This is a genomic window from Halarchaeum nitratireducens (assembly GCF_017874695.1).
Taxonomy (GTDB): domain Archaea; phylum Halobacteriota; class Halobacteria; order Halobacteriales; family Halobacteriaceae; genus Halarchaeum; species Halarchaeum nitratireducens.
This window is the reverse complement of record NZ_JAGIKY010000015.1, coordinates 57,672-103,284: the sequence shown is the minus strand read 5'-3', so window position 1 is coordinate 103,284 and position 45,613 is coordinate 57,672. Positions and strand designations below refer to the sequence as shown.

General features: G+C 64.3%; 40 protein-coding genes and 1 pseudogene (1 of these 41 running past the window's edge). 26 read left to right on the top strand and 15 right to left on the bottom strand.

All coding sequences use genetic code 11. The annotated features are described in order from the left end of the window. Positions 1-89: 89 nt before the first annotated feature. A pseudogene (locus J2754_RS13960) lies at positions 90-689 on the top strand (sensor histidine kinase); the annotation flags it as partial. A 267-nt stretch (positions 690-956) separates the two neighbouring features. Continuing rightward, entirely contained in the window at positions 957-2,258 is a 1,302-nt protein-coding gene (locus tag J2754_RS13955) for a hypothetical protein (protein WP_211087797.1), read from the top strand. On the opposite strand, the gene J2754_RS13950 is transcribed toward J2754_RS13955, so the two are convergent. The 4 genes from J2754_RS13950 to J2754_RS13935 form a co-directional block, all read right to left on the bottom strand. Next, complete coding sequence (locus J2754_RS13950; RefSeq protein ID WP_211087796.1) at positions 2,243-2,878, bottom strand: COMM domain-containing protein; 636 nt, start codon at positions 2,876-2,878, stop codon at positions 2,243-2,245. The genes J2754_RS13955 and J2754_RS13950 overlap by 16 nt on opposite strands. Positions 2,879-3,014: 136 nt before the next feature. Continuing rightward, on the bottom strand, positions 3,015-4,895 hold the full coding sequence (locus tag J2754_RS16300; RefSeq protein WP_245333047.1) for a transposase: 1,881 nt from the start codon (positions 4,893-4,895) through the stop codon (positions 3,015-3,017). A 28-nt stretch (positions 4,896-4,923) separates the two neighbouring features. Continuing rightward, a complete protein-coding gene (locus tag J2754_RS13940; protein WP_211087795.1) occupies positions 4,924-6,885 on the bottom strand; it encodes a hypothetical protein in 1,962 nt (653 codons plus the stop codon). Positions 6,886-6,953: 68 nt separating this feature from the next. Beyond that, positions 6,954-7,163: a hypothetical protein gene (locus tag J2754_RS13935; protein WP_211087794.1), complete on the bottom strand. Its 210-nt coding sequence runs from the start codon at positions 7,161-7,163 to the stop codon at positions 6,954-6,956. A 330-nt stretch (positions 7,164-7,493) separates the two neighbouring features. On the opposite strand from J2754_RS13935, the gene J2754_RS13930 reads away from it, so the two are divergent. From J2754_RS13930 to J2754_RS13880, 11 genes are all read left to right on the top strand, one after another. Beyond that, entirely contained in the window at positions 7,494-7,871 is a 378-nt protein-coding gene (locus J2754_RS13930; RefSeq protein ID WP_211087793.1) for a hypothetical protein, read from the top strand. Beyond that, positions 7,871-8,392 carry a hypothetical protein gene (locus J2754_RS13925; protein ID WP_211087792.1) on the top strand — a complete coding sequence of 174 codons (522 nt, stop codon included), beginning with the start codon at positions 7,871-7,873 and terminating at the stop codon, positions 8,390-8,392. Before J2754_RS13930 ends, J2754_RS13925 begins: the two co-directional genes overlap by 1 nt. Positions 8,393-8,405: 13 nt before the next feature. Then, a complete protein-coding gene (locus J2754_RS13920) occupies positions 8,406-9,266 on the top strand; it encodes a hypothetical protein (RefSeq protein WP_211087791.1) in 861 nt (286 codons plus the stop codon). Beyond that, positions 9,263-10,003, top strand: coding sequence for a DUF8168 family protein (locus J2754_RS13915; RefSeq protein WP_211087790.1), 741 nt, complete (start codon positions 9,263-9,265; stop codon positions 10,001-10,003). Before J2754_RS13920 ends, J2754_RS13915 begins: the two co-directional genes overlap by 4 nt. After that, positions 10,000-10,905 (top strand): hypothetical protein, encoded by a 906-nt coding sequence (locus J2754_RS13910; protein WP_211087789.1) that lies wholly within the window; start codon positions 10,000-10,002, stop codon positions 10,903-10,905. Before J2754_RS13915 ends, J2754_RS13910 begins: the two co-directional genes overlap by 4 nt. Positions 10,906-11,245: 340 nt before the next feature. Further along, positions 11,246-12,490, top strand: coding sequence for an inorganic phosphate transporter (locus tag J2754_RS13905; protein ID WP_211087788.1), 1,245 nt, complete (start codon positions 11,246-11,248; stop codon positions 12,488-12,490). Between the two features lie 395 nt (positions 12,491-12,885). Next, positions 12,886-13,050 (top strand): alpha/beta fold hydrolase, encoded by a 165-nt coding sequence (locus J2754_RS16295; RefSeq protein ID WP_245333046.1) that lies wholly within the window; start codon positions 12,886-12,888, stop codon positions 13,048-13,050. 210 nt (positions 13,051-13,260) lie between these two features. Beyond that, entirely contained in the window at positions 13,261-13,680 is a 420-nt protein-coding gene (locus tag J2754_RS13895; RefSeq protein ID WP_211087787.1) for a GlcG/HbpS family heme-binding protein, read from the top strand. An 837-nt stretch (positions 13,681-14,517) separates the two neighbouring features. Beyond that, positions 14,518-15,324 carry an IclR family transcriptional regulator gene (locus J2754_RS13890; protein ID WP_211087786.1) on the top strand — a complete coding sequence of 269 codons (807 nt, stop codon included), beginning with the start codon at positions 14,518-14,520 and terminating at the stop codon, positions 15,322-15,324. A 286-nt stretch (positions 15,325-15,610) separates the two neighbouring features. Next, positions 15,611-17,236, top strand: a complete 1,626-nt coding sequence (locus J2754_RS13885; protein WP_211087785.1) for a BCCT family transporter — start codon at positions 15,611-15,613, stop codon at positions 17,234-17,236. A gap of 123 nt (positions 17,237-17,359) precedes the next feature. Further along, positions 17,360-18,712 (top strand): aminotransferase class III-fold pyridoxal phosphate-dependent enzyme, encoded by a 1,353-nt coding sequence (locus tag J2754_RS13880; RefSeq protein WP_211087784.1) that lies wholly within the window; start codon positions 17,360-17,362, stop codon positions 18,710-18,712. A 111-nt stretch (positions 18,713-18,823) separates the two neighbouring features. On the opposite strand, the gene gdhB is transcribed toward J2754_RS13880, so the two are convergent. Continuing rightward, the gene (gene gdhB / locus J2754_RS13875; protein WP_211087783.1) at positions 18,824-20,146 is read right to left on the bottom strand and encodes a glutamate dehydrogenase GdhB; all 1,323 of its coding nucleotides are present in this window, start codon (positions 20,144-20,146) and stop codon (positions 18,824-18,826) included. A gap of 431 nt (positions 20,147-20,577) precedes the next feature. Here gdhB and J2754_RS13870 point away from each other — a divergent pair, with 431 nt between their 5' ends. From J2754_RS13870 to J2754_RS13840, 7 genes are all read left to right on the top strand, one after another. Then, entirely contained in the window at positions 20,578-21,957 is a 1,380-nt protein-coding gene (locus J2754_RS13870; protein WP_211087782.1) for an NAD-dependent succinate-semialdehyde dehydrogenase, read from the top strand. A gap of 146 nt (positions 21,958-22,103) precedes the next feature. Then, complete coding sequence (locus tag J2754_RS13865) at positions 22,104-22,733, top strand: DUF8102 family protein (protein ID WP_188879064.1); 630 nt, start codon at positions 22,104-22,106, stop codon at positions 22,731-22,733. A gap of 327 nt (positions 22,734-23,060) precedes the next feature. Next, a complete protein-coding gene (locus tag J2754_RS13860) occupies positions 23,061-24,221 on the top strand; it encodes an extracellular solute-binding protein (protein ID WP_188879065.1) in 1,161 nt (386 codons plus the stop codon). Positions 24,222-24,225: 4 nt separating this feature from the next. Beyond that, positions 24,226-25,317 carry an ABC transporter ATP-binding protein gene (locus tag J2754_RS13855; RefSeq protein ID WP_211087781.1) on the top strand — a complete coding sequence of 364 codons (1,092 nt, stop codon included), beginning with the start codon at positions 24,226-24,228 and terminating at the stop codon, positions 25,315-25,317. 15 nt (positions 25,318-25,332) lie between these two features. Further along, the gene (locus tag J2754_RS13850) at positions 25,333-26,244 is read left to right on the top strand and encodes an ABC transporter permease (protein WP_211087780.1); all 912 of its coding nucleotides are present in this window, start codon (positions 25,333-25,335) and stop codon (positions 26,242-26,244) included. After that, positions 26,244-27,110 (top strand): ABC transporter permease, encoded by an 867-nt coding sequence (locus tag J2754_RS13845; protein WP_211087779.1) that lies wholly within the window; start codon positions 26,244-26,246, stop codon positions 27,108-27,110. The genes J2754_RS13850 and J2754_RS13845 overlap by 1 nt, the downstream gene beginning before the upstream one ends. After that, on the top strand, positions 27,107-27,511 hold the full coding sequence (locus J2754_RS13840; RefSeq protein WP_211087778.1) for a RidA family protein: 405 nt from the start codon (positions 27,107-27,109) through the stop codon (positions 27,509-27,511). The genes J2754_RS13845 and J2754_RS13840 overlap by 4 nt, the downstream gene beginning before the upstream one ends. A 273-nt stretch (positions 27,512-27,784) precedes the next feature. Here J2754_RS13840 and J2754_RS13835 read toward each other — a convergent pair whose 3' ends face one another. Further along, positions 27,785-29,158: an aspartate aminotransferase family protein gene (locus J2754_RS13835; protein WP_211087777.1), complete on the bottom strand. Its 1,374-nt coding sequence runs from the start codon at positions 29,156-29,158 to the stop codon at positions 27,785-27,787. A 175-nt stretch (positions 29,159-29,333) separates the two neighbouring features. On the opposite strand from J2754_RS13835, the gene J2754_RS13830 reads away from it, so the two are divergent. Next, positions 29,334-30,509 carry a M24 family metallopeptidase gene (locus J2754_RS13830; RefSeq protein WP_211087776.1) on the top strand — a complete coding sequence of 392 codons (1,176 nt, stop codon included), beginning with the start codon at positions 29,334-29,336 and terminating at the stop codon, positions 30,507-30,509. A 3-nt stretch (positions 30,510-30,512) separates the two neighbouring features. On the opposite strand, the gene J2754_RS13825 is transcribed toward J2754_RS13830, so the two are convergent. After that, positions 30,513-31,478 (bottom strand): D-2-hydroxyacid dehydrogenase, encoded by a 966-nt coding sequence (locus tag J2754_RS13825; RefSeq protein ID WP_211087803.1) that lies wholly within the window; start codon positions 31,476-31,478, stop codon positions 30,513-30,515. Between the two features lie 104 nt (positions 31,479-31,582). Between J2754_RS13825 and J2754_RS13820 the strand changes: the two genes are divergently transcribed. From J2754_RS13820 to J2754_RS13810, 3 genes are all read left to right on the top strand, one after another. Then, on the top strand, positions 31,583-32,866 hold the full coding sequence (locus J2754_RS13820; RefSeq protein WP_211087775.1) for an amidohydrolase: 1,284 nt from the start codon (positions 31,583-31,585) through the stop codon (positions 32,864-32,866). Continuing rightward, positions 32,863-34,152, top strand: a complete 1,290-nt coding sequence (gene ilvA / locus J2754_RS13815; protein ID WP_211087774.1) for a threonine ammonia-lyase — start codon at positions 32,863-32,865, stop codon at positions 34,150-34,152. Before J2754_RS13820 ends, ilvA begins: the two co-directional genes overlap by 4 nt. A 275-nt stretch (positions 34,153-34,427) precedes the next feature. Then, on the top strand, positions 34,428-35,510 hold the full coding sequence (locus tag J2754_RS13810; RefSeq protein WP_211087773.1) for a CobW family GTP-binding protein: 1,083 nt from the start codon (positions 34,428-34,430) through the stop codon (positions 35,508-35,510). 48 nt (positions 35,511-35,558) lie between these two features. Here the strand turns inward: J2754_RS13810 and J2754_RS13805 are convergent, their stop codons facing one another. From J2754_RS13805 to J2754_RS13770, 8 genes are all read right to left on the bottom strand, one after another. Then, positions 35,559-35,711, bottom strand: coding sequence for a hypothetical protein (locus J2754_RS13805; protein ID WP_188879079.1), 153 nt, complete (start codon positions 35,709-35,711; stop codon positions 35,559-35,561). A gap of 112 nt (positions 35,712-35,823) precedes the next feature. Beyond that, positions 35,824-36,039, bottom strand: coding sequence for a hypothetical protein (locus J2754_RS13800; protein ID WP_188879080.1), 216 nt, complete (start codon positions 36,037-36,039; stop codon positions 35,824-35,826). Between the two features lie 493 nt (positions 36,040-36,532). Next, positions 36,533-37,111, bottom strand: coding sequence for a nucleotidyltransferase family protein (locus tag J2754_RS13795; RefSeq protein ID WP_188879081.1), 579 nt, complete (start codon positions 37,109-37,111; stop codon positions 36,533-36,535). Next, positions 37,108-38,244 carry an XdhC family protein gene (locus tag J2754_RS13790; protein WP_211087772.1) on the bottom strand — a complete coding sequence of 379 codons (1,137 nt, stop codon included), beginning with the start codon at positions 38,242-38,244 and terminating at the stop codon, positions 37,108-37,110. The genes J2754_RS13795 and J2754_RS13790 overlap by 4 nt, the downstream gene beginning before the upstream one ends. Further along, complete coding sequence (locus J2754_RS13785; RefSeq protein ID WP_188879083.1) at positions 38,241-39,104, bottom strand: FAD binding domain-containing protein; 864 nt, start codon at positions 39,102-39,104, stop codon at positions 38,241-38,243. Before J2754_RS13785 ends, J2754_RS13790 begins: the two co-directional genes overlap by 4 nt. After that, a complete protein-coding gene (locus J2754_RS13780) occupies positions 39,105-41,426 on the bottom strand; it encodes a xanthine dehydrogenase family protein molybdopterin-binding subunit (RefSeq protein WP_211087771.1) in 2,322 nt (773 codons plus the stop codon). After that, positions 41,423-41,932 (bottom strand): (2Fe-2S)-binding protein, encoded by a 510-nt coding sequence (locus J2754_RS13775; RefSeq protein WP_211087770.1) that lies wholly within the window; start codon positions 41,930-41,932, stop codon positions 41,423-41,425. The genes J2754_RS13780 and J2754_RS13775 overlap by 4 nt, the downstream gene beginning before the upstream one ends. A 373-nt stretch (positions 41,933-42,305) precedes the next feature. After that, positions 42,306-43,100, bottom strand: coding sequence for an IclR family transcriptional regulator (locus tag J2754_RS13770; protein WP_188879088.1), 795 nt, complete (start codon positions 43,098-43,100; stop codon positions 42,306-42,308). A 426-nt stretch (positions 43,101-43,526) separates the two neighbouring features. On the opposite strand from J2754_RS13770, the gene J2754_RS13765 reads away from it, so the two are divergent. Then, entirely contained in the window at positions 43,527-45,212 is a 1,686-nt protein-coding gene (locus tag J2754_RS13765; RefSeq protein WP_211087769.1) for an ABC transporter substrate-binding protein, read from the top strand. Continuing rightward, a protein-coding gene (locus J2754_RS13760) for an ABC transporter permease (protein ID WP_211087768.1) crosses the window boundary here: on the top strand, positions 45,209-45,613 show its 5' portion. Its footprint extends 624 nt past the window's final position; only the first 405 of its 1,029 coding nucleotides appear in the window; its start codon is at positions 45,209-45,211; its stop codon lies beyond the right edge, outside the window. The genes J2754_RS13765 and J2754_RS13760 overlap by 4 nt, the downstream gene beginning before the upstream one ends.

Sequence of the window (45,613 nt, the reverse complement as noted above, 5' to 3'; positions counted from 1 at the left end):
TTGTCGTGCACAGACTGGACTTCCTCATTCCTTCCGAAAGGTGCCTCGATAAGCCGCCGCTATCACGCGGTTTCTCGCTTAACTAAAGACGGATGGCGAGCGTCGTTGCCCACGACCTTCGGAACCCGCTTTCCGTCGCGATGGGATTCCTCGAAATCGTAGAGGAGACGGGGAAGGCGGAGCACTTTGAAAAAGTAGAATCCGCACACGAACGAATTGAACGACTCATTGGGGACCTCCTGACGCTGGCACGTGGGGAGACGACGATCGAGAATGCAGAAGAGATTGACCTCAAGAGTACTACGACGGAGGCATGGGGATATGTAGACACTGATGAAGCAACACTTACAGTTGCAGATGAAGTTCCGACAGTCACTGGCGATGCAGGACGGCTGACCCAACTCTTTGAGAATCTGTTCCGGAATGCAGTCGAACACGGGGGTACTGACGTCACGGTAACCGTCGGTCGACTAGACGGGGACAACGGGTTCTACGTTGAGGATACCGGCAGCGGGATTCCCGAGGAGAAACGAGACGAAGTGTTCAAGCACGGCGTCACATCCAGCGAAGGGGGAACTGGGTTCGGGCTCTCAATCGTGGCCGACATCGCGAAGGCACACGGCTGGACGGTTTCGGTGATAGACGGAACTGATGGTGGGGCACGCTTCGAGTTCAAGCGATCGAAATAGTACCCGTTGACAGTGAGCAAGCTGTGCCTGCGGCCTATCAGTAGTTGAAAACACGGCGATTCTATTCAGCAACCTCTCCAGAGAATCAGTCGGCGTCTGAGGAAATCCAACCGGCCCCGAGAACATCGCCAAATAATTGTCTGTATTCTAGTATTTCTCGGTGGCGTTTCGAGATCATCTGGGGCCTTCTCGATAGTGCGTTGATCGTGTTTTCGAACCATACCCTCTCTGCCAAAAGCATAATATTCAGGCCCGGAAGACGTATATATGGATCACCATTCGTTTACTGAACAGTATCTCGCCATCATTCGTGACACGCTTCGAGTCCAGATCACCGATGATGGCGAAAAAAGGTACCAGTGGACTGAAGACACTGCTGACGAACTCACACGCCGGCTGGAGAACCATTTTAATTCGTTTGCAGAAGCTGCAATCACCGCAGCCCGTGAGGACGCTACTGAGTCGGTGTACTCGTTTCATTACGGGTATTCACCGAACTTGAGCGAGACCCTCAAGTACGCGCCATTATACACAGATCATGTTATTCTCCAAGATATCGTGTATCGAACCCTCCGTGGGAGCCGCGATAGGCCACCGAAGGAGCGACATGATTCTGTCATGCCATATATACAGAATATCCTCAATTGGGAACCACTTATCCAGTCCGGCCATGTGTCTATCGTCCCTAGTCCACATCTCTGGAGCAGTGAGATTCGGTCCTTCATGAATGAAATCGACTCTGACGAGCGGAAAATCTGTAGTCAACCACTCTGGGCTGCCGGTCGATTCAATGCGACCCCGATCACCGATTCAAAGGTCTATTGTGGGCATATGACCCAGATAGCGATGGAAGCACAACAATTGAAAGACTCTTCTCAGACCGGCGAAGTCCAAGATCCTATGCCACTGAATGCAATTCGTATGGGGAAACGTGCCGGTGATCATAACAGGCCTGTAACGACTGGAGCGGTCAACGAAACTCTCCAAGACATGGATATCCGTAGCGTTGGTGCGCAGCTATTTGGCCAGCAGCACGATGATGACCAAGCAGATTTATATTATATTCAGGACGCAACCTATGAGGAGATTATTGAAATGGCCGAAGAATTTGAGGGATTTCGTATCAAGCTCAACGACATCCTTGATGAGTTGGCCGAAGAAGATGATGTCTCCGAATTTCATGATATTTTAGAACAGGCTCCAGAAAAAATAGAAGCCGACTATCAGCAGGTTCGTCGAGAGTTCACGGTTAAGCGTGATATCGTTCAGGGGAGTGCAGGTGTCGCAGGTCTGGCAATGACTCTTCCGTTATTTGTTCAGTTGTCTCCGGCCGATTTACTGGCAACTACACAGCTCACGAGTAACTATGACCTATTCGAAAACCTATTGAACGCAGTGGTTGGAGTCGTTGGCGGGGCTGGCGGGGCTTTATCGTTTCGGGAAGTCGCAGAACAGCTCTTTTCGAAGGACGACGACTTCGTCCAAATTATGGACGAATTTGAGGGGACAGAGATCGAAAATAGCTATGTGAAGTCACTCACCCCGGTCAGGTCTTATTCAATATCCTGAATCCCGTCAGAGAGTTCACTTTGTAGCCCACCCATAGTCGAGAGTAAGTTACGAAGATTTTCACCTGTTGCCTGAACCACAATCGATTCCTGCTCGCCGTTGTTACTAAGTGTAAATTCGAGGAGCACGCGTCTATCATTGACGTTCTCGATCGTGGATGTTGAGGTGACTTTTTCTACGTTCCAAGTGACGTTCAGCAAACGTGGTGCAGGATCAATTCGAGAGCTGGTAAATAGGAATGCTCGAATTTCATCGCGTCGGTCGTCGATTTTGCTAGCTAACTTTTCGGCCCGGTCTGCTGCCAGGCCGAGAGTCGTCAAGTCCTGCTCGATTTGTGACTCGATAACATCCAACCGTCCCGTCGACAATATCGCCCATCGCAAAAAATTGATTATGGTAGCGTTATCGTCATTCTCAAGATCTGTCTGTTCGATGAGTGTCGTTGTAAGATCCTCCTCACCACTAACGATCGTCTCGATCTCGTGTTCTTCGAATATCGTGTTTAAGATGATGTTGAAGGTGTCTGACGAACAGTCAGCAAGGATTGACGCGTCCTCTCTCAGTTGATTTGATGCGGATTCGCCATCTTGTAGGGCCAGCGGTGTTTCCCCGTCGCTCATAATTTTCTGCTGTCTCAGCACTGATGTTAGTTTTTCGATGCGATGGCGGATGGTTCATAGGATATCTCTTCGACGTGGATCAAAATTTGTCAGAAAGTGAATGACTTCGACTCCATTCAGAAACGGCCGCTGAGATTCAGTCAGCGTCCGAGGTATTCCAACCGGCCCCGAGAACGTCGCCAAATACCTGCCGGGTTTCTGGTGGTTCGGTCGGAAGCCGAAGGTCGTGAGGGTCGTCCTCGATGGCCTGCATCAGCTCACCAGCAGTCAGTTGCTTCCCCTCGCTCAGATCCTCTCCTGTCTCCTCGGCGCGAAGGATGTTCGCCACCGTCCAGATGTTGAACAGGTGGGCCGCGAAGTTAAAATAGAACGCTCGAAGCGCCGGGTTTCGAGACCCGCACTTGGCGATGAACTCCTCTTTGATCACGCGGAAGTCCGTCTCGATACCCCACCGGCGGCGGTACGCCTCTCCCAACTCTTCCGGTGGGACCTCTTGGGGATGCAGGTTTGTGTAGACGTACGTGTAGTCGTCCATCGGCTCATCGGCGTCTGAATTCCGCAGTTTCACCGTCTTGTCCGACTTCAGCCCGACCGCGTAGTAGCTTTCTTCGTCGAGGGAGCCGACGCCGTAGGGGTAGTACGACGACCGGAGATCGGCCCGCGCCATCCCGTTCAGGAAGTGTTTGACCGTCTTCCCCGACTTTCGCCCCTGCATCACCAGTTCCAGGCCCTGCTCGGTGATAGTCGAAATCGTGTCCGAGTTGTAGAACTCCGTCCCCGCGTCGAGATAGACGCGGCCGATATTCAGGTGTTGCCTGGCCAGACGGAGCATCCGGCGGATGTACTCTGGCGTCTTGCTCTTGTCTTTGACCGGGAGGACGACCAGAATCAGCGGCGTGTTGGTCCCGACGAGAGCCAGCGTGATGTACTTCCACGCCCACGAGTAGTTCCGTCCCGGCTTCGTCCCGCGAATGAACTCGTTGCTTTCGTTGTCGCCGTAGAACGGCCAGTCCGTGATGTCGATGGCGACCTCTGCCTCCTCAGGGAAGTAGTCGTGCCGGGCGGCGATCTCGAACAGTACCTCGTTCGCTTCCCGGAACATCCGCATGACGGACTCCCGCGAAGACTTCCGCAGGTGGTGCGTGAGGTTCTGACCCGTCGGAATGTCGCAATCGTCGTAGAACGGCTTGTACTTGAGGTTCTTCGCGGCGTCGTTGACGAACCCATTCCCGTTCGCGGCGGCGATAAGCACCCGGAGCGCGGCGTTCTTCGTCACTTCCGTGCTGTCGTCGCGCTTCAGCCGGATGTTCTTGAACGTCTTCGAGCGCAGCTCCCGAGCGATCACCTGGACCGGCGGAAACCCCTCGCCATCAGTGACTATCGTGTCCGGCGTCGGGTCTCGAAACCAGTGTTCCAGCTTCGTGTCCTGCAACTGCCGAACCAGGGTTTCGGTCTCACTGGCGTAGTAGTGCCGCGTCTCGTCGTCCATCCGTCCCGGCATCCGGTTCAGCGTTGGCTGACTCACCGGGTTCTCGATGCCCAACGCCTCCCGGATGTCCGGGTCGTTGATGGCACGAGCGACGGCCGACTGGTTGAGCGCCGAGAGGTCGAAGAACAGATACAGGCGCGTTGCGTCCTCTCCGTCCAAATTGTCCGTGAGATCCTCGTTTTTCCCTTTCGACCAGTAATAGTGCCGAAGCTGGACCTTCCCGAGAGCCTTTGCGAGTCGATGCTCGGGCGTCTCCAGTTCGTCGTACCGATCTCGTTCCTCCGCCCAATTGTAGACGCGGTAGGCTTCTGATTTGATGACTTCCCACAGCGGGGATGTGATGTTGTTAGCCGGATTTCGGACTGGAAGTTCCGTGTATCCCCACGGATCTATTCGGCGATCATCGGGGAGTTCCCTCTTGGCCTCGGTGTACCGGCTTGAAATCTCCGTCTTCTCCTGCCGCCGCTCGTGGATTTCACCCTTCGACTCAGCCTCACGGTTGGCATCATCGTCTTTCTCCTTTGCCATTCTAAGAGTATACCTAATAGCAGTGGTTTTACTCAGGTTCTATATCAATATGAGTTGGTATTTCATCATATATCGCAAAGTGAAACTCATCAAGATGATACCAAGTGAATTTCGGCCCGTATACTCGCTTAGTTTCTAGGATCGATTCTGCTTGATCTGGATTGTTTGTTATTGAAAGTTCCGTAACTGCATCCAATCCCTTCTGTAGGAACTCCTGATATACTGTTTCAGGGTTTTCCTCTGTGAAGGTGACACCAATTCCTTCAACGTGACCAACCTCATTCCTTTCATAGCGAGAGTCATCACCGGGGACTAGCGAGAATTCTCCTTCTCCCCACTCTTCGTCAACTTCAAGTATTATACCGCCCATCTTCAGTTGAAGCTCTTCGTGCTTGATTGACTGATAATTCCCTTCGTCATCGATACTATTGGGGTCTAGTATTGAGATCGTTGGGATAGTGACTACTGTTTCGTCCGTAAGTTCCGAAATATCGTCCAATAGCTCCTTTGCAACATCTCTAGTGAGATTACGTTCCCTTCGATAGTATTCAACAACTTGGGGAATACGCGCAGGCCAATAGTATGGCACCCAAATTTCAGCATCGGCAGCTCGACCCACATTTCGCATGAATTGGAGTAAATCTGGAAACTCTGGCTCAGGCAATGAAGGAAGAGATATAGGTGTATCAGTATGTCGCGTTTCGGACTCCCCTGTAGTGACAAACTCTAAGGTGACATTCTGGACGGGTTCTATCTCCGCTAGAGATAGGAATTCTAGATACTGCCAGAGGGGTAGTTCATACAACTTGAAGGAGAAGTCTTGGGTTATTTTCATTCCTTGCAGCTGATCGGAATCGCCTTGCATCTCTGCCTCTACTAGCAGAGGATACTCATAGGAAGGGCTGTGATCACCTTCCATTTTTACCACCATCTCTCCTCCTTGTTCATATATCCCTACTGCAACCTCCCTACTAATTGGAAGTTCGTATTGATCAATACTCTCTGATAACACCTCTTCTGGAAGCCAAATAGTAGCATCTGGATTCTTTATACTTTTTAACGAAAACTGGCTCCCTTCTCCAGAGGAATTCGATACTCCGTAGAAGTTGGGGTTTAAATTCACTCTTTCCCCTGTACGCTGTGATTCTTTCACTTTTTGTCTGATATCGTATATTTGTGTGTAGATGTTTCTTGTCAGTTTGACAATTCCGGTAGCTTGCTCCCGAAGTGTCCGAACTGGCACAGTGAATGTGTAGAGCTCACCTCCTCGGCGAGATCCAGTGGTTTTACAAAGAAATGACATATAGTTTTCATTTATTTCCACTTCGATTTCTCCATCCGGCCCCTCAAGCGTGAAGCTATGATTTGTTAATGGAGTTACGCGATTTCCATGTCTGATTGCGTTATATAGCTCTTCGAATCGGAGAAAGAATCCAGCAATCTCTCGTAGATGGGTTTTGATGGTTTCTAACGACACAGTAATCGCTTCATCTATGTTGTCGATATCAGAACTCAGCTCGTTCTCCTTATCAACAATATCTTCAAGTGAGACTTCATCAGTGCTCTCCTCTATTTTATCATATCCAAGTTCCTGTTTCAGCCACTCATCAGCATCGACATCTTGATACTCTTCTATGATTCGATCAAGTTCCCCATCACGGATCGCTTCAAAATTTTCTTTTACTTGCTTTGGGCGTGTACCTGTGATAGCTTCAACAAAATCCACATCGGGATCTAATCTGCTATAAAAGTAGATGCCGAATTTCTCAATATACTGCATTACCTCCCGAAAAACAGTAACATTGGCATAAATCTCTGCTTCACCTTGTTTTTCTTCATCAAACTCGTCTAGACCCGCCTCTAAACTTGCCAAAGATTTTTCAATATGGGTGTAACCCAATGAGGGCGTATGGATTGACTCAAAGTGCTCACTGGGAGAAAGCTCGCCGTTGTCGCTCATAAATTCTGACTGGTCAAACCAATCTGCCATATTCGTACAACTGAAGGGCACTCAATTTATATTCTGCCCAGGAAGGTGTCCGAATCCGTAGCTTCAAGTTATTTGTTTTCGCAGACAGCCTCTTGAAGATCCTCAAGTAGGTCTTCTCGGTTCTCAGCCAGAATCTCGACATCCTCACAAACGTTTTCGATTTTGGTGCGGACGCGGCTCACTACTCTGTAGCGGTAGTTGTCGGTAACGTCCGCCTCACCCTTGATGATTTCACGCTCTCGCTCGGTGAGGAGCCCACGGTACTGGTCGTCTACCATATCCTGCCGTTGGTCGGCTTCTACCATAGTACCTGTTACTACGTACAGTTACTTAATTACTACCTACAGTAATGGTTACTGTAAGCAGTAATCTATAAGTGACTACAAGCAGTAATCTTATGTGTGGAAGCCCGGCTTCTCGGGGCATGACCTGACGTAGGAAACGCCCGCCTGCTGGAACAGGCGAGCCGGGTTCCCATCGGTCAATGAAGAACCCATGTCAACGAAGAACTCTGCCGGACTTCAGAATTCCGGCACGGCTGCGAATGGAAATGTCTAACTACCAACCACTGTGATCGAGGTGCGGGAAACCGTACAGGAGGGTCTGTGATGCAGCGCCGTCAGGTCCTCGCTGCCGCAGCCGCCCTCGCGGCGTTCCCTCAAACAGCCAGCGCCGACTCGCTCGCTCCACGAGAGATCGTCGAAGATCGGAACGTGACCGACGACGGAACGTACTCGGTCACGGACTGCGGCTCTGTTACCGGCGGCCTCAACAACGTCCACCTCACGGCCGAGATGAACAACGGCCCGCTCGAAGTTGAAGGCGTCCACGAAGAGGGTGGATGGAGCGGAGTCGGACTCCGGTGGACGTCCGGTCCCATTGAGGTCGGCACCGGACTCGATCCCGATGACGCCCGCGACCTCGCCGCCCGGTTGGTGGTCGCCGCCGATGCAGCCGAAGGTAACCTCGGCGGGGGTGACGCCTGATGCAGCGCCGCGAGTTTCTCCAAGTGGCCGCCGCAGTCGCCGGAGCAGCAGCCGGAGACGTCCCCGATTCGGAGATCACTGCCCAACAGAATCGCCTACTGGAGCTGACCGACCGTGACGACAGCGAGCGATGGGCGTACGAGACGACACGGAATCTCGCACACGTCCGTTCGGGCCTTGTGAACGCCGAACTCGATGCGCTGTGCGACAATCCGAACGGCATCATCCAAACCCACGTCGTCGGTCGTGGCGGCATCCCGCTCGGGTTCGAAGTGAGTACGGACGACGACGAATCCGTCGGGATCTGGTGCATCTCTCGGCTGAACAGGCAGAGGCGCTGGCCGTCGATCTGCTTGAACAGGCGCACGCAGCGAGAGAGGACAACAATGCAAACCAGTGACGCCCGCGTGACGGCTCGCATCGTCCGCACCGAGGACGGTGAGAACTACACTGAGTATCGCGTTGGCGGCGTTTCGTACCCCTCGGCCGAGGAGGTTGAAGCGACGCTTGAGGCACGCTAACCCACGCAAATCCATGATTGAAGATATCGACCGCGACGTGTTCGTACGGATTCAGACCGACCTGTTGGTGGTCGGCGACAGCATCATGACCGACAGACACCACGCCAGCAACGGGAACTACCAGGATGACGATCCGCAGAATCAGATCGGCGGCATCATCCCCGCGTTCCCGCTCTCGGGTTGGCTCCGCCACGGGATGGAGGAAGTCGTCCACGAGTTCGACGGCACCGCCTGCCACCCCGGTGAGGCCAACGCGAACTTCCGCAAGGACGGCGTCTACAACCGCGACCTCGACGCCGGGTATCACCCGAAAGGCGACTGCCTCGAAGACGAAGACGGCAACGGCTGCGTGATTCTGGACCTCTTCGGCGGCTTCGGGAATCGCCCCGGCAAGGTGATGCGCCGCCCGATCCAGTTCTCACCGGTCCGCTCCAGCGTGGACTACACGCGCGGGCAGGCCGAAGGCCACTACCGCCGGCTCAACCGGAACGTCGTCTCCCGAAACGAGGAAGATAACCGGGAGCCGCTACGGAACGCCGAACTGGACGCCGTCGGAAACTTCGACGGTGCGTGGCACCTCTCCTTCCGGGAGACGAAGCCGGAGTTCGTCGCGCTGCTGAATGAAGCAATCGAATATCTAAATAAAAACAAGACCGACTTCATGCACCAACTCGGTGGTGCGCGGAACTTCGGCGGCGGGATCGTCGATTGCGAGCTCGTGAATCCGCTCTACAACGAGACCGAACTGCGGCGCGTGTTCGACCGCGGGAAGGGCAACACGAACAAAATGGACGACAAAGACGACGAATGGGCCGACGAGTACCTTCCTGAGTTCGAGAGCGCCCTGTCGGCGCGTGTGGAGGCCGAATCGTGACCGACACGATGCTCACGGCCTTCCGGCACGACGCCCACAAGTTCACCGGCGAGAGCCACGAGGACGCCCGCGAGGAGTTCGCTGGCGTGCCCGTGAACCAGTCGGTGCCCGAGGGCGCGGACGGCGATGCCGCGGCGCTCTCGCGGCCTCAGCAGAATCAGGAGCAGACCGTCCCGACCCACGACGACCACTATCGGTTGTCCCTGCTCACCGGCGAGACAGCCTACGACCCTGGTGAGTTCTCGCGGGCGACCATCGAAAGCGAGGTGTCAGACCTCATCGGCATCGAGGACGCACAGACCGCGCACGAGCGATGGCTGGCGTCCAACGTGGCCGCCGCGTTCAACGAGTCGGTGTATCACCCGTACACCTCGTTGAAGTTCCACACGCTCCTCGTGGCGGCGCTACTGGACAACTACCGGGCCGAGCACAACTTCGGCGATCTCCGGTTCATCGTGGACCCCGCGGGCGACGTCGTCCCATTCCGCACGGTCTTCGACGGCGACCGCTTCGCGCTTCGTATCGACGAGAACACCGACGGGAATCCGTCGGCCCGGCTTGGGAGTCGTCCGTGGCGGTCGTGGGCGTCAGTGTGGAACCGCCTGACAGCGCACCCGCTCGATACCGGTCACGACAAGTACGACATGACCCTCGATGCCAACCTTCGGCGGATGCAGTCCTGGAGCGCGGCGCTCCAGTACATCGAGGACTACCACGAGTGGAGGCCCGACCGATGACGGCGATTCAGCAAGTCCTGTGGGAGCTGCGGATGGACTACATCGGCCACCCGTACTACGTGAGCGGGAACGCCATCCTGCACGCCCTCGGTCACCACCTCAATCCCGAGACGCACGGGTCGGTGTCGGCCAGTCATGGCGTCTTCGTCCCCGGTCAGTTCGGGACGTTCCCCGAGGAACACACGCAGTCGGGCATCCGCCCGTACCTCGGCAGCGGGCTGCCCGACGTGGAGGCCTACGACGACCTCTTCCTACAGCGGGAAGCGATGCACCCGTGGTTGCTGGATACCCGCGCTCGGGACGCGCTGAACACGCACGATCTCCGCGTCCACGGCGGCCACCCGGCGCTCGCCCACGAGACGATCATGGGTCGCCGGGAGGACCAGCGGAAGCAACAGCAGACGACGAAATGGTACGTTCACGCCTACCTACACGCCGATGACCCGGCGGTACTCCCGCTCGACGAGGATGTGCTGGAGGGGCTCCAGTTCGGCGGCAAGCGGAACTACGGCTACGGCGAGGTCCAGCTGAAGGACACGCAGATGGTGGACCTCGATGAACTGGACTACTCGCGGCTCGAAGGCGCGGAGACGTACCTCATCGAACTCGTATCGCCGTTCGTGGTGGAGTCGGAGTATCCCGACGCGGACGACCGGCCCGTCCCGTGGTGGTGGGCTGAGAACCGCGACGATCTCCGGCTTCGTGAGGAGAAGATCCTCGAACAGCGCGAGGTATTCAGACTGGAGACGGTGGACCACGGGCAGGTCGTGAAGTACCTCGGCGACCGTCCGGTGGAGACCGCGAAGAACGGCCTCACGAGGGTCGGCTCGCACTCCCGATATGGCTTCGGAGAATTGCGGCTGAAGCCCCTCGGCGAACAGTATCAGGAATCAGAGAAGTAACGACTAACAGGCAACCGATGGAACACCAGAATCAGGATGAATCGGGCGAGAAAAATACAGCGGTGCGGCTGAATAAAGAAATCGTATTACCAACAACTGATAACGTGAGTCGATAGGTAGTCGGATACCATCGAGCGTCGTAATCGGTCGTCGACCCAAATACTCCCGATTGACCGCACAGAAAAGCGGATCTCAGCTACCAGACAGCACATCGTATACTTACTAGGGTGTGAAACGAACGGCGACTGTTAAGCGCGCTATCGCGACTGAGCACCGCGGTCGGGCGTACTCCGGAACGTTATATGTGGGGGACACATAGCGCTGATCCAAGTCCGCCATCATGGTGTCTCTGCTAACTGTCGCCGGCGTCGCGGTAGCCGTGTTCGTTGGGTTCAACATCGGTGGCTCGTCGACCGGCGTGGCGTTCGGTCCGGCAGTCGGTTCGCGCCTCGTTCGCAAGGCGACGGCGGGGGCCCTCTTCGTCGGTTTCGGCTTCCTCGGGGCGTGGACCGTCGGCCGGAACGTCATCGCGACGATGAGCAGCAGTATCGTGCCGGCGATCCAGTTCACGCCGGCGACGAGCGTCGCCGTCCTCTTCTTCACGGGCGCGTCGCTATTCATCTCGAACCTCTACGGCGTGCCGGCCTCAACGTCGATGACCGCTGTGGGCGCCATCGTGGGGTTGGGTCTCGCGTCGAATACGCTCAATCGGGCGCTGATGTTCGTCATCGTCTCGGCGTGGATCGTCGCGCCGCTGGTGAGCTTCACCATCGGGCTCGTCGTCGGACGGTACGTCTACCCGTATCTCGATCGCTACGTCGCGTTCACGACGTTCGATCTCCACTTCGTCCAAGTCGATCGCTCGGGGGTGATCCCACGCCCGTACCTCAACCCGAACGCGTCGCCGCAGGACGTCGTCGGCTCGCTCTCGGTGATCGTCATCGCGTGTTACATGGCGTTCTCGGCCGGAGCGTCGAACGCGGCGAACGCCGTCGCCCCGCTCGTCGGGACGAGCGGGCCACTCACGGTCGATCAGGGCGTCCTGCTCGCGGTGGCGGCCTTCGGTCTCGGGAGTTTCACCATCGCCCGTCGCACGCTGGAGACGGTCGGAGACGACATCACGGAGCTCCCGATTCTCGCGTCCCTGATCGTCTCGCTCGTCGGAGGCACGGTCATCACGATCCTCTCCTACCTGGGGATCCCCGCGAGCCTCGCCGTCAGCACGACGTCGGCGATCATCGGACTCGGCTGGGGTCGGGCGAGTCGGGCGGCGACGCTCGCGGAGTTGGCGACGCCGACGCCCGAGCGACCGGACGTAGACGTCACCACGGGAGCGCTGGTCACCTCCCGCGTCGAGGAGGCGCCCGCGAGTCCGACGATCGGGGACATCGCCCGAGACGAAGACGCGGCGGAGGACTCGACGGAGGTCCCCGACGTACCGGACATCGGTGCGGAAGGACCCGCCGATCTCGACGAGCAGAGCCTCTTCGACCCGGCCGCGGCCAAACGGATCGTCACGATGTGGGTGTTGACGCCGTCGTTGGCAGTCGCCGCCTCCTACCCGGTGTTCGTAGTGCTGCTGTGAGCGGGCGTCGGAAGGCACCACACTGACGAAGCGGACGTCTCAGCCATCCCTTCTCGTCGTCGTCGTAACGCCGGCCGACCGGTCGGCTTCGACCTCGCGGCGGCACCTACCGGTACGATATCGTATACACACCCATCGTGTATCGCGCGTTGTGAGAACTCACGTCGAGACGACGGACGGCGTCGAACTGCTCGTGAACGATCTGGGTCCGACGGGTGGGAAACCGGAGGTGTTCCTCTACGGGTGGCCGGTGGATCGCCGAACGGTCGAAGCCCAGTACCACGCGCGGGTGGACGAGGGGTACCGCTGTCTTGGCATCGACCCGCGGGGCTACGGAGAGTCGGACAAGCCGTACGGCGAGTACAGCTACGACATCCTGGCCGACGACGTGAAGGGTGTGTCACGGCGTCCACGACGAGGTCGCTCCCTTCGAGATCACCGGGAAGCTGCTGGCCGAGCGCACCGAGGGCGCCGACCTCGTCCGGTTCGAGAACAGCGGTCACGGACTCGACGACGAGCCCGAGAGGCTCCACGACGAACTCCTCGCCTTCCTCGAATGAGTGTCGGCCGGGGAGCCGACGCGACCGGCCTCCCACGTCCCGTCTCCGTGAGACGGTCACGTCCCGGCGTCGCTGACGACGGCGACGGGCCGAACGGGACGGTATACGGCCGGGCGAACCGGTCTCCGGCGAGTCGGGCCGTTCGATCGAGACGGTCGTGTCGGTCCGTCGGGTACTATTAAGTGCGGGCCACCCATACGTTCGGACGTCGTGAGCGAATCAATCACACTGTCGACGGCGAAGGAACTGATCGATGCGGCGGAAGAGGCGGCCGAGGAGATCGGAGTATCGATGGTCATCACGGTGGCGAACCCGGCGGGGAACCTCGTCGCCCAACACCGAATGGACGACGCGTGGCTGGCGAGCGTCTCCATCTCGCGGAACAAGGCCTACACCGCGGCGGCCCTCCAGATGCCGACGCACGAGCTCGCGGATCCCACCCAGCCCGGCGAGTCACTCTGGGGACTCCAGACCACCGACGAGAACCGGCTGGTCGTCTTCGGCGGCGGCTATCCGCTCGAAGTCGACGGCGAGATCGTCGGGACCATCGGCGTCAGCGGCGGCGAGGTCGCCCAGGACATGACCGTCGCCGAAGCCGGCGTGGAGCGCTTCGACGAGCTTACGTCGTAGCTCGGTGCCTGGCCCCGGACGACGAACGCACCGGCTAGCGGTGCGGTACCCCCGTTCAGCATTTTGACGGGGGCTGACGATGCGCTCGCCGAGACGGTCGGCGCACCGCGGCTCACCGGTGGCCGTACGCGGTAGTCGACCCGGTGACCGCCGGTTCGACGCGAGACACACGAGAGACGAAACGCGACCGAAGGACCGCGGGACGAAACGACTCACCGACCGGGTGATGACTCGCCGTCACGCCCCGATGCGCGTCGCGAACCGGACACGGAATATTTTACAGACATATACTTGTAACAGTTCGCGGGTCGAGCGCTAGTCGACGTCCGGGACCGGACAGGACACCGGCCCCACTCTCCCAGCACCGAACGCTACCACCCGTCCACCGCATCGCCAGACCGACTATTTCCACACATCTCGATCGGGCCACGGCCGGGCCACGCGGCCCGAGGAGAGGCTTGAACGTTCTTCGTAGCGGAACAGTATGGGGGTGATACGCTATCTTCCGGTATTCGTACCGCTACCTGCGAGGTGGACAGTCGCGTCGTCGTTCCTGTTCCGTGTAGCCGAATTTTTTTACGGTGATCGTGTGCAGGCGAGCGGACAGTGTCCGGGGAAGTCTGAGGAGCACGACGTGTCGGACAATACTGATATATATGGTACACGGTCACAACCACCGAACGCCTTATATGCATTCACGGGAGAGGAACAGTCGCACATGACGTCCGAAAGTGGGACGAACACGTCGGTGTTGACGACCGGTCACTTCCCGGGCGTGCGCGATCGGCGTCCGAGGCGGAAGCGTGGTGCTTTACCGGACGGCGAGAAAGGTGAACTATGACCGACCACGAGTCGTCCGGGGTGTTGCAGACGACGGCGATATCGCTCCGGCTCGTCGACGTCCTCTTGGAGCGAGAGGGAGCGAGCCTCACCGAGCTAGCCGAGGCGACCGGCCTCGCGAAGAGTACCGTCTACAGCCACCTCACCACGCTCGCCGAGTACGGGTACGTCGTCAGCGACGCGAACCAGTACCAACTCGGGGCGAAGTTCTGCCACCTCGGGGACTACGTCCGAACCCGAAAGGAGTACTACCAGATCGCCGAGGAGGTCGTCGGGTGGCTCGCCGACGAGTCGACGATGGAAGTGGACTTCGCCGTCGAGGAACACGGTCGCGTCATCTCGCTCTACGGGAACCTCGAGTTCGCCAACACGCCGCGGTTCCTCATCGACGGCAGCCCGTTTCACGTGCACACGACCGCGTCGGGAAAGGCGATCGTCGCGGAGTACCCGGAGAGCCGCATCCACGAGATCCTCGATCGCTGGGGGCTCCCGGCGGCGACCGACGAGTCGATCACGACGGAGGACGCGTTCTTCGCGGAGCTCGAGCGCGTCCGCGAGCAGGGATACGCCGAGAACCGCGGCGAGGCGGTCGAAGGGTTCTGGGCGGTCGGCAAGGCGGTGAAGTCCCCGCGCGGTGGCGTCTACGGATCGCTGAACCTGAGCGGGCCGGAGTACTTCGCCGACGCGGACACCAAGGCGACTCAGGTCGATCTCCTCGAACGCGCCGCGGCCGACTTCGAGCGGAAGATGGCCGACAGATATCGGTCGTCTCGACCGGACCGGGACGTCACGGAGGATTCGTAGCCGAGACGCCCGTTCGCGTCACGACCGCTCCTCGCGAGTACACAGGATCCGTTGACAGTGCACTCAGTAACCGAAATAATTATTATTGATGGTTCGTGATGTCGTGGCGTGCGGCACCACGAGGCTCGATACGGCCCACGGCAAAGAATATGACGCGTTCCACGACACTACACTCAGACGGCTCCCGTCGTAGCGCTCGGCACGAACGCCCGTTCCGGTCCGACCCCGGTATCGACTCGGCGATTGACGATCGTGTCCGGGACGCGGACAACCGGGTGAGCGGACGGTGAGCGGCGCCGACGGACCGCTCTCGACGTTCCGCGACGAGATCGAGCCCGTCATCTTCACCTTCGGCGCGCTCATCACGCTGTTGTTCGTCGGCGCGTTCAGTCTCCGGCCGGACGCCGCCTACGACGTCGTCCTCGGGATCCGCAACTGGATCCTCTCGCAGTTCAACTGGTTCTTCCTCCTCGTCATGCTGGCCTTCGTGTTGTTCCTCGGGTTCGTCATCTTCGGGCCGTGGGGTCGCCTGACGCTCGGCGACGAGGACCCGGAGTACAGTTACCTCTCCTACTTCGCGATGATGTACTCCGCGGGACTCGCGGCGGGAATCGTCTTCTGGGGGCCGGCCGAAGCGCTGTTCCACTACTCGACGGTCCCGCCGCTCTTCGATGGCGTACAGGCGGAAACCGCCGCGGCCATGCCGACCGCCGTGCAGTACGCCATTTTCCACTGGAGTCTCACGCAGTGGTCGTGTTTCACCGTGATGGGGCTCGCCATCGGGTACTTCGTCTACAACTACGACGCGCCGCTTCGCGTCTCCGCGGTCCTCACGCCGTTCGTGGGAGCGGAGAACGTCGACGGTCCGCTCGGACAGGCGGTGGACGTCCTCGCGGTGTTCGCCACCCTCGGCGGCGTCGCGACCTCGCTCGGGTTCATCGGCCAGCAGTTCATCACGGGGTTGAACTTCCAGTGGGGGATCGAGCTCGGCGATCTGGGGACGATCGCGGTTATCACGGGGATGGTCGTCATCTTCACCGTCTCGTTGGTGCTCGGCGTCGACAAGGGGATCCGCCGTCTCTCGAACTTCAACATGACCCTGTTCGCGTTCCTCATGGTCGCCACGCTCGTGCTCGGACCGACGTTCCGGATCCTCGAACTCGGGACGCAGGCCGTCGGCGGGTTCGTCGGCGACTTCTTCCAGATGAGTCTGTACACGCAGGTCGCGGCGGACAGCGCCGAGAAGTGGGTGAACGTCTGGACCGTCTTCTACTGGCTCTGGCCGCTCGCGTGGTCACCGTTCGCCGGCCTCTTCATCGCCCGTATCTCGCGCGGTCGGAGCGTACGGGAGGTCGCGTTCGCAGGGATCGGTGCGACGGCGATGGCGACGATCCCGTGGTTCGTCATCGTCGGTGGCACCGGCGTTCTGATGCAGTTCTCGGACATGGCGGACGTCCTCGGGCCGGTCTCGCAGTACGGCGAGGCGGTGTCGGGGTACGTGCTCTTCGGGAGCCTCCCGGTCCTCGGATCGATCCTCCTGTTCGCGTTCCTCGTCCTGGTGACGACGTTCTTCGTCACGTCGGCGGACTCCTCAACGCTCGCGGTGTCGATGATGACGACCGGCGGGAAAGAGGATCCGTCCGCCGTCAGCCGCATCTTCTGGGCCGTCCTGCAGGGGATCGTCGCGTCCATCCTGATGGTCGTCGGTGGCGTTCGCGCCCTCCAGTCGGCGGCCATCATCACCGGCGCGCCGTTCGCGATCGTCTGCCTGTTCGCGATGATCGGGCTCGTCCGGACCTTCCGCGACGACTTCGGGCCGCTCCTCCTCAGGGAGGAGACGTCGCTCGTCGGGAGACCGGGCGCGAGCGACGGCTCGTCGGTGGACGCGGCCTCCGCCGTCGACGACGACTAACCCGCCGTCGTCCGCCCCTTTCGTCCACCCTCTCGTCCGCCGCTGACCACTCTCCGTCGCGTTCAGGGACGCATCACCGAACCTATAACAAGTTTTAATGTACACCATCAACGTTTGCTGTGTATGGATAGGGATACCGCGGAGCCCGATACCGCAGCGTTTCCCGGGCCGAACGCCGAGCGGTGGATCGATTTTCACTCCCGGCACGCGGCGCCGAGCGAGTACTCCCACGAGTTCGTCTGGGACGTCACGGCGGAGGCTGACGGGCCGTTCGTGACCGACGTCGACGGGAACGTTCTCCTCGACTTCACGTGTCACATCGGCGCGGCACCGCTCGGCTACAACAACGAGAAGGTGCTCTCGAAGCTCCGCGAGTTCGACCTCGTCGAGCCGATGAAGATCGCGGGACAGGACATGTACTTCGGCGCCGGCCCCGATCCCGAGACGGCCGAGTTCCCGGGAGCGAGTCACCTGATGGAGGCGCTCGTCGACGTCTCCGATCAGTACGGGATGGACACCGTTTTCCTCTCGAACTCGGGTGCCGAGGCGGTCGAGAACGCGATGAAGATCTGCCACGACTACAAACCGCCGGCGAAGTACGCCTACGCCTTCGAGAACAGCTTCCACGGGCGGACCGTCGGGACGCTCTCGCTCACGAAGTCCAAGGAGGTCTACACCCGCCACTACCCCGAGGTCGGCGGCGTGCAGACGATCCCGTTCTGCGACTGCGAGAGCCGGGCGGCCTGCGGCTGTGGCTTCTTCGCCGGCGGGAGCTCGCGCCTCCGGGACGCGCTCGCCCCCGAGGGCGGCCACGTCAACCCCGAGGAGGTCGCGTTCCTCGTCCTCGAACCCGTGCAGGGCGTCGGCGGCTACCGGTTCCCGAACGAGGCGTTCATGGCCGAAGTCGGCGACGTCTGCGACGCGTACGACATCCCGCTCGTCGTCGACGAGATCCAGTCCGGCGTCGGGCGGACGGGCGAGATGTGGGCGGCGGATCACTACCCCGTCGAGCCGGACGTCATCGCCGCCGCGAAGGGGCTCCGCGTGGGCGCGACGATCTCCCGCTCCGAGGTCTTCCCCGCGGAGAAGAACCGCCTCGGGTCGACGTTCGGCGGCGGCGACCTCCTCGCGTCCATGCAGGGTGCGCTCACCCTGGAGGCGATCGACGAGCACGACCTCCTCGAGAACGCCACCGAACGCGGCCGGCAGGCGAGAGAGATCCTCCGCGACGGCGCGCCCGACCACGCCGTCGACGTGCGCGGCGAGGGGCTGATGCTCGCCGTCGAGTTCGACACCGGGGATCGCCGGGACGCCGTCGTCGCGGCGGCGCTCGATCGCGGTCTCCTCACCCTCGGGTGCGGGAAGAAGACGATCCGCCTCCTCCCGCCGCTCGATAGCACCGAGCGCGAGATCGAACTGGGCGCGGAGCTCTTCTGTGACGCCATGAACGCCGTCACGGCGGACGCCGTGGCGTAGCGCCGCGTCGGTGCCGTGCACGTCCGGCGGTCGGCGACGCGTGGTGGCGCCTCGCTCGACGGCGTACCGGCGCCGCCCGAAAGATCCGCACTGATCGAGACGCGGCGATCGTCAGGGCCAGAGTCCGCGCATCTCCTTCGCGTCGCCGATGCGCGAGAGCGCCACCGCGATTGCCGCGTCCCGCCACGTCATCTCCGATCCCTCGTACTCGGCGCGGACGGCGTTCCACGCCTTCAACATCTCCGCTTCGAGCTCCTCGTGGACGCGTTCGAGCGACCACTGCCGGCGGTTGATGTCCTGGAGCCACTCGAAGTAGCTCACCGTCACGCCGCCGGCGTTGGCGAGGATGTCCGGGATCACCGGCACGTCGCGCTCTTCGAGGATCGCGTCCGCCGCGAACGACGTCGGGCCGTTCGCGCCCTCGACGATCATGTCGGCGCGCACGTCGTCGACGTTCTCCGCCGTCACCACGTTGCCGACGGCCGAGGGGATCAGGACGTCGACGTCGAGTTCGAGCAGAGCGGCGTTGGACATCGACTCGGGGGCGTCGTATCCCGAGACCATGCCGGGTCGCTCGTCGTGCCCCTCGACGTTCGCCGTGTCGAGGCCGGCCGGATCGTAGATCGCGCCGTCGACGTCCGAGACCGCGACGACATCGGCACCCCACTCGTCGAGCAGGCGCGCGGCGTTCGCGCCGACGCTCCCGAAGCCCTGGACGGCGATCGTCGCGTCCTCCAGGTCCCGGTCGTAGTGGTCGATCGCCGCGCGCGTGACGATGGCGACGCTCCGGCCGGGCGCTTCCTCACGGCCGTACGAGCCGCCGATGACGGTTGGCTTCCCGGTGACGACGCCGGGGGTCGTCTCGCCCTGTTGCATCGAGTAGGCGTCCATGAACCACGCCATCTCCCGCGGGCCGGTCCCCATGTCCGGCGCGGGGACGTCTCGTTTCGGCCCGACGACGTCGCGGATTTCCTCCGCGAAGCGCCGCGTGAGTCGTTCGGTCTCGTCCTCGGAGAGCATCTTGGGGTCCACGGCGATGCCGCCCTTTCCCCCGCCGAAGGGCAGGTCCATCACGGCGCACTTCCACGTCATCCACATCGAGAGGCCGATACACTCTTCAGCGTCGACGTCGGGGTGATAACGAATTCCGCCCTTGTACGGCCCGCGGACGTCGTCGTGCTGTGCGCGATATCCCGTGAACACGTCGAGCGTCCCGTCGTCGCGGCGGAGCGGCACCGACACCTGCTGGAGTTTCGTCGGATGCTTCAGGCGTTCGACGACGCCGCGATCGACGTCGACGTGGGCCGCCGCTCGCCCCAACTGTCGGCGGGCCGTCGCCACCGCGGACTCGCCCGCGACGTCCCCGCCGTCGATGTTCGGTGACGATTCGGCTGCGCCGCTACTCGGCGTTCCGGTCGGGTCTGAGGCGGTCATCGGTCTCTGGATCGCGTCCGCGCGTCGGTCACGAGCGACGCGACGCCGTACGGAACGACGTCCTCACCGCGGCGCCGAGCGCGGCGGCCGTCGAGGCCGCGGTCGTGGCTCGCGTCAACTCGTCGGGTGTTCGTGCGTCCGGTGCGTCGGTCGCGTCCGTCGCCGCTGGGGGTGATCCTGGCCATACGAGCGACGCGTGGAGGATCGGCGACGAACTGTAAATAACTTTCGTGAATATCAGATACGGTATCTGTGTACACCGGTCACGAGCGGGTCGGCGACGAGTCAAGAGCGGACGCGACGGGACGTCACAGCGGGCCAGTGTCCGTCTTTCGAGGGGTCACACGGACCCGACGAAGAAGAAACGGATACTGTGTACACCATGCACGGAAACGTTATGTGGTCGGCCATGCAAGCGGAGACCACGCGTCATGCAGACGGTGAACCCGACGACAGAGGCGGAGTTGGAGACGTACGCACACCACGACGGGGAGGCGATCGAGGAGGCGCTCGACGCCGCGTCGACGGCCTTCGAGGAGTGGAGCGCGCGCGACGTCACGGAGCGACAGGCGCTCGTCGGCTCGATCGCCGGCGGCCTCCGGGAGAACCTGGAGGAGTACGCCGCGTTGATGACCGACGAGATGGGTAAGCCGCTCGATCAGAGCCGCGGCGAACTCGAGAAGTGCGCGTGGGTCTGTGAGTACTACGCGGAGAACGCCGCGGAGTTCCTCCAAGACGAGCGCGTCGGCGTCCACCCCGAGGCGAAGACGAAGGTGTCCTACGAACCGCTGGGGCCGCTGGTCGCGGTCATGCCGTGGAACTACCCCTTCTGGCAGGTGCTTCGCGTCGCCGCGCCGACGCTCGCCGCCGGGAACACGATGCTCCTCAAGCATGCTCCGAACGTCACGGGCTGTGCGACGGCCATCGAAGACCTCCTCCACGACGTCGGCATTCCCGAGGGGGCCTTCCAGACGCTCGTCGTCGGACCCGACGCCGTCCACGACGCGATCGCCGACGACCGCGTCGCCGCCGTCACCCTCACCGGGAGCACTCGCGCCGGCAGCGCCGTCGCCGAGACCGCCGGGAAGCACCTCAAACCCTCCGTCCTCGAACTCGGCGGGAGCGACCCCTTCGTCGTCCTCGACGACGCCCCGATCGAGCGCGCCGCGAGCGTCGGCGTCGACGCTCGCACCAAGAACAACGGCCAGGCCTGCATCGCCGCCAAGCGCTTCATCGTCGTCGACGACGTCTACGAGGCGTTCAAAGAGCGCTTCGTCGCCGAGATGAACGACCTCGTCGTGGGCGACCCGACGGAGTCCGAGACGGACGTCGGCCCGCTGGCGCGCGACGACCTCCGCGACACCCTCGACGAGCAGGTCCGGGCGACCGTCGACGCCGGCGCAGACGTCCTGCTCGGCGGCGAACCGCTCGATCGCGAGGGCTACTTCTACGCGCCGACGGTCCTGGAGAACGTCCCCGAGGGGACGCCGGCGGCCCGCGACGAGCTGTTCGGGCCGGTCGCCAGCCTCTTTCGCGTTCCCGACGAGGCGGCCGCAGTCGAGCTGGCCAACGACACCGACTACGGGCTCGGCGCGAGCGTGTGGACGAGCGATCTGGACCGGGCCGAGCGGCTCACCGGCGAGATCGAGGCCGGTGCGGTCTTCGCGAACGAGCTCGTCTCCTCCGATCCCAGACTCCCCTTCGGCGGCGTGAAGAGCTCCGGGTACGGCCGGGAGCTCTCCTCGCAGGGGATCCGGGAGTTCACCAACGAGAAGACCGTCTGGCTCTCCCCGCCCGACGGTCTCGAATAGGCTGTCAACGATTTCTGAGTACTCTCGGCCCCGAGACCCCGCGTCGTGAGCGACGGTCGCCCCGACGCGGGGATGGGAGCGCGTCGTTCGCCTCCGAGAGCGCCGTTTGCACAAACGTTAAACACGTCTGTATACGCAATCTGTGTATGGGAGAACACGACCCGACCGAAGACGAGAGCCGGCCGCGGGGTATTCTGACGCCGAGCGACCGGGAGTTCCTGCTCGGACACAAGACGGACTACACGGACCACTCGAAGAAGCAGAAGCGAAACCGGATCCGACGACGGCTCCGGAACGCGATCCTGGATTTCTCGATCCTCTTCGAGCACCTCGAAGAGCGCGACCGGGAGACGGTGTTCGACCCGGACGACGAGGCCCGCGAGGCGTACACGCGGGGCATCACGAACATGCTCGGCTTCCTCCATCTGGGGACGATCGGCTACTACGTGCCGTTCAAGCACATGCTCGCGGAAGGCGTGAACAAGGCCGAACAACAGCTCGCGGACTCCGATTATCGGATGGTGAACGTCGAGTTCAACGTCGATCCCGTCGGCCGGATCGACGTCGACGACGTCGTCGATAAGATCGAGAACGACGAGTTCGAACAGCTCACCGACGAGGAGCTCCGGGCGTTCGTCCGTCTGCTCACCGAGAGCGACGACTTCTCGCCGGACGCCGCCCGCGAGAACCTGCACGCACAGATGGAGGATTACGTCGGAAAGGTCGAGTCGGCGGCGCAGCGACGCGAGCAGAAGGTCGAAGAGCTGAGCGAGTAAGCGCCCATTTCCCGCCTCGCGCGGTGGGCCGTGTTTTCGACGCCCCGTAACGAGGCGAGGATCGACGAGCAAGTGCTCGGCGTCGACGATCGCGGGCGACGCCGAGCCGGGTCGCCGTCGTCGAATGTCGACGACGCTGCGAACGGCATCGGACAGCGACGCGTGAAATACACGGAATTCGTAGACGATACCTACGGTATCCGTAAGACTTATGATATCGTCTAGCATGGTTCGCGCTGTGATTGAAGATGACAGCGAAGTGGCGGCGAATAGTATCGACACCGAACACAGTGACGCGAAATGAGTGACCAAAGACCGACTTCGACCGTGAGACGGCGGACGGTTCTCGGATCGATCGGTGCCGGTGCGATCGCCGGTCTCGCGGGGTGCGGTTCGAGTAGCGGTGACGGCGACGAGGGCGGCACGACCGGCGGGACGGCGTCGAGTTCGACCGGCACGGCGTCGGGCGTGAAGGACTTCGGCGGGACCGAGATATCCGTCCTCCTCAACGGCGGGCCGATCCAGGAGGGGTTCCGGCAGATCGTCATCCCGCACGTCGAGGAGAAGTACAACATGACGATCAACAGCTCGGTCGCGTTCACGAGCGAGCAGATGTCGCAGGCGCGTTCGAATCCGAACAACCCTCCGGACGCGTTCAACATGGACGTCATCGGCGTCGCCGCGGGGAACCGCGAGGGGTGGCTCGAAGACCTCTCGGCACACGCCGACGCGCTCGCGAACTGGGACAGCATCCACCCGAAGCTCCGCCACGAGGACTACGGGCACGCCGGCGTCTCGTGGCAGATCGGTGAAGTCGGCCCCGTGCTCAACACCGGCACGGGCGTCTGGGACGCGGGGTCGCTTCCCGCCACGCAGGACGCGATCTTCCGAAACTGTCGAGACGTCTCGATGACGCCGTTCTCGTGGACGAACGGACCGTACACGCTCCTGCTCGCGTCCACCATCGCCACGGACAACGGCAAGGAGTACTTCCAATCGAGCGACGTCGACGTCGAGGCGGGGTTCGAGTACCTCCGAGAGACGCTCGCGCGGAAGAACACGACGACCATCACCGGCGAGTCACAGCTCCGAAACATGATCGGCTCCGGGAACGCCGACACCATCCCCAGCATCTACATGTTCGGGATGATCGACGTCTGGCAGAACGTCGACGACGTCACCTTCGCGCGGAACCTCGACCCGCTCTCCATCCCCATCGCGGAGTCGCTCGGCGTCGCCGCCGAGAGCGACAACAAGGAGGCCGCGCTCGCGTACGTCAACGAGGCGTTCGATCCCGAGATCCAGCGCCGGCTCTCGCAGTTCATGGGCACCGGTACGGCCGTCGAGGGGGTCGAGAACCAGCCGAAGGCCCGGGAGTTCGGCGCGCCGACCCCGGACGAGTTCGACAACCTCGTCTGGCCGGACTTCGACTACGTCTCGGAGAACCGCTCGCAGTGGAGCAACCGCTGGTCACAGATCTTCGGGTGAACGCATGAGCACCGACAGCCAGGGCCGCGTCGAGTACGCGGACGTCGTGAAGGAGTACGGCGACGTCACCGCGGTGAAGGAGGCGAGTTTCACCGTCGAGCCCGGCGAGTTCGTCGCGCTCCTCGGGCCCTCGGGCGCGGGCAAGACGACGCTCCTGCGGATCCTCGCCGGCTTCGAGGAGACGAGCGGCGGTCGCCTCACGCTCGACGGGCGCGACGTCGACGCCGTCCCGCCGCACGAGCGCAACACGGGGATGGTGTTCCAGTCGTACGCGCTCTTCCCGCACATGACGGTCCGAGAGAACATCGAGTTCGGCCTGAAGCGCAACGGCTTCGACGGCGACGAGATCGACGAGCGCGTCGAGACCGTGCTCTCGATGGTCGACCTAGCGGGGTACGGCGACCGGAAGCCCGCGAACCTCTCTGGCGGCCAGCAACAGCGCGTCGCGACGGCGCGCGCCGTCGCCATCGAGCCGAGGGTCCTACTGATGGACGAACCGCTCGGCGCGCTCGACAAGAAGCTCCGCGATCAGCTCCAAGTGGAGTTGACGGACCTCCAGAGCGACCTCGGCATCACGACCCTGTACGTCACGCACAACCAGTCCGAGGCGCTGACGATGGCGGATCGAATCGTCGTGATGAGTCAGGGGCGCATCGAGCAGATCGGCACGCCGACGGAGATCTACGACGCCCCCGCGACGCGGTTCGTCGCGGAGTTCATCGGCGACGCGAACTTCTTCGAGGGCGACCTCGACGCCGACGGCGAGTCGTTCACGACCGCCGGCGGGACGACGCTCGACGTGACGTACGATTCGGCACCGGCGGGGACGCCGTGCGCGTTCGTTCGTCCCGAGCGGATGGGTCTCGCCCCTCGCGGGGAGGGGGACGGCGCGAACGTCGTCGCCGGCACCGTCGAGAACGTCCGCTTCGTCGGATCGACGACGCAGTACTACGTGTCGACGGTCGACGGCCGACTCCTCGTCGAGCGGCAGAACCAACGCGTCGACGCGGCGTTCGCCGAGGGCGACGCCGTCGACGTGACGTGGGCGCTCGCGGACACGCGCGTCGTCACGGACGATCCGGCGGACGGAGCGTGAGCGCGGATGTCGATCATGAGTAAACGGTTCCGCAAGGGCGTCTCGAAGCGCCTCACGACGATGCTCGGTACGTACGGGGGGTCGCGCCACGCGAAGTGGCTCCTCCTCGCCCCGGCGCTGCTCGTGCTCGTCGGCCTGCTCTACGCGCCGACCGTGTTCATCCTCCAGGAGAGCGTCCGCGTCGGTTCGCACCTCGGTCTCACGCACTACGCGAGCGTCGTCGTGAGCGGCTACTACCGGTCGGTCGCCCTCCGCACGCTCGGGATCGGACTGCTCGTCACGCTCCTCACGTTCGCCCTCGGTTTCCCGCTCGCGTACGCGGCGGTCCGCGGGGGCCGCCTCCTCGGCGGCGCCATCGTCGTCGCGACGCTCGCGCCGCTCTCCGTCGACCTCGTCATCCGCACGTACGGGTGGTACATCCTGCTGGGGCAGGGTGGACCCGTGCCGAAGCTCCTCGTCGCGCTCGGAGTCGGCACGGTCGAGAGCCCGCCGCAACTGCTCTTCAACACCGCCGGTATCGTCGTCGGCCTCACGCACGTCCTCCTCCCGTTCATGGTGTTCCCGATCATGACCGTCCTCCACACGATTCCGAGGGAGTACGAGGAGGCCGCGCGCAACCTCGGCGCGAACCGCCTCGGGGTGTTCGCGCACGTCCTCCTTCCGCTCGCGCTCCCGGGGATCGCCGCGGGGATGCTCCTCGTCTTCACGAACAGCATCGCCGCGTACGTCACCCCGGCCATCCTCGGCGGGAGCACGCAGACGCTGGCGACCGAAATCACGTCGATCTTCACGACGACGAACGACTGGGGGCTGGGCTCCGCGCTCGCGGTGTTGCTGGTCGCCGTGGCCGTCTGCATCATCGTCGGCTATCAGCGGGCGATGGAGGCCGCGGGCGGCGCGATCGGCGGGACCGGGGGTGAGCGCTGATGGCGACCGCGAGCGAGGAGGACGACGGCAGTCGGCTGTCGGCCGGCGTCGGCACGGTCGCCGACTGGGCGTATCGACTGCTCGTCTACGGCGTCCTCCTGTTCACGGTCGCACCGCTCGTCGTCGTCGTCCTGCTCTCTTTCCGACCGAACCCCTACGGGAACTCGGTCTTCTCGGCCGGGTGGCCGTCGGCGACGTGGTACGCGAACCTCCCGGACCTCCTCGCCTCGCTCGGGTTCGCGAGCTCGCTGATCGCGAGCCTCAAGATCGCGGTCGTCACGACGATCCTGTCGCTCCTCATCGGCGGGCTGGCGGCGTACGCGATCGTACGCAAGGAGTTCAGCTACTCCTCGCTGCTCGAAACCGTACTGATCTCGCCGCTCGTCTACCCGTGGCTCCTGATGTCGCTCGCCATCCTGATGACGGCGTCCTACCTGAGCGGGGCGTTCGACGTCCGGATCTCGATGTCGTTCTGGACGCTGCTCGCCGGACACGTCCTCTTCACGTTCCCCTATCCGATCCGCACCATCGGGGCGGGACTCCAGAACTACGACGACGAACTCGACGAGGCCGCGCGCAACCTCGGTGCGACGCGCCTCGACACCGTCTGGAACGTCACCCTCCCGCTACTCCGCCCCGGGATCATCAGCGGCGCGGCGTTCGTCTTCATCCTCTCGTTCAATCAGTACATCATCTCGCTGTTCCTCTCCGGGACGAGCATCCAGACGGTGCCGCTCCTCATGTTCAACCTCATCAAGGCACAGAGCCCGCCACAGATCGCCGTGCTCGGGACGATGCTCATGGCCGGCATGGTCGCGTTGACGATCGTCGTCGAGTACGTCGCCGGAATGAGCCGTTACATATGACAGAGAGACGTACGCTCACCACGACGGACGCACCGGACACGGACACCCCCTACTCGCAGGGCGTGCGAGCCGGCGACTTCGCCTTCGTCTCCGGCTTCGGGCCCGTCGACCCGGAGACGATGGACGACGTCGAGGGCGACGTCGCCGCGCAGACGCACCGCTGTCTCGACAACGTCGAGGCGGTGCTCGCGGACGCGGGCGGGGGCCTCGCCGACGCGGTGAAACTCACCGTCTATCTCGACGACATGGACGACTACGACGCGGTCAACGAGGCGTACGCGGCGCGCGTTCCGGACGACGTCCCGCCCGCGCGCGTCTGCGTCGAGACGGCCCGCCTACCGGGCGACGTCGCGGTCGAGATCGACGCCGTCGACTACCTCTCCGGGGGCGACGGCGAGTAAGCGCGCTCGCGGAGTCATCGCCGGCCGGTACGCGGACGGCGACGCGGTCTCTTTCGTTCGACGGGCGACGCGAACCGCCACGGAGGGTCCGGGGCGATGGGTGCGGTGCGGGACGAGCGGAGAGCGAGACCAAGGAAAAAACGCCCGCTGGATGGGACTGACGGCGAGGGAGAGTGCAGATCAGGACGGCGAAGAGAGGGAGGAGAGTGCGAATCGGGACGGCGAAGGAGAGTACAGATCAGGGCGTCGAGAGCGACAGAGAGGTCGGGACGTTCAGGCGGTGGCGCCGCGTTCGGCCGTGACGTGGTCGATGGCCTCGCAGATGACGTCGAGTGCGGTGTCGGCCTGCGCCTCGGTGAGCACGAGCGGCGGGAGGAGGCGGAGGACGTTCCCGTGCGGGCCGGCCTTCCAGACGAGGACGCCGCGCTCGTAGCAGTACCGTTGGACGGCCTTCACGGCGTCCGCGGCGGGCGTTCCGTCTGGGTTCGTGAACTCGGCGCCGACGAACAGCCCCTTCCCGCGGACGTCGCCGACGAGCGGGGCGTTCACGTCGCGCAGGCGCCCGCGGATGTGGGCTCCGAGGTCGCGGGCGTGCGCGAGCAGGTCGTGTGCCTCGATGTACTCAATGGCGCGCGAGCCGGCGCGCATGGCGACGACGTGTCCCCGGTAGGTGCCGGCGTGATCGCCGGGGCCCCACGTGTCGAGGTCCTCGTGGTAGATCGTCGCGGAGAGGGGGAAGCCGACGCCGCCGAGCGCCTTCGCGGTGGTGACGATGTCGGGCGTCACGTCGTAGTGGTCGCTCGCCCACCACTCTCCCGTGCGGCCGAGGCCGGCCTGGATCTCGTCGACGACGAGCGGGAGGTCGTTGTCGTCGGCGATCTCGCGGAGGCCGGCGAGGAACCCCTCGGGGGGCGTGACGACGCCGCCCTCGCCCTGGATGGGCTCGACGAAGATGCCCGCGGGGTTCGTGAGGCCGCTGTACGGGTCCTCGACGATGGCGCGCACCTCTTCGAGCGAGCGCGCGACGGCCTCCTCGGGGGGCCGGTCCTGCGCGTAGGGATGGGGGTAGGGTGCGAACTCGACGTCACCGAGGAGCGGGGCGTAGGGCTCCTTGAAGTCCTTCTTGCCGGTGATGCTCATCGCGCCGCTGGTCGCGCCGTGGTAGGAGCCGCGGAAGGCGATGAGACCGTGGCCGCCGGTGTTGTACTTGGCGAGCTTGATCGCGGCCTCGATCGCGTCGCTCCCGGTGGGACCGCCGAAGACGACCTTGCTGTTGCCGGCGAGGTCGCCGGGCGCGCGCGCCTCGAGCTTCTCGATGAGGTCGAGACGCGGCTCGCTCGGGAAGTCGACGGTGTGGACGAGCTTGTCGGCCTGCTCGTGGACCGCCTCCATCACGTAGGGGTTGGCGTGGCCGACGTTCAGCACGCCGATACCGGCGAACATGTCGAGGAAGACGTTGCCGTCGACGTCCTTGATCGTCGCGCCCTTCGCCGCGTCGGGGACGAGCGGGATGTGGTCGGGGTAGGCGACCGCGTTCGAGTCGATCGCCTCCTGACGTTCGAGCAGGTCGCGTCCCTTCGGGCCGGGGAACTCCCCAACGTGCGGTGCGTCGTCGAAGTGGATGTCCTCGATCGGTGGTCCGACCATACGCGTTGTCACGCGGTACGACACCAAATAACTTATCCACAGATTCGAGAGACATCATACACAGATTCTGCGTACATACTTCGCACAGAGAGAGTCCCGTACACGAAAAGCGATTCGAAGAGACACGCAAAATGTTTAATAGCGGGATCGTCGAAGTGGAGACGAACGATACCGCATGGCACGAACCCCGTTCTCGCAGACAGAGTACGATCGGCGTCTCGAACGTACGCAGGAGCGACTCCGCGAGGAGGGCCTCGATGCGCTCGTCGTCGCCGATCCGGCGAACATGAACTACCTCTCAGGCTACGACGGATGGTCGTTCTACGTTCATCAGTGTCTCATCGTCACGCCGGAGCGCGATCCCGTCTGGATCGGCCGCGGACAGGACGCGAACGGCGCGCGGGCCACCGTCTGGCTCGACGACGACGACATCCTCGCGTACTCCGACGACCACGTCCACTCGCCGGTCGACAAGCACCCGATGGATTTCGTCGCGTCGGTGTTGGAGGAGATGGGACTCGCGGACGCGACGATCGGACTGGAGATGGACGCCTACTACTTCACCGCGAAGTCCTACACGCGCCTCCAGTCGAACCTCCCGGCGGCGACGTTCGAGGATCACACCCTCCTCGTCAACTGGGTGCGGGTGAAGAAGTCGGACGCAGAGATCGAGTACATCGAGCAGGCGACGGACATCTCGATGGCCGCGATGGACGCCGCGATGGACACGATCGCCGAGGGCGTCCCCGAGTCCGAGGTCGCCGCCGAGATCTACGAGACGCTCGTCGCCGGCACCGAGGCCTACGGCGGCGACTACCCCGCGATCGTTCCGCTGATGCCCTCGGGCGATCACACCGATACGCCACACCTCACGTGGACGGACCGGGAGTTCGAGGACGGCGACCCGGTCATCGTCGAACTCTCGGGCTGTCGACACCGCTATCACTCGCCGCTCGCGCGAACCGCGTTCGTCGGCGACCCGCCCGAGATCCTCACCGAGACGGCGGACATCGTCGTCGAGGGGCTGAACGCCGCGCTCGACGCCGCCGAGCCCGGCGTGACCGCCGAGTCCGTGGAGAAGGCGTGGCGGGACGTCATCGAACGCCACGGGATCGAGAAGACGTCCCGGATCGGCTACTCGATGGGGCTGGGCTATCCGCCGGACTGGGGCGAGCACACCGCGAGCCTCCGTCCGAAGGACGAGACGGTGTTGGAGGCGGGCATGACGTTCCACCTCATCCCCGGCATCTGGACGTCCGACGTCGGCTTCGAGCTCTCCGAGACCTTTCACGTCACGAAGAACGGCGCCGAGCGCTTCTCGACGTACCCGCAGCGGCTCTTCGAGCGCTGAGGATCAGTCCGAACCGCGAACGAGGTTCGTCAGGTCGTCGGCCGAGCCGCCCCGATCGAGGTGGCGGACGTTCTCGGCGACGACGTCGGCGAGGCGCTCCCAGTGCTTCGGCGTGTGACCACCGGTGTGGGGCGTGATGAGCGCGTTTTCGAGCGTCCAGAGCACGTGGTCCTCGGGGAGCGGCTCGGGGTCGGTGACGTCGAGGGCGGCGCCGCGGAGCGCTTCGGTCTGGAGGGCGGAGACGAGTGCGTTCGTGTCGACGAGGCCGCCGCGCGCGGCGTTCACGATCACGGCGTTCGGGTCGAGCGTGGCGAGTTCCGCCTCGCCGATGAGGCCCCGAGTCGTCTCGGTGAGCGGACAGGCGAGCACGAGGTAGTCGGTGCGCGCGAGCGCGGCGTGGAAGTCGCGCTCGTCGAAGCCGATGACCTCGTCGGTGGGCCCGCCCTTCGCGGGCGTGTAGCGCACGCCGATGGTGTCGACGCCGAACCCCCGGAGGCGCTCGACGACGCACTGGCCGATCGCCCCGAGGCCGACGACGGTGACGGTCTTGTCGGTGAGTTCGTCCGATTGGAAGTGGCGCCACTCGCGCTGTGCCTTGCGCCGCCAGGCCTCGTGGAGGCGACGGTCGAAGGTGAGGATGTGCCCGATGGCTTGCTCGGCGATCCCGGGCGCGTGGATGCCGCCGGCGTTCGTGACGGCGACACCGCGCGAGGCGAGGTCGTCGACGGGGACGTGATCGGTGCCGGCGAAGGTGCACGCGAAGAGATCGAAGGAGCCCGCGGCGTCGAGGACGCCGTCGTCGACGGTGATACCGGTGATGACGTCCGCGTCGGCGGCGAGCGCGCGTTCCTCGTGCGGGGTGCGGGCGTGCCCGATATCGTGGTCGGGGAGACGCTCGCGGAGTTCGTCGGCGTAGTCGGCCATCGAGAGCCCCTCGGTGCCTTCGCGGAGGACGAGTACGTCGCTCATCGTGTCGTCGGTACCGACTGTCACGAACGTCTTAAGCCTTTCTCGTAGATGGCGAATACGGTTTCCGTGTACATTTATTTGGGTCGACGCCGTTGGACACGCCGATGACGAGCGAGCACGTTCGCGGCCGGCTGAGCGAGGTCCGCCGGGCGTTCCACCGACACCCCGAGCCCGCGTGGTGTGAGTTCCGAACCACGTGTCGGCTCGTCGAGGAACTGCGGGGGATCGGCGTCGACGAACTGCACGTCGGGCGCGACGCGATCGCCGAGGACGAGCGCATGGCCGTCCCGGACGCCGACACGCTCGATCGGTGGTACGAGCGGGCGCGGGAGGCCGGTGTCGATCCGGGCGTCCTCGAACGACTCGTCGGCGGCTACACGGGCGCCGTCGCGGTGCTGGAGCGCGGCGAGGGACCGACGATCGGGCTCCGCGTCGACATCGACGGCCTCCACATCGAGGAAGCGGCGGGCGAGTCGCACGCGCCCGCGGCCGAGGGGTTCCGGTCGGAGACCGACGGAACGATGCACGCCTGCGGGCACGACGCCCACGTGACCGTCGGTCTCGGCGTCCTCGAAGCCGTGATGGCGAGCGAGTTCGCGGGGACGTTCAAGGTGTTCTTCCAGCCCGCGGAGGAGGAGTCCGGCGGCGGGAAGGCGATGGCGGAGAGCGAGCACATGGACGACGTGGACTGCCTCTTCGCGGTCCACGTCGGTCTCGGACACCCGACGGGCGAGGTCGTCGCGGGCATCGTCGAACCGCTGGCGATGGCGCACATCACCGCGACGTTCCACGGCGAGGCCGCACACGCCGGCAACGCGCCACAGGAGGGGCGAAACACGATCCAGGCCGCGTCGCGCGCGGTGAGCGACCTCTACGGCATCCCGCGGCACGCCGACGGGGCGACGCGCATGAACGTCGGGCGTATCGAGGGCGGGAGCGCGAGCAACGTCGTCGCGGACGAGACGACCGTCTGGGGCGAGGTGCGCGGCGAGACGACCGCGCTGATGCGCTACATGCAGGACGCCTTCACGCGGCGCGTCGAGGCGGCCGCCGCGGCCCACGGCTGTACGGTCGACGTCGACGTCGTGAGCGAGTCACCGCGCGCCGACAGCGATCCCGACCTGGCCGCGCTCGTCGCCGACGCCGCCCGCGGTCGCGCCGACGTCGACACCGTCCACGAGAGCGCGCCGTTCGGCGCGAGCGAGGACGCGACCTTCCTGATGCGACGCGTGCAGGAGGCGGACGGGCTCGCGACGTACGCCGTCGTCGGCACCGACCACCCGGGGGACCACCACACGCCCGCCTTCGACGTGGACGAACGAACGCTCGATACGGGCGTCGGCGTGCTCAGCGACGCCGTCCTCGCGGCGGCGGAGGACCACCGATGAGCGAGCGCGGGGACGGCGACCGCACCGCGGACGACGTCGTCACGCTCGCGGACATCGAGGACGCACGCGAGCGCATCGACGACGTGATCAACGACACGCCGCTCGATACCTCGCGGACGCTCGCGGAGCGGTCGGGAGCCGCCGCGGTCGGCCTCAAGCTGGAGAACATGCAGCGTACGGGCTCGTTCAAGATCCGCGGCGCGTACAACACGATGGCCCAGCTCCCCGAGTCGGCGCGCGAACGCGGCGTCGTCACGTCGAGCGCGGGGAATCACGCACAGGGCGTCGCTCACGCCGGGGAGCACCTCGGGATCGACACGACCATCGTCGTCCCGGAGGTGACGCCCGCGGCGAAGATCGACGCCACGCGGGGATACGGTGCGGACGTCGTCGTCCACGGCGACATCTACGAGCGCTCCTACGAGCACGCGCTCACGCTCGCCGAAGAGCACGGGTACACGTTCGTCCATCCGTTCGACGACGACGAGGTCATTGCCGGGCAGGGAACGATCGGCCTCGAACTCCGCGAGGAGTTCGGCGACATCGATACTGTCCTCGTCTCGATCGGCGGGGGTGGGCTCATCGCGGGCATCGCCACCGCGCTGACCGCCCACGACGACGTCCGCGTCGTCGGCGTCCAACCCGAAGGTGCTGCCCACGTGCCCCCGTCGCTCGAAGCCGGTGAGATCCGCGAACTCGGTGGCGTTGATACGGTCGCGGAGGGGATCGCGGACACCCGTCTCCTCGAACGCACGTGGGCGGTCGTCTCGGAGCGCGTCGACGACGTCGTCACGGTCAGCGACGCCGAGATCACGTGCGCGCTCGCAGTGCTCGCAGAACGCGTGAAGACCGTCGCGGAAACGGCAGGCGCGGCGCCCGTGGCGGCGCTTCTCGGCGACGACCTTGACGTCACGGGGGAACGTGTCGCCGCCGTCGTCTCCGGCGGGAACACTGACCTCACCGAACACGGCGAGCTCGTTCGGACGGGCCTGATGCATCTCGGCCGCTACACGGAAGCGCGCGTCGCCATTGCCGACTGGCCACACGGCCTCGACGCGCTCACCGACGCAATCTCGGACGCCGGCGCCGAACTCGACGACGTCGCCCGCCGGCGGCTGACGAGTGCGGACCACCCGAACCGGACCCCGGTCGCCGTCTCGCTCGCGGGGAGCGGACCCGCGCACCTCCGCGAGACCGTCGCCGCCGTCGATGCGACCGAGGGACTCGCCGTCGTCGAGCACTCGATCGGTGCCGGCGGCGAGACCGGAACGGGCGGCGGCGGGTGAAGGGGCGGTCGTCTCGCGTGGGAGCTACTTGGCCTGCAATAGCCACTTTATCTACGTTATGTACCGTAACTACCGTGAGTATCGTAACTACCTTAGCTAACTTAGGTAGCTTAGTTATACTAGAGGCGGCAGCGAACCGTCTCCGGGCTCGCTACACAGAGCGGGAAACCCGTTCCCGGGCGCGGAGGTCGTCCCCGCGCCGTCGGACACCGGCGTCCCGAACGGCGAGTCCGTGGGCGAACCTTTTAGCGCGGCCGCCGTGTACGACGTTCGTGATGACGGGTCCCATTCCGGTGACGATCGTGAGCGGCACCCTCGGCGCGGGAAAGACGACGCTGGTCAATCACGTCCTCGCAAATCAGCAGGGGTACGAGGTGGCGGTGATCGTCAACGACATGGGCGACGTCAACGTCGACGCCGAGCTCGTCGCCGACCGCGACGAGGAACGCGGCGTCGTCGACCTCTCCAACGGCTGTATCTGCTGTCGACTCCAAGACGACCTGCTCACCGAGGCCCAACGGCTCGCCGACGAACGCGACTTCGACTACCTCCTCGTCGAGTCCTCGGGCATCAGCGAACCCGTCCCCGTCGCGCGGGTCTTCCTCGACGGCACCGACGAGAGCGACGTCGATCCCGCCGAGCACTTCGAGCTCGACACGATGGTGACGGTGCTCGACAGCTACGGGTTCTGGAAGGAGTTCGACGCCGGCGCGACTCTCCCCGCTGGCGCGGACGCCGGCGACGACGAGCGCCCGCTCAGCGAGGTGCTCGTCGAATCCGTGGAGTTCTGCGACGTCCTCCTGCTCAACAAGTGCGACATGGTGCCCGACGAGACCCTCGACGAGATCGAGGCGGTCGTCCGCGAGCTCCAACCGCGCGCCGAGGTCGTACGCACCACGCACTCGGAGATCGATCCGGGCCGGGTCCTCGACACCGGGCGGTTCGACTACGACGAGGTGTCACGCTCGCAGGGGTGGAAACGGCACGCCGCCGAGGGCGGACACGCGCACGACGGCGAGAGCGCCGCCGAGCACCACGGCGTCTCCTCGTTCGTCTACCGGAGCGAGCGCCCGTTTCACCCCGATCGTCTCGCCGCCTGGCTCGACGATCCCGACCCCGGCGTGATTCGCGCGAAGGGATTCTGCCACGTCGCCGGCTCCGAGGACGTCCTCGGCGTCAGTCAGGCCGGCACCGCGGTACAGGCCGGCCCGCTCGGCGCGTGGGACGAGGACGACGAGCGCGAGACGCGACTCGTCTTCATCGGCCGTGAGCTGGACGAACGTCGCCTCCGGGCGGAGCTCGATGAGGCGCTGTGCGCGGACGACGAATCCCCCGTGACGTATCCGTTCCCGTTGTAAGCGCTGGTACGACCCGCGTCGTGGACATCCCGTCGAGACGGCTCGTCTCTAAACGTCGAGTTCCTCGCGCAGGTCGTCCCAGGACTCCTGAAAGCCGTGCGTCGACGTCGACTCGCCGACCATCGCCTCCTGGTAGAGGTCGTCGTACTCGAGTAACTGTCCCCACCCCCCGTCGTAGACGGCGCCACAGTAGATGCACATGCCTCCGTATACGCGGCGTACTAACTTAAACTCTCGCGGCACGGCGGAACCCGCAGAAGGGTCGGGCGTGTCGAGGCGAGGAGATGGGCGTCGACCGGTCGGAGTCGAGTGATCAGTCGTCCTCGAACTTCCGGCGGCGCGCGTCGAGGATCTTCTCGACGATCAAGTCGGTGACGTCGGGAATAGTCCGGGCGATCGCGTCGTCGAGCTCGCGATCGGTGACGTCTTTCACGCCGTGGTCGCGGAGCTTCCGCTTGATGACGAGCCACGCCGCACACCGCGCGAGGACCGGACCGCGCCACGCTCGATCGGCGCCACTCGCGGACATGGGCTCGTCCTCGGCGACAGTCTTGTTAGGTAAAAGCATTTCTACCGCGAGCGATCGATCCAACGGACCGACGGCTACGGCTCGGCTCGATTCGACAAGCGAGTCGACGATCCCGTGCCGTATACGGCCGGTAAAGTCGGTATACTCGCCCGATCGTCGCCGTGTTCCGTCGATATATCGGCGTCCGGAATCGAGTCGGCCGAGACGAGCAGTTCGAGACCGAAATCGACGTATCTGGCTATTTAGGGCAATAATCGGTCGTCTGGGTGGTCGGTCGAGGACGGTGCAACTGCGCGACGGAGATCGATATCGGACCGATTAGTATTGTTTCATATTTGCAATTCTCTCTGGTGGGTGGTCATTCCGTCGGCGACATCTGCGACCGACCGGATCCGGGTCGAGACGGAGCCGGGAGATCGGCGTGTCGACCAGTCGCCCGGACTGCTCGACGCACGGACGTGACGAGCGACCCAAGCTGTCGGCATCCCGGACGTCATCGATCGAGGTCGGCGACTGTATCGACATCGGCGTGGATTCCGGGGTCGTCGACGGCCACCCGAGCGACGGTCGAGGAGTCGAAGAGGGACCGGCCGCCGACGTCGCCGCTGAGCGCGTCGAACGAGCGGAGGGCGCGCGCGTCGAAGACGACCGGATTCCCGCGCCGTCCGTCGGTAACTGGGACGGTGATGGGCGCGTCGGTGTCCGTGGCGGCGTCGAGGAGACGGGCGTACGTCGGGGACTCGACCCACGGCATGTCGCCGAGCGCGAACAGGGCGCGTTCGCACTCGCGGTCGAGCGCGACGCGGGCACCGCGACGTGCGGAAGTGCTCTGGCCCACGTGGTACCGCTCGTTCCGGACGATCGTCACGTGATCGGTGACCGGCTCGAGCGCCGCACGCACTCGCTCGGCGTCGTGGCCGAGGACGACGACGGTCTCGTCGACCGGCGAGGCACGGAGACGGCGGGCGGCCCGTCGGACGATCGGCTCGCCGGCAACCGTCCGGCGGAGCTTGTTTCCGTCCTCGAAGCGTGAGCCGGTGCCGGCCGCGAGGAGGACGCCGATCGCGCTCACGTGATCTCGGGGCGCTCGTGGATCGGACCAGGGCGCTCGACGAGCCGGCCACCACTGCGGTCGTTGTGGACGGCGAGGAGTTCGCTGACGATGCTGAAGCCGATCGCAGTCGGCTCGTCGCCACCGAGATCGAGCCCACAGGGCGCGGCGATCCGCGCTTCGTCGGCCACGGTAAGCGACCGATCCATCGCCTCACGGAGTTCACGGAAGCGCGAGCGCGGCCCGAGCACGCCGACGTAGGGGACGTCGGTGTCGAGGAGGGCGTCGAGTGCGAGTCGATCGTCGAGAGCGTTGTGTGACATGAGGACGGCGTACGTGTGTTCGGGCACGTCGACGACGGCATCGAGGTCGGCGGGCCGCGTCGAGACGACGTCGTCCGCGCTCGGGAATCGATCGGCGTCGGCCTGCGCGCCGCGGGCGGTCGCGACCCGGACGCGGAAACCGGCGCGGGCGGCGAGCGACGCGACGGGGTTCACGTCTGGCTGGCCGCCGAAGACGAGCAGTTCGGGCGCGGGTAGCAGGCGGTTCGCGAAGACGCGGGCCGTTCCGGCTGCCGTCTCGACGTCGGTAGTGACCGCCACGTCCTCGGTCGCGTCGTCGAGACGTGACGCGACAGGTTCGACGACGGTGTCGGGAAGCGGGTCGCGGGCCGTCGATACGGTATCGTGACCGACGATATGCCGGTCGCCGACGGCGAGTGCGGGATCGGAAGACGCGACCACGGTGAATACCGTCACGGGACGGTTGGCGTCGAGTGCGTCGAGTACGGGCGTGAAGCTCGTGTCGAGCGGCTCAACGAGGACGTCGACGACCCCGTTACAGCCGAGCCCGAGGCCCCAGATATCGGCATCGTCGTCGCGGAGGTCGTAGGTGTGGAGACGGGAGCGTCCGTCGTCGATCGTCCGGCGGGCGGCGTCGACGACGGAGTCCTCGAGGCAGCCGGCCGTGACGGCGCCGTGACTGTCGCCGTCCGGGTCGACGACCATCCGCGCGCCCGGGCGCCGGTATCCGGAGCCCTCGACGTGGACGACGGTCGCGACGGCGGCGTCCGCAGCCGCGTCGACGTGCTCGCGCATCGACGTCCGAATGGTGCGCTGCGTCGCACTCCACGGATCGGTCGCTGGTCCCGTCATCGCTCACGGACCCCCACCGCGTCTTCGAGTGCCCGACGACAGTACGAGCGGACGAGGCGGCGCCGATAGCGCCCGGCGGCCGCGTCGTCGACGACGAGCGACGCGGGATCGACGTCCGCAAGCGCGGCGTCAGCTGCATCCGCCGCGGGGAGATCGTGCAGGGGCGCACCGACGAGGCGCGCCTCGACCGCGGAGAGACGGATCGGATACGCTCTCGCACCGTTCGCCGCGACGCGGGCGGACATCACGGTGCCGTCCGCGACGTCGAGCGCGACGGCGACGCTCACGACCGCGTACCCGGAGTACTCGGAGGTGCGGATGTAGCCGCTCCGATCGGCGTCGGGGAGCACGACCTCGGTGGCGAGTTCGTCGTCATCGAGCGCCGTGTGCCCCGAATCGCGGAACCAGTCGTCCGCGTCGATCGTCCGTGTCCCGTCGAGACTGCGGGCGGTGATGCGGCCGCCGAGCGCGAGGAACGCCGCGGGTGCGTCGTACTTCTGGTCGGCGAACACGAGGTTCCCGGCGATCGTCCCCTGGTGTTTCGCCTGGCGATCTCCGACCGAAGACGTGGCGAGCGCGAGCGCGCGAGCGTGTGTGCGGACCGCCGCCGAGTCCGCGATTTCGGCGTGCGTCGTCAGCGCGCCGACGCGCGTCTCGTCGTCGCCACGCGTGATCCCGGACAGTTCGTCGAGTCCCGCGATATCGACGAGCCGATCCGGCGACTCGACGCCGTCTTTCAACTCGGGGAGGAGGCTGTAGCCGCCCGCGATCACGCTCGCGTCGCGGGTAGCGGCGAGGAGGTCGAGCGCTTCCGCGACCGAGGTCGCGCGGACGCGTTCGCCAGCGTAGCGTGCAGGCATCTAAGGCTCCCCCTCCATGCCGGCCCAGACCTTCGCGGGCGTGACTGGGAGGTCGTCGATTCGGACGCCGACGGCGTCGCGGACGGCGTTCGCGATCGCGGGTGCGGGTCCGAGGACGGAGACCTCGCCGACGCTCTTCGCGCCGAACGGCCCCGTGGGCTCGTGCGTCTCGATCAACTCGACGTCGAGGTCGGGGAGGTCGGGCGCGTGAATCACCTCGTAGTCGCGGAGGCCGCGGTGCTCGGGGACGCCGTCCGCGTCGACCGAGAGCTCCTCGGAGACGGCTTGACCGAGCCCCATGACGGCGCCGCCGATCACCTGTCCGCGCGCGCCTTCGGGGTTGATCGCGGTGCCGCAGTCGACGGCGTTCGCGAGACGGACGACCTCGAACTCGCCGGTCCCGGTGTCGACGTCGACGACGGCGAGCTGCGCGGCGAACGGCTTCGGCGAGAGTGCGGTGAAGTGCCGGCCGCTCGCGGTGAGCCGACGCTTCGGACCCGCCTCCCCGATGAACGCTTCCTCCGCGAACTGGCCGAGCGACAGCGACTCACCACTCGGGAGTTGGAGGTCGCCCTCGACGAGCTCGATGGCGTCCGTGGGAACGTCGAAGCGCTCGGCGGCGAGGTCGCGGACCTGCACTGCGAGGTCGCGTGCGGCCTTCTCGGTGGCGTTCCCGCTCACGTACGTGGTGCTGCTCGCGTACGCACCGTTGTCCCACGGAGTCGCGTCGGTGTCGTCGGCTGTCACGTGGACGGAGTCGACATCGAGGCCGAAGACGCCGGCGGCGATCTGGGCCATCACGGTCTCCGAGCCCTGGCCGGTGTCGCCGATGCCGACGCGGACGGTGAGCGTGCCGTCCGTCTCGAGCGTGACGTGCGCGCGAGCGAACTCGCTGCTCGGCACGCCCGACTTCGCCATGGAGAGCGCGACGCCGTAGCCGCGCTGGTGGCGCTCATCGTCGGGCTCGTCGGGGCCGTCGTCCCAGTCGACGGCGTCGCAGACGCGATCGAGGCAATCGCCGACGCCGACGGACTCGAGGCGGCGTTTGCTCTCGCTGAACTCCGGCTCGAAGCTCTCGTCGCCCGCCTGAACGAGATTGTGCCGCCTGAGCTCGACGGGGTCCATCCCGATCGCGTCGGCGACCTCGTCCATGTGGCTCTCGATGCCGAACGTCCCCTGGACGGCGCCGTAGCCGCGCATCGCACCGCCGGGCGTGACGTTCGTGTAGACCGCGCGTCCGGTGAACAGCCGGTTCTCGCAGGGGTAGAGCGACATCGGCTCGTGCGCGGCGTTCGAGAGCACCGCGAAACCGTGACAGCCGTACGCGCCCGTGTTCGAGGTGACGTCGACGTGCATCGCGGTGATCGTGCCGTCGTCGCGGACACCGGTCTTGACTGTGACGTCCTGGGCGTGGCGGGTCTGGGAGGCGTGGAGGTCCTCCGAACGCTCGTTTCGGAGGCGGACCTTCTCGCCGGTCTCGAGCGCGAGCGCGGCCGCGAGGAACTGGACCGGGAGGACGTCCTGTCTGACGCCGAACCCACCGCCGACGCGGGGCTTGATGACGCGGACGTCCGTCCGGTTCAGGTCGAAGGCACGCGCGATGGTGTCTCGACAGATGTGCGAGACCTGCGTCGTCGTCCGAAGAGTGAGACGTTCGCGTTCGTCGATCCACGCGATCGCCGTGTTCACCTCGAGCGGGAGGTGTTGGACGACCTGCGTCTCGTACTCTCGTTCGACGACGGCGTCCGCCTCCTCGAAGCCGGCCTCGAGGTCCCCTTCCTCGTGGCGGGCCGCGCAGACGACGTTCCGCTCGGGGTCCGCGCCGTCCTGCTCGTTCTCGTACTCGTCAGGGTGAATCGTCGGTGCGTCCGGCTCCATCGCGGCGTCCGCGTCGAAGACGGCCTCACGGACGTCGTACTCGACGTCGATGGCGTCGACGGCGCGCTCGGCGGCTTCGGGGGTCCGCGCGGCCACGGCGGCGACGGGCTCACCGACGAAGCGCACCGTCTCGTTCAACACGCGTTCGTCGAACGGCGCGGGCGCGGGATAGGGGAAGCCGGTACGCGTGAATCGCCCCGCCGGGACGTCCTCGTGAGTGAGGACGGCCTGCACGCCCGGGATAGCTTCCGCGGTATCGGTGTCGATCGACTCGATACGGGCGTGGGCGTGCGGGCTACGGAGGACGTGTCCCGCGAGCGCGTTCTCGGTCGGGACGTCGTCGGTGTAGCGCGCGTTCCCGGTGACGAGCCCCCAGCCGTCGACCTTCTCGACGCTCTCGCCGACGGGAGCGTGGGCGTCGGCCGCGTTGTCGGGTGACGTCACCGTTCGACCTCCATCGGCTCCGCCCGGTCGAGTCGGGTGGCCGCATCACGGATCGCCTCGATCTGCTGGGCGTAGCCCGTGCAGCGACAGACGTTGCCGCTCAGGGCGTCAGCGATCTCGGCGTCGCTCGGATCGGTAGTCCGCTGGAGGAGGTGATAGGCGGCGACGAGGACGCCGGGAATACAGAAACCACACTGGGCCGCGCCGTGTTCGAGGAACTCCTCTTGGAGCGCGTGGAGGCCGTCATCGTCGAGGAGCCCCTTCACCGTCGTGACGTCCGCGCCGTCGCAGCGCGACGCCGGTGTGAGACACGCACGCGTTAACTCCCCGTCGCAGAGGACGTTGCACGACCCGCAGACACCCTCGTCGCAGCCGTTCTTCACCTCGTAGTGGCCGGCGTTCCGCAGGCTCTCGATGAGCGTCTCACCGCGCTCGGCGGCGAGAGTCACCGGTTCACCGTTGACTCGAACCGAAACGGTGCCGGCCGAACCGTCGTTTCCATCCATGACTCCTCATGCGTGGAGCTAGATCGGATTAAAACTTTGGATAAAAGACAAGATATCGAATAGACGAAAACGTTCAGACAACGAATTACCGCAGAGCATTCGATATCGGTCACGGGACGGTTCGAGCAGTAGAAAAGGCGATGCCGAGGTATCGAGAGGCTAACGGTCGCGTTCCCCCGAGCGCGATCAGGTGTTCGCAATGCACGAACGCGACGCTGTCCCGCGTATTCGCGGCGAGCGTCGGTGGAGATATCGTCCGCTGTTGTGTCACTAGCACTCACGGTCGGTGTGATACGGTGGGTTTACACAGATATATTTGTAATAGAGTCCGGACACCAGCCGCGTCGAGCCATTCGGACATTGCAAACGGTTCTCAGGCGTGGCTATTCATGTTCAGACTGACCTCGATGACGTTCACGGCGCGGGTGATGCGCTCCGGGAGGTCCTCGTGAAAGCGCTCGTCGCGCATGAAGCTCGCTGGACCGGAGACACTGAGCGACCCGAGCACCTCCCCTTTCGGGTTGCGGATCGGCGCACCGATCGCGCGGAACCCCTCGATTTCTTCACCGTCGTTGTACGCGTAGCCGCGCTCGCGGATCGCCTCGAGTTCCGCGAACAGGTCGTCGGGGTTCGTGATAGTGTTGTCCGTGCGCGCGGGAAGGCCGTGGCTCTCGACGATCTCCTCGACACGATCGCGGGGGAGGTAGGCGAGGATCGCCTTCCCGGACGCCGTATAGTGGAGGTGGTCGCGGTGCTGGGGCTTCTCGGACTGGTAGTCGTCGCTGATGCTCGTCTCCCCCTTCACCTGATAGAGGTTGATCCCGAAGCCGTTCTCCTCGGTGACGATGTGCGTGTACTGGCCGGTTTCCTCGGCGAGTTCGTCTACCTCGGGCTTCCCGTAGCGGTAGAGCGGACTCCGGTGACGGGCGTACTCACCGATCACGAAGAACTTGAACGCGATCTCGTACTCGCCGTCGCGCTGGACGAGAAAGCCGTTCTTCTCGAGTGTCTTGAGGTGGATGTAGGCCGTGCTCTTCGAGAGATCGAGGAGATCAGCCAGTTCCGTGACGCCGACGCTCCCGTGCTCGCGCACGGCCTCGACGACGTCCGCTGCCACTGAGACGGTCTTCAGCGTTCGTGGGCTGTCATCCGTATCACCCGCGGTCATATTCCACTCGAACGCCTCTACCCACATCAATGTTCGGCTATTTCAACCGTATCTCAATGAGTTCGAAACAAACAGGCGGTTATCTGGAGTGTTAGAAAAACACCTCGAAGTAGAATGGGGTCCAGACGCAGAGTCATCAGCGGTCCGCTCTTCGGTCCGAGATATGTGAACGGTGACGTGTTCAGGGGGACAGTCGAGCGCGTGATCCGCAGTATACGAGAGACGGATTCTCCGATCGGGAACCGGGTGACTACACAGCCAGGAGAGTGGGGGGACAGACGCTGCGTAAGACTTTTCAACTATTGGTAGAAAGTGGTCTAATGTGTTCAGAACGAAGTCAATCGTCGAAGTATTTGGGCATAATGATGAACAATCCGCATCTGATACGCGGACAGCTGCACCGATCGGAATAGTGGGGACGGAGAGATGAGCGGCGGTAGAGACGGCGGCCGGATCGATCCGCGCGACCTGACGTCGCGGGGCTCGCGGCGTGACTTCCTCGCCGGGCTCGGTGCGGTCGGTGCCGCCGGCCTCGCGGGCTGTTCGAGCGACGCCGAGGACACGTCGTCCGACACCGCGACTGGCGACGGAACGACGACGTCGCAGAGCGGCTCGACGCTCACGGCGAACATCTCCCAGCGCCTCGGCACCATCGACCCCGCGAAGGGCACGGACTACGTGCAGGCGATGGCGCTCGTCAACCTCTACGACCCGCTCGTGTTCCCGGACAGCGAAGGGGAGATCCAGCCGCACCTCGCGAGCGACTGGTCGGTCTCAGAGGACGGCACGACGTACACGTTCACGCTCCGCGACGACGCCACCTTCCACAGCGGGAACCCGGTCAGCGCCGAGGACGTGAAGTTCACCGTCGAGCGCTTCATGGACCTCGGCCAGGGCTACTCCTCGCTCCTGACCGGCGTGCTCGCGCCGGAGAACATCACCGTCGAGGACGAGCGAACCATCACGTTCGAGCTCGACCGGCCGTACACGCCGTTCCTCTCCATCCTCGTCCTCGTCTTCGTTGTCGACGAGGAGCTCGTGATGAACAACCTCGAAGACGGTGACTACGGCGAGCGCGGCGACTACGGACAGGCGTTCATCAACGACAACGACGCCGGGTCCGGCGCGTACGCGCTCAAGGACTTCACGCGCGGCACTGGCATCACCTTCTCCAGGTACGACGACCACTTCGAGAGCTTCCCCGACGGGGCGTTCGAGACGGTGGACGTCGAGATCATCACCGAGAACTCGACCGTCCTCACCCGGATGAAGAACGGGACGCTGGACATGACCGGCCAGTATCAGAGCTCCCAGACGTACGGCGCCATCGAGGAGATGGACCACGCCCGCGTCGAGAAGATTCCGACGTTCGGCCTGCTCTACAACAAGATCAACACGCAGAAGCCGCCGACGGACGACCCGGCCGTCCGCGAGGCCATCGCGTGGGGCTTCGACTACGAGCAGGTCGTCGAGGATATCCGCCCCGACATGCAGAAAGCGCAGGGGCCGCTCCCACCGACGTGGGGCGCGCACAAGGAGGACGTCCTCCAGCCGTCCTACGACCCCGAGCGCGCGAAGCGGGTGCTCGAGGACGCCGGCTACACCGAGGGCGACATCACGATCACGAACACGTTCACGTCCTCCTACGCCTTCCAGGAGCGCATCGCGCTCCTCTTCAAGGACAACATGGCGGACATCGGTATCGACGTCGAGTTGAACCCGCAGACGTGGGGGACGATCACCGAGCTCGCGACGACGCCGGAGAAGACGCCCCACACCAGTCAGGTGTTCTACGTCCCGACGTACCCCTCGGCAGACTCGATGTTCTACAACCAGTTCCACTCGGAGGCCGCGAACACGTGGATGAGCATGGAGCACCTCGACAACGAGCAGGTGAATTCGCTCATCGAGGAGGCGCGCCGGACGCCGAACCGCGAGGAGCGCGTCGAAATCTACGGGGAGCTCCAGAGCGTTCTCGCTGAGCTCTACTGTGACATGCACCTCTACCACACGGTGAAGACCATCGGTTTCCAGAACGACGTCGAGGGGCTCACGCTCCGCCCGGCACAGGGCTTCGAGTACACCTTCCGTGACCTCCACGCGACCGAATGATCGACCCGAAGCAGGTCGCACAACGTCTCTCGGGGATGGTCGTCAGCCTGCTCGGGCTGTCCGTCCTCATCTTCGTCATCTCGCGCGTCCTCCCGGGGAACCCCGCACGGATGGCGCTCGGCGCGATGGCGAGCGAGGAGCAGGTCCAGCGCCTCGCCGCCGAGATGGGGCTGAACGAACCCCTGCCCCTCCAGTACGCCGACTACATGCGCCGCCTGCTCGTCGGCGACCTCGGGCAGAGCCTCCAGACGAAGAACCCCGTCGTGCAGGACCTCATGTTCAAGCTCCCGGCGACGCTCGAACTCATCACCGTCGCGTTCGCGCTCATGGTGGGTCTCGGCGTGCCGCTCGGCGTGCTCGCCGCCGTCAACCACGGCAGACGCCTCGACAACCTCACGCGC

Coding starts and splice junctions, on each gene's coding strand:
- J2754_RS13890 (WP_211087786.1), top strand. CDS start 14,518: ATGACCGACCACGAGTCGTCCGGGGTGTTGCAGACGACGGCGATATCG.
- J2754_RS13830 (WP_211087776.1), top strand. CDS start 29,334: ATGGCACGAACCCCGTTCTCGCAGACAGAGTACGATCGGCGTCTCGAA.
- gdhB (WP_211087783.1), bottom strand. CDS start 20,146: ATGACCGCCTCAGACCCGACCGGAACGCCGAGTAGCGGCGCAGCCGAA.
- J2754_RS13820 (WP_211087775.1), top strand. CDS start 31,583: ATGACGAGCGAGCACGTTCGCGGCCGGCTGAGCGAGGTCCGCCGGGCG.
- J2754_RS13930 (WP_211087793.1), top strand. CDS start 7,494: ATGCAGCGCCGTCAGGTCCTCGCTGCCGCAGCCGCCCTCGCGGCGTTC.
- J2754_RS13925 (WP_211087792.1), top strand. CDS start 7,871: ATGCAGCGCCGCGAGTTTCTCCAAGTGGCCGCCGCAGTCGCCGGAGCA.
- J2754_RS13835 (WP_211087777.1), bottom strand. CDS start 29,158: ATGGTCGGACCACCGATCGAGGACATCCACTTCGACGACGCACCGCAC.
- J2754_RS13850 (WP_211087780.1), top strand. CDS start 25,333: ATGAGTAAACGGTTCCGCAAGGGCGTCTCGAAGCGCCTCACGACGATG.
- J2754_RS13940 (WP_211087795.1), bottom strand. CDS start 6,885: ATGGCAGATTGGTTTGACCAGTCAGAATTTATGAGCGACAACGGCGAG.
- J2754_RS13785 (WP_188879083.1), bottom strand. CDS start 39,104: ATGCCTGCACGCTACGCTGGCGAACGCGTCCGCGCGACCTCGGTCGCG.
- J2754_RS13840 (WP_211087778.1), top strand. CDS start 27,107: ATGACAGAGAGACGTACGCTCACCACGACGGACGCACCGGACACGGAC.
- J2754_RS13800 (WP_188879080.1), bottom strand. CDS start 36,039: ATGTCCGCGAGTGGCGCCGATCGAGCGTGGCGCGGTCCGGTCCTCGCG.
- J2754_RS13880 (WP_211087784.1), top strand. CDS start 17,360: ATGGATAGGGATACCGCGGAGCCCGATACCGCAGCGTTTCCCGGGCCG.
- J2754_RS13855 (WP_211087781.1), top strand. CDS start 24,226: ATGAGCACCGACAGCCAGGGCCGCGTCGAGTACGCGGACGTCGTGAAG.
- J2754_RS13805 (WP_188879079.1), bottom strand. CDS start 35,711: ATGTGCATCTACTGTGGCGCCGTCTACGACGGGGGGTGGGGACAGTTA.
- J2754_RS13950 (WP_211087796.1), bottom strand. CDS start 2,878: ATGAGCGACGGGGAAACACCGCTGGCCCTACAAGATGGCGAATCCGCA.
- J2754_RS13920 (WP_211087791.1), top strand. CDS start 8,406: ATGATTGAAGATATCGACCGCGACGTGTTCGTACGGATTCAGACCGAC.
- J2754_RS13790 (WP_211087772.1), bottom strand. CDS start 38,244: ATGACGGGACCAGCGACCGATCCGTGGAGTGCGACGCAGCGCACCATT.
- J2754_RS13770 (WP_188879088.1), bottom strand. CDS start 43,100: ATGACCGCGGGTGATACGGATGACAGCCCACGAACGCTGAAGACCGTC.
- J2754_RS13775 (WP_211087770.1), bottom strand. CDS start 41,932: ATGGATGGAAACGACGGTTCGGCCGGCACCGTTTCGGTTCGAGTCAAC.
- J2754_RS13935 (WP_211087794.1), bottom strand. CDS start 7,163: ATGGTAGACGACCAGTACCGTGGGCTCCTCACCGAGCGAGAGCGTGAA.
- J2754_RS13955 (WP_211087797.1), top strand. CDS start 957: ATGGATCACCATTCGTTTACTGAACAGTATCTCGCCATCATTCGTGAC.
- J2754_RS13765 (WP_211087769.1), top strand. CDS start 43,527: ATGAGCGGCGGTAGAGACGGCGGCCGGATCGATCCGCGCGACCTGACG.
- J2754_RS13870 (WP_211087782.1), top strand. CDS start 20,578: ATGCAGACGGTGAACCCGACGACAGAGGCGGAGTTGGAGACGTACGCA.
- ilvA (WP_211087774.1), top strand. CDS start 32,863: ATGAGCGAGCGCGGGGACGGCGACCGCACCGCGGACGACGTCGTCACG.
- J2754_RS13845 (WP_211087779.1), top strand. CDS start 26,244: ATGGCGACCGCGAGCGAGGAGGACGACGGCAGTCGGCTGTCGGCCGGC.
- J2754_RS13810 (WP_211087773.1), top strand. CDS start 34,428: ATGACGGGTCCCATTCCGGTGACGATCGTGAGCGGCACCCTCGGCGCG.
- J2754_RS16300 (WP_245333047.1), bottom strand. CDS start 4,895: ATGGCAAAGGAGAAAGACGATGATGCCAACCGTGAGGCTGAGTCGAAG.
- J2754_RS13865 (WP_188879064.1), top strand. CDS start 22,104: ATGGGAGAACACGACCCGACCGAAGACGAGAGCCGGCCGCGGGGTATT.
- J2754_RS13910 (WP_211087789.1), top strand. CDS start 10,000: ATGACGGCGATTCAGCAAGTCCTGTGGGAGCTGCGGATGGACTACATC.
- J2754_RS13905 (WP_211087788.1), top strand. CDS start 11,246: ATGGTGTCTCTGCTAACTGTCGCCGGCGTCGCGGTAGCCGTGTTCGTT.
- J2754_RS13825 (WP_211087803.1), bottom strand. CDS start 31,478: ATGAGCGACGTACTCGTCCTCCGCGAAGGCACCGAGGGGCTCTCGATG.